At 45.9% G+C, this 52,787-nt stretch carries 76 protein-coding genes and 4 tRNA genes (1 of these 80 running past the window's edge); 8 read left to right on the forward strand and 72 right to left on the reverse strand.

Annotated elements, in window-relative coordinates:
* A partial coding sequence (locus BO225_RS05330; protein ID WP_158023790.1) for an ATP-binding protein occupies positions 1-415 on the forward strand: 415 nt, incomplete at its 5' end.
* A gap of 75 nt (positions 416-490) precedes the next feature.
* Here BO225_RS05330 and BO225_RS05335 read toward each other — a convergent pair.
* From BO225_RS05335 to BO225_RS05550, 44 genes are all read right to left on the reverse strand, one after another.
* Entirely contained in the window at positions 491-670 is a 180-nt protein-coding gene (locus BO225_RS05335) for a hypothetical protein (protein ID WP_076341240.1), read from the reverse strand.
* Positions 667-963: a hypothetical protein gene (locus tag BO225_RS05340; protein ID WP_143356772.1), complete on the reverse strand. Its 297-nt coding sequence runs from the start codon at positions 961-963 to the stop codon at positions 667-669. The genes BO225_RS05335 and BO225_RS05340 overlap by 4 nt, the downstream gene beginning before the upstream one ends.
* Before the next feature lie 62 nt (positions 964-1,025).
* A complete protein-coding gene (locus tag BO225_RS05345; protein WP_076341242.1) occupies positions 1,026-1,439 on the reverse strand; it encodes a tail assembly chaperone in 414 nt (137 codons plus the stop codon).
* 46 nt (positions 1,440-1,485) lie between these two features.
* Positions 1,486-2,067 (reverse strand): phage major tail protein, TP901-1 family, encoded by a 582-nt coding sequence (locus BO225_RS05350; protein ID WP_233120292.1) that lies wholly within the window; start codon positions 2,065-2,067, stop codon positions 1,486-1,488.
* A 1-nt stretch (position 2,068) separates the two neighbouring features.
* Positions 2,069-2,464: a DUF3168 domain-containing protein gene (locus tag BO225_RS05355; RefSeq protein ID WP_076341243.1), complete on the reverse strand. Its 396-nt coding sequence runs from the start codon at positions 2,462-2,464 to the stop codon at positions 2,069-2,071.
* Complete coding sequence (locus BO225_RS05360; RefSeq protein WP_076341244.1) at positions 2,461-2,808, reverse strand: HK97-gp10 family putative phage morphogenesis protein; 348 nt, start codon at positions 2,806-2,808, stop codon at positions 2,461-2,463. Before BO225_RS05360 ends, BO225_RS05355 begins: the two co-directional genes overlap by 4 nt.
* On the reverse strand, positions 2,805-3,110 hold the full coding sequence (locus tag BO225_RS05365; protein ID WP_076341245.1) for a hypothetical protein: 306 nt from the start codon (positions 3,108-3,110) through the stop codon (positions 2,805-2,807). The genes BO225_RS05360 and BO225_RS05365 overlap by 4 nt, the downstream gene beginning before the upstream one ends.
* On the reverse strand, positions 3,107-3,442 hold the full coding sequence (locus BO225_RS05370) for a phage head-tail connector protein (protein ID WP_076341246.1): 336 nt from the start codon (positions 3,440-3,442) through the stop codon (positions 3,107-3,109). Before BO225_RS05370 ends, BO225_RS05365 begins: the two co-directional genes overlap by 4 nt.
* 15 nt (positions 3,443-3,457) lie before the next feature.
* Positions 3,458-4,396: a hypothetical protein gene (locus BO225_RS05375; protein ID WP_198936104.1), complete on the reverse strand. Its 939-nt coding sequence runs from the start codon at positions 4,394-4,396 to the stop codon at positions 3,458-3,460.
* Positions 4,397-4,412: 16 nt separating this feature from the next.
* Entirely contained in the window at positions 4,413-5,003 is a 591-nt protein-coding gene (locus BO225_RS05380) for a capsid assembly scaffolding protein Gp46 family protein (protein WP_076341247.1), read from the reverse strand.
* Between the two features lie 103 nt (positions 5,004-5,106).
* A complete protein-coding gene (locus tag BO225_RS05385) occupies positions 5,107-5,421 on the reverse strand; it encodes a ribosomal-processing cysteine protease Prp (RefSeq protein ID WP_076341248.1) in 315 nt (104 codons plus the stop codon).
* The gene (locus tag BO225_RS05390) at positions 5,418-5,603 is read right to left on the reverse strand and encodes a hypothetical protein (RefSeq protein WP_076341249.1); all 186 of its coding nucleotides are present in this window, start codon (positions 5,601-5,603) and stop codon (positions 5,418-5,420) included. Before BO225_RS05390 ends, BO225_RS05385 begins: the two co-directional genes overlap by 4 nt.
* A 13-nt stretch (positions 5,604-5,616) precedes the next feature.
* Positions 5,617-5,997 (reverse strand): beta-sandwich lipoprotein, encoded by a 381-nt coding sequence (locus tag BO225_RS05395; protein WP_076341335.1) that lies wholly within the window; start codon positions 5,995-5,997, stop codon positions 5,617-5,619.
* 65 nt (positions 5,998-6,062) lie between these two features.
* On the reverse strand, positions 6,063-6,425 hold the full coding sequence (locus BO225_RS05400; protein ID WP_076341250.1) for a YjcQ family protein: 363 nt from the start codon (positions 6,423-6,425) through the stop codon (positions 6,063-6,065).
* A gap of 175 nt (positions 6,426-6,600) precedes the next feature.
* Entirely contained in the window at positions 6,601-9,012 is a 2,412-nt protein-coding gene (locus BO225_RS05405) for a minor capsid protein (protein ID WP_076341251.1), read from the reverse strand.
* A complete protein-coding gene (locus BO225_RS05410; protein WP_076341252.1) occupies positions 8,987-10,393 on the reverse strand; it encodes a phage portal protein in 1,407 nt (468 codons plus the stop codon). Before BO225_RS05410 ends, BO225_RS05405 begins: the two co-directional genes overlap by 26 nt.
* Entirely contained in the window at positions 10,393-11,640 is a 1,248-nt protein-coding gene (locus BO225_RS05415; RefSeq protein WP_076341253.1) for a PBSX family phage terminase large subunit, read from the reverse strand. Before BO225_RS05415 ends, BO225_RS05410 begins: the two co-directional genes overlap by 1 nt.
* Positions 11,630-12,046 (reverse strand): terminase small subunit, encoded by a 417-nt coding sequence (locus BO225_RS05420; protein WP_076341254.1) that lies wholly within the window; start codon positions 12,044-12,046, stop codon positions 11,630-11,632. Before BO225_RS05420 ends, BO225_RS05415 begins: the two co-directional genes overlap by 11 nt.
* A 113-nt stretch (positions 12,047-12,159) precedes the next feature.
* On the reverse strand, positions 12,160-12,495 hold the full coding sequence (locus tag BO225_RS05425; protein WP_016319001.1) for a type II toxin-antitoxin system PemK/MazF family toxin: 336 nt from the start codon (positions 12,493-12,495) through the stop codon (positions 12,160-12,162).
* Between the two features lie 15 nt (positions 12,496-12,510).
* The gene (locus BO225_RS05430) at positions 12,511-12,783 is read right to left on the reverse strand and encodes an AbrB/MazE/SpoVT family DNA-binding domain-containing protein (RefSeq protein ID WP_016319002.1); all 273 of its coding nucleotides are present in this window, start codon (positions 12,781-12,783) and stop codon (positions 12,511-12,513) included.
* 318 nt (positions 12,784-13,101) lie between these two features.
* On the reverse strand, positions 13,102-13,581 hold the full coding sequence (locus tag BO225_RS05435; protein ID WP_158023792.1) for a DUF2335 domain-containing protein: 480 nt from the start codon (positions 13,579-13,581) through the stop codon (positions 13,102-13,104).
* On the reverse strand, positions 13,556-13,765 hold the full coding sequence (locus BO225_RS05440; RefSeq protein WP_016319004.1) for a hypothetical protein: 210 nt from the start codon (positions 13,763-13,765) through the stop codon (positions 13,556-13,558). The genes BO225_RS05435 and BO225_RS05440 overlap by 26 nt, the downstream gene beginning before the upstream one ends.
* Before the next feature lie 72 nt (positions 13,766-13,837).
* Positions 13,838-14,272, reverse strand: a complete 435-nt coding sequence (locus BO225_RS05445) for a hypothetical protein (protein WP_143356773.1) — start codon at positions 14,270-14,272, stop codon at positions 13,838-13,840.
* A gap of 90 nt (positions 14,273-14,362) precedes the next feature.
* Entirely contained in the window at positions 14,363-14,620 is a 258-nt protein-coding gene (locus BO225_RS05450) for a hypothetical protein (protein WP_076341256.1), read from the reverse strand.
* Positions 14,617-15,135, reverse strand: a complete 519-nt coding sequence (locus BO225_RS05455) for a hypothetical protein (RefSeq protein ID WP_016319008.1) — start codon at positions 15,133-15,135, stop codon at positions 14,617-14,619. Before BO225_RS05455 ends, BO225_RS05450 begins: the two co-directional genes overlap by 4 nt.
* A complete protein-coding gene (locus BO225_RS12100; RefSeq protein WP_016319009.1) occupies positions 15,135-15,335 on the reverse strand; it encodes a hypothetical protein in 201 nt (66 codons plus the stop codon). The genes BO225_RS05455 and BO225_RS12100 overlap by 1 nt, the downstream gene beginning before the upstream one ends.
* A gap of 353 nt (positions 15,336-15,688) precedes the next feature.
* The gene (locus BO225_RS05465) at positions 15,689-15,868 is read right to left on the reverse strand and encodes a hypothetical protein (protein ID WP_016319011.1); all 180 of its coding nucleotides are present in this window, start codon (positions 15,866-15,868) and stop codon (positions 15,689-15,691) included.
* Between the two features lie 18 nt (positions 15,869-15,886).
* Entirely contained in the window at positions 15,887-17,245 is a 1,359-nt protein-coding gene (locus BO225_RS05470) for a DEAD/DEAH box helicase (RefSeq protein WP_076341257.1), read from the reverse strand.
* Positions 17,242-17,532, reverse strand: a complete 291-nt coding sequence (locus BO225_RS05475; RefSeq protein ID WP_016319013.1) for a PDDEXK family nuclease — start codon at positions 17,530-17,532, stop codon at positions 17,242-17,244. Before BO225_RS05475 ends, BO225_RS05470 begins: the two co-directional genes overlap by 4 nt.
* Before the next feature lie 322 nt (positions 17,533-17,854).
* Positions 17,855-20,215 (reverse strand): virulence-associated E family protein, encoded by a 2,361-nt coding sequence (locus BO225_RS05480; protein WP_076341258.1) that lies wholly within the window; start codon positions 20,213-20,215, stop codon positions 17,855-17,857.
* A 12-nt stretch (positions 20,216-20,227) separates the two neighbouring features.
* Positions 20,228-22,210: a DNA polymerase gene (locus BO225_RS05485; protein ID WP_233120293.1), complete on the reverse strand. Its 1,983-nt coding sequence runs from the start codon at positions 22,208-22,210 to the stop codon at positions 20,228-20,230.
* A complete protein-coding gene (locus BO225_RS05490) occupies positions 22,173-22,805 on the reverse strand; it encodes an ssDNA-binding protein (RefSeq protein ID WP_016319016.1) in 633 nt (210 codons plus the stop codon). The genes BO225_RS05485 and BO225_RS05490 overlap by 38 nt, the downstream gene beginning before the upstream one ends.
* 2 nt (positions 22,806-22,807) lie before the next feature.
* Positions 22,808-23,929: a DUF2800 domain-containing protein gene (locus BO225_RS05495; protein ID WP_076341260.1), complete on the reverse strand. Its 1,122-nt coding sequence runs from the start codon at positions 23,927-23,929 to the stop codon at positions 22,808-22,810.
* Positions 23,922-24,326, reverse strand: coding sequence for a hypothetical protein (locus BO225_RS05500; RefSeq protein ID WP_076341261.1), 405 nt, complete (start codon positions 24,324-24,326; stop codon positions 23,922-23,924). Before BO225_RS05500 ends, BO225_RS05495 begins: the two co-directional genes overlap by 8 nt.
* Positions 24,327-24,547: 221 nt before the next feature.
* A complete protein-coding gene (locus tag BO225_RS05505; RefSeq protein ID WP_076341262.1) occupies positions 24,548-24,844 on the reverse strand; it encodes a hypothetical protein in 297 nt (98 codons plus the stop codon).
* 126 nt (positions 24,845-24,970) lie between these two features.
* The gene (locus BO225_RS12330; RefSeq protein ID WP_158023793.1) at positions 24,971-25,147 is read right to left on the reverse strand and encodes a hypothetical protein; all 177 of its coding nucleotides are present in this window, start codon (positions 25,145-25,147) and stop codon (positions 24,971-24,973) included.
* Positions 25,148-25,330: 183 nt separating this feature from the next.
* On the reverse strand, positions 25,331-25,513 hold the full coding sequence (locus BO225_RS05510; RefSeq protein ID WP_076341263.1) for a hypothetical protein: 183 nt from the start codon (positions 25,511-25,513) through the stop codon (positions 25,331-25,333).
* Positions 25,514-25,526: 13 nt separating this feature from the next.
* A complete protein-coding gene (locus BO225_RS05515) occupies positions 25,527-25,706 on the reverse strand; it encodes a hypothetical protein (RefSeq protein WP_076341264.1) in 180 nt (59 codons plus the stop codon).
* The gene (locus tag BO225_RS05520) at positions 25,699-26,058 is read right to left on the reverse strand and encodes a hypothetical protein (RefSeq protein WP_076341265.1); all 360 of its coding nucleotides are present in this window, start codon (positions 26,056-26,058) and stop codon (positions 25,699-25,701) included. The genes BO225_RS05515 and BO225_RS05520 overlap by 8 nt, the downstream gene beginning before the upstream one ends.
* Entirely contained in the window at positions 26,042-26,284 is a 243-nt protein-coding gene (locus BO225_RS12335; RefSeq protein WP_076341266.1) for a hypothetical protein, read from the reverse strand. The genes BO225_RS05520 and BO225_RS12335 overlap by 17 nt, the downstream gene beginning before the upstream one ends.
* Positions 26,274-26,561, reverse strand: coding sequence for a hypothetical protein (locus BO225_RS05530; RefSeq protein WP_076341267.1), 288 nt, complete (start codon positions 26,559-26,561; stop codon positions 26,274-26,276). The genes BO225_RS12335 and BO225_RS05530 overlap by 11 nt, the downstream gene beginning before the upstream one ends.
* Positions 26,562-26,584: 23 nt before the next feature.
* Positions 26,585-26,842, reverse strand: a complete 258-nt coding sequence (locus BO225_RS05535) for a hypothetical protein (RefSeq protein ID WP_076341268.1) — start codon at positions 26,840-26,842, stop codon at positions 26,585-26,587.
* A gap of 77 nt (positions 26,843-26,919) precedes the next feature.
* Complete coding sequence (locus BO225_RS12520; RefSeq protein WP_076341270.1) at positions 26,920-27,378, reverse strand: BRO-N domain-containing protein; 459 nt, start codon at positions 27,376-27,378, stop codon at positions 26,920-26,922.
* 11 nt (positions 27,379-27,389) lie between these two features.
* Positions 27,390-27,590 (reverse strand): helix-turn-helix domain-containing protein, encoded by a 201-nt coding sequence (locus BO225_RS05550; protein ID WP_076341271.1) that lies wholly within the window; start codon positions 27,588-27,590, stop codon positions 27,390-27,392.
* 153 nt (positions 27,591-27,743) lie between these two features.
* On the opposite strand from BO225_RS05550, the gene BO225_RS05555 reads away from it, so the two are divergent.
* The 6 genes from BO225_RS05555 (at position 27,744) to BO225_RS05575 (ending at position 32,623) form a co-directional block, all read left to right on the forward strand.
* Entirely contained in the window at positions 27,744-28,469 is a 726-nt protein-coding gene (locus tag BO225_RS05555; protein ID WP_076341272.1) for an XRE family transcriptional regulator, read from the forward strand.
* A gap of 58 nt (positions 28,470-28,527) precedes the next feature.
* Positions 28,528-28,740, forward strand: coding sequence for a hypothetical protein (locus BO225_RS12105; protein ID WP_143356774.1), 213 nt, complete (start codon positions 28,528-28,530; stop codon positions 28,738-28,740).
* A gap of 6 nt (positions 28,741-28,746) precedes the next feature.
* Entirely contained in the window at positions 28,747-30,192 is a 1,446-nt protein-coding gene (locus tag BO225_RS05560) for a ParB N-terminal domain-containing protein (protein WP_076341273.1), read from the forward strand.
* Positions 30,193-30,224: 32 nt separating this feature from the next.
* A complete protein-coding gene (locus BO225_RS05565; RefSeq protein ID WP_076341274.1) occupies positions 30,225-31,094 on the forward strand; it encodes a DNA adenine methylase in 870 nt (289 codons plus the stop codon).
* Between the two features lie 101 nt (positions 31,095-31,195).
* The gene (locus BO225_RS05570) at positions 31,196-31,456 is read left to right on the forward strand and encodes a M78 family metallopeptidase domain-containing protein (RefSeq protein WP_076341275.1); all 261 of its coding nucleotides are present in this window, start codon (positions 31,196-31,198) and stop codon (positions 31,454-31,456) included.
* A 6-nt stretch (positions 31,457-31,462) separates the two neighbouring features.
* A complete protein-coding gene (locus tag BO225_RS05575; protein ID WP_076341276.1) occupies positions 31,463-32,623 on the forward strand; it encodes a site-specific integrase in 1,161 nt (386 codons plus the stop codon).
* 79 nt (positions 32,624-32,702) lie between these two features.
* Here BO225_RS05575 and BO225_RS05580 read toward each other — a convergent pair.
* The 8 genes from BO225_RS05580 to BO225_RS05615 form a co-directional block, all read right to left on the reverse strand.
* A tRNA-Gly gene (locus tag BO225_RS05580) sits at positions 32,703-32,776 on the reverse strand.
* Between the two features lie 4 nt (positions 32,777-32,780).
* A tRNA-Asp gene (locus tag BO225_RS05585) sits at positions 32,781-32,856 on the reverse strand.
* Positions 32,857-32,878: 22 nt separating this feature from the next.
* Positions 32,879-32,954: transfer RNA gene (locus BO225_RS05590), tRNA-Asp, on the reverse strand.
* 21 nt (positions 32,955-32,975) lie between these two features.
* A tRNA-Ser gene (locus BO225_RS05595) sits at positions 32,976-33,066 on the reverse strand.
* Positions 33,067-33,173: 107 nt separating this feature from the next.
* Complete coding sequence (locus tag BO225_RS05600; RefSeq protein ID WP_076341277.1) at positions 33,174-33,542, reverse strand: YbaN family protein; 369 nt, start codon at positions 33,540-33,542, stop codon at positions 33,174-33,176.
* A complete protein-coding gene (locus BO225_RS05605; RefSeq protein WP_076341278.1) occupies positions 33,539-33,871 on the reverse strand; it encodes a nitrous oxide-stimulated promoter family protein in 333 nt (110 codons plus the stop codon). Before BO225_RS05605 ends, BO225_RS05600 begins: the two co-directional genes overlap by 4 nt.
* Positions 33,868-35,505, reverse strand: a complete 1,638-nt coding sequence (locus BO225_RS05610; RefSeq protein WP_076341279.1) for an amino acid ABC transporter ATP-binding/permease protein — start codon at positions 35,503-35,505, stop codon at positions 33,868-33,870. The genes BO225_RS05605 and BO225_RS05610 overlap by 4 nt, the downstream gene beginning before the upstream one ends.
* Positions 35,492-37,219, reverse strand: coding sequence for an ABC transporter ATP-binding protein/permease (locus BO225_RS05615; protein ID WP_076341280.1), 1,728 nt, complete (start codon positions 37,217-37,219; stop codon positions 35,492-35,494). Before BO225_RS05615 ends, BO225_RS05610 begins: the two co-directional genes overlap by 14 nt.
* 142 nt (positions 37,220-37,361) lie before the next feature.
* Here BO225_RS05615 and BO225_RS05620 point away from each other — a divergent pair, with 142 nt between their 5' ends.
* Positions 37,362-38,294: an AEC family transporter gene (locus BO225_RS05620; protein WP_076341281.1), complete on the forward strand. Its 933-nt coding sequence runs from the start codon at positions 37,362-37,364 to the stop codon at positions 38,292-38,294.
* 1 nt (position 38,295) lies between these two features.
* Here the strand turns inward: BO225_RS05620 and BO225_RS12015 are convergent, their stop codons facing one another.
* From BO225_RS12015 to rpsF, 20 genes are all read right to left on the reverse strand, one after another.
* Positions 38,296-38,658, reverse strand: coding sequence for a TVP38/TMEM64 family protein (locus BO225_RS12015; protein ID WP_083632104.1), 363 nt, complete (start codon positions 38,656-38,658; stop codon positions 38,296-38,298).
* 312 nt (positions 38,659-38,970) lie between these two features.
* Complete coding sequence (gene atpC / locus BO225_RS05630; RefSeq protein ID WP_076341282.1) at positions 38,971-39,363, reverse strand: ATP synthase F1 subunit epsilon; 393 nt, start codon at positions 39,361-39,363, stop codon at positions 38,971-38,973.
* Positions 39,360-40,763, reverse strand: a complete 1,404-nt coding sequence (gene atpD / locus BO225_RS05635) for a F0F1 ATP synthase subunit beta (RefSeq protein WP_076341283.1) — start codon at positions 40,761-40,763, stop codon at positions 39,360-39,362. The genes atpC and atpD overlap by 4 nt, the downstream gene beginning before the upstream one ends.
* A gap of 10 nt (positions 40,764-40,773) precedes the next feature.
* Entirely contained in the window at positions 40,774-41,622 is an 849-nt protein-coding gene (gene atpG / locus BO225_RS05640) for an ATP synthase F1 subunit gamma (RefSeq protein WP_076341284.1), read from the reverse strand.
* Entirely contained in the window at positions 41,609-43,144 is a 1,536-nt protein-coding gene (gene atpA / locus BO225_RS05645) for a F0F1 ATP synthase subunit alpha (protein WP_076341285.1), read from the reverse strand. The genes atpG and atpA overlap by 14 nt, the downstream gene beginning before the upstream one ends.
* 8 nt (positions 43,145-43,152) lie before the next feature.
* Positions 43,153-43,686, reverse strand: a complete 534-nt coding sequence (atpH, locus tag BO225_RS05650; RefSeq protein ID WP_076341286.1) for an ATP synthase F1 subunit delta — start codon at positions 43,684-43,686, stop codon at positions 43,153-43,155.
* Positions 43,680-44,195, reverse strand: coding sequence for a F0F1 ATP synthase subunit B (atpF, locus tag BO225_RS05655; protein WP_083632105.1), 516 nt, complete (start codon positions 44,193-44,195; stop codon positions 43,680-43,682). The genes atpH and atpF overlap by 7 nt, the downstream gene beginning before the upstream one ends.
* A gap of 18 nt (positions 44,196-44,213) precedes the next feature.
* The gene (atpE, locus tag BO225_RS05660; protein WP_076341287.1) at positions 44,214-44,459 is read right to left on the reverse strand and encodes an ATP synthase F0 subunit C; all 246 of its coding nucleotides are present in this window, start codon (positions 44,457-44,459) and stop codon (positions 44,214-44,216) included.
* Positions 44,460-44,489: 30 nt separating this feature from the next.
* The gene (atpB, locus tag BO225_RS05665) at positions 44,490-45,197 is read right to left on the reverse strand and encodes a F0F1 ATP synthase subunit A (RefSeq protein ID WP_076341288.1); all 708 of its coding nucleotides are present in this window, start codon (positions 45,195-45,197) and stop codon (positions 44,490-44,492) included.
* The gene (locus tag BO225_RS05670; RefSeq protein ID WP_076341289.1) at positions 45,181-45,558 is read right to left on the reverse strand and encodes an ATP synthase subunit I; all 378 of its coding nucleotides are present in this window, start codon (positions 45,556-45,558) and stop codon (positions 45,181-45,183) included. The genes atpB and BO225_RS05670 overlap by 17 nt, the downstream gene beginning before the upstream one ends.
* Positions 45,545-45,730 carry an AtpZ/AtpI family protein gene (locus BO225_RS05675; protein ID WP_076341290.1) on the reverse strand — a complete coding sequence of 62 codons (186 nt, stop codon included), beginning with the start codon at positions 45,728-45,730 and terminating at the stop codon, positions 45,545-45,547. Before BO225_RS05675 ends, BO225_RS05670 begins: the two co-directional genes overlap by 14 nt.
* Positions 45,730-46,350: a uracil phosphoribosyltransferase gene (gene upp, locus BO225_RS05680; RefSeq protein ID WP_076341291.1), complete on the reverse strand. Its 621-nt coding sequence runs from the start codon at positions 46,348-46,350 to the stop codon at positions 45,730-45,732. Before upp ends, BO225_RS05675 begins: the two co-directional genes overlap by 1 nt.
* Positions 46,351-46,417: 67 nt before the next feature.
* Positions 46,418-47,167 carry an MBL fold metallo-hydrolase gene (locus tag BO225_RS05685; RefSeq protein WP_076341292.1) on the reverse strand — a complete coding sequence of 250 codons (750 nt, stop codon included), beginning with the start codon at positions 47,165-47,167 and terminating at the stop codon, positions 46,418-46,420.
* Positions 47,157-48,509 carry a replicative DNA helicase gene (gene dnaB, locus BO225_RS05690; protein WP_076341293.1) on the reverse strand — a complete coding sequence of 451 codons (1,353 nt, stop codon included), beginning with the start codon at positions 48,507-48,509 and terminating at the stop codon, positions 47,157-47,159. The genes BO225_RS05685 and dnaB overlap by 11 nt, the downstream gene beginning before the upstream one ends.
* 3 nt (positions 48,510-48,512) lie before the next feature.
* Positions 48,513-48,962, reverse strand: coding sequence for a 50S ribosomal protein L9 (gene rplI / locus BO225_RS05695; protein ID WP_076341294.1), 450 nt, complete (start codon positions 48,960-48,962; stop codon positions 48,513-48,515).
* Entirely contained in the window at positions 48,934-50,910 is a 1,977-nt protein-coding gene (locus BO225_RS05700) for a GGDEF domain-containing protein (protein WP_076341295.1), read from the reverse strand. Before BO225_RS05700 ends, rplI begins: the two co-directional genes overlap by 29 nt.
* Positions 50,907-51,746 (reverse strand): hypothetical protein, encoded by an 840-nt coding sequence (locus BO225_RS05705; RefSeq protein WP_143356775.1) that lies wholly within the window; start codon positions 51,744-51,746, stop codon positions 50,907-50,909. Before BO225_RS05705 ends, BO225_RS05700 begins: the two co-directional genes overlap by 4 nt.
* A gap of 101 nt (positions 51,747-51,847) precedes the next feature.
* Positions 51,848-52,078 carry a 30S ribosomal protein S18 gene (gene rpsR / locus BO225_RS05710; RefSeq protein WP_076341297.1) on the reverse strand — a complete coding sequence of 77 codons (231 nt, stop codon included), beginning with the start codon at positions 52,076-52,078 and terminating at the stop codon, positions 51,848-51,850.
* 12 nt (positions 52,079-52,090) lie between these two features.
* A complete protein-coding gene (gene ssb / locus BO225_RS05715; protein WP_076341298.1) occupies positions 52,091-52,594 on the reverse strand; it encodes a single-stranded DNA-binding protein in 504 nt (167 codons plus the stop codon).
* Positions 52,595-52,609: 15 nt separating this feature from the next.
* Positions 52,610-52,787, reverse strand: the 3' portion of a protein-coding gene (rpsF, locus tag BO225_RS05720; protein WP_076341299.1) for a 30S ribosomal protein S6. 116 nt of this gene lie beyond the right edge of the window; the window shows 178 of its 294 coding nt (coding positions 117-294); the start codon falls outside the window, past its right edge — the gene reads right to left on this strand; it ends in the stop codon at positions 52,610-52,612.

A 52,787-nucleotide genomic window follows, 5' to 3' on the forward strand; every position in this document is an offset into this window, starting at 1 on the left:
TGGCCGTGAGCCTGGGAATCGGAGCCGGAAGAAGAGGAACAGCACCTACTTCATCAAATGCCACGACCTCATCCAGCAGCTGAGAAAAGCCAACGAAGAAAATCGGCTGGAAAACCGTTTGAAGAATTACAGCCGGTACAAGCTGCTGATTATCGACGAAATCGGGTATCTGCCGATCACAAAAGAAGAGTCGAAACTGTTCTTTCAGCTGATCGACAAACGATACGAACAGAAAAGCACGATACTGACAACCAATATCGGCTTTGGCGAATGGGACGAGATATTTCAGGACCCCGTTATGGCCAATGCGATCCTGGACAGGATCCTGCATCATGCGCATGTCGTGTCCATTACCGGAAAGTCTTACCGTATGAAAGACCATATCAAGAAGAAGCCGCACACCGAACAGGAATAAAGCAATTGGTCAAAATCGAAAGAAGGATCGAAAAGATCCTTCAGTATCTTTCAAACAAAATTGAGCATTTTTATCTCATCGAATTTGTACATTTTTAACTTGACATCTACACTGCGCCTTGATCATGATGTCGCCGATTTTCTTTACCGTTGTGTTCAACTCCGATAATACGGTCTCGATCCTTGATAACGCCCTGGTCATCCCTTCGTCGCGTGCACTAAGGATCGCCTCGATCTTATGTTGTGTTGAACTCATGACCCATCGCCTCCTTTGTTCTTTTGAGCCAGAAACCTTTTATAAGCCTCCAACTGTGGTGACATTTCCTTTTTCTTCGTTTGCTTCTTTTTCAAGCGGTCCAACGCGCGCTCATAGTCATACAGTTTCGTGAATTTCGCGTAGATCAGGCGCCCTTTTTTATCCCGTAAGGAAGCCTTGTTGCTCGCGTAAGCCAGCTCGTGGATCCGATAATCGAGATCGACGTTTTTCAATGCCTGAGCTTCACACAAGAGGCGATATTCATGCATATCCAGGTCGAGAGCTTGCTTCATTGTGTTGTAACCGAAAAAGCGAAAACAGTTGGCTGCCACCTCGTCGATCAGCTCTTGGGTGCTTATGCTTTCAGCTCGCCCTGTTTCAGCTTGTCCATTTCCTCTTTCACGGCCGCGCCCATCGGATCGGCCATTTTCTTCAATGCCTTCCTGCAGACATTCGCTTTGTACAAAAAACTGATCACCTCGTCGCTAAAGATATCCAAGTCTTCGCAAGATTCGAGATAGCCTTCAATGTCCTTTTTCGTCGGCCTTTCCTTGGCCTCGTGATTGCATAAGCTGTAAACGATATCGCGCAGCGCGCAAATATCACCAACCTCCTGCCATTGGATTACAGCCTGTGCCAGTCCTGTTCCAGCCCCGATCGTCGGGTTGTCCTTCTTGGAAGTTTCGCCAAGCATCTCTCTGTCGATTTCTGCTAAAAACCCAAATGTAGCCCGCAATTGGTGCACTTTATCTTTGATCGTGATTTCCATATTTTTTCTCCTTTTTAAAAATAAAAAGGAGTCGTTTAAAGACTCCTTATGAATTGCTCTCGGCAGCGGTTTGAACTACTGTGTCTTTAAATACGTACTGAGCCGCTTCCAGCTGTTCCTGTGTCAAGGTCGCGTAGCCATCTTTAGGCTCGCCAAAAACACCGACCGTTAAAGAATACTCAGTAAAATCCTCCGCATTTGCGGTCAGTTCAAACTCCGTAATATAGCCGTTATAGTAGCAGGATTCGTATTTCCCTGCATTCTCTCCCGTACCTTCGATCGCTGTATTAATTTCCCAGACCTCAACGACCTTATCTTTCAATAAAGCCGCTTTTACCTTTTTAACGTTCTCGTCGCCTTTAGCGAAAAGAGCGTTCAGTGTGATCTCAATCTCTGCTCCTCCTGGAACACGAACTGATCCAGACTTTGTTACAACATTGTCCGCGTCCTTGGAAATGCTGGTCGATCCTTCCGTCTGAAATGCCAGAATCATCGCCGCTTCTTTTGTCAAATCTTCCAGGACACGAACTAAATACATAATTTTCGATCCCTGCACCGGTTCGGCCGCAAAGATCTGCAAGTCAAAATTCTGAATATTGACCTTGTTGAAATCAATTTTTGTTTTCATCTTATTTCCTCCAATATTTGTACTCACAATTCACCAGCCCATGCATCAGTGGCTCCGATGTCGTATCATCTGGCAAAATGTCTTCGTCTCCTCCAGACATGCACCAGCCGTAAGAGGGCGAGGCGTCGATCGATTGTGCGATACGGCGAATTCCAAAAAGCAAGGAGGAAAAATCGCCCCTCGCTCGAATGTTGTTCGTCCACGCGTGAATTGTAATATTTACCCGGCCGAAAAAGCCGCCTTTCACCTGATAAGAGGCAGAATCCTGCGTATTGCCAATGTAGATGAAAGGGTACGGCGTGTCCTCGGGAGGCAAATCTCCATCGTATACCCGATCTGGGAACGCTTTTTCAAGTGCCACACGAAACTGGCTGAATAACTCTTGTTGTGGACTCATAGATCACTGATCGCCGCCTTTTTCAAGTCGATAATGAAGCGGTCTTTCTGGGCGTTGAACGCCGGTTCCATATATGGCTGCGCCTTCATAAATCGAGTGCCCAGCTCGACATATTCGGAATAGTGCGGTGTGGCAAAAACGACCCCCGTCTTTCCGCCATCTCGCATTTCAAGGCCAATGTTCCGCTTCAATGTTCCGGTATCGACTGGGCAAAGATCTTGTGCGCGCCCTTGCATTTCCGAAGTGTTTTGAGCCACAGCTCGTGTGATCTTTGCTGGATCCGCCGCCTTGATCAGTTTCCGCTGCATCTCGTTCAGCCCACTAATATCGCATATAAGCCTCATTCCTGTACCTCCGTAAGCACGAACGTCTGCTTATGGCGCAGATTGCGTGCCCTTTCCACTTTGTAAAGTTTTTCGCCGATCCGGATCCGATCGAACGCCCGATCGTAATGATTTTGGATGTGGGCAGTTACGCTACCATCCTCAATTCGGCCGTAGATCAGACGCATCATGTCAACGCCCGTATCAAAGACGCTGGCCATCCGTCGCGTTTCAGAGATCGTTTGCGGTCCGTAGTTGCCTGTTGCGGCGTCATACGCGCCGTGTTCGATTTTCTGAAAGAAGATCGGGGTGTCGTATCTCATAGGAACCGCACCCGCCCTTTCTTCTGGTCGTGTTGTTTGGACCTCCATGCCTGCATATCATCTTCGAATGGCGCGAAGTCATCATCGGTAAACGTCATACTTTCGCCTTCGATCGAATGGCTTGCCACGCCTTCCGATCCGATCCGGTTGAACCGTTTGATCGCGACTTCGACCAGGATGTAGGACAGCTCCTCTGGCATCGTCTGAACGCCCAGGAGCACGAGGAGGCGCGCCTGCGCGAGATTCAGGACCGCTTTGAGTTGGTCATCGTTCGCTTCATCGCGCTGATCGAGCATCAATTTGATCGTCTGCAACGTTTCCACGTCTCTCACCTACGTTTCTCGCTGCTACTTCGAGGACGGCGTGGCAGTCGTAGTCAATTTGACTTTAGCGACAGCCTTCTTGTTAACTTCCGGAATATACTCGCCAGACTTACCATGTCCTTGAAGCGCAACGCCATCAAAATCCTGCGCTTCGATCGTACGAGTCGTGTTGATACCGGTAAATGCCTTAGCAATGCCTTCGATGTAAGCGTAGACAACTTCGTTCTCCCCAAAATAGTCTTCTGCAACTTCCGTGATGACAAAGCCTTTGAATTTGCGTGCTTCATTGTCATCGATATTCACTGTGGATCCTTTGCTCGTTGTTGTCAGCCCGCTGTCTACGATCGCGTTATATACATCTGGTGTTACTTTAGCGATTCTCTTACCTTTGGCTTTGACGTTCGTGAAGTATTTGGACAACTCACTGAACAATGCGGCGACCGTATCTTTCGTGATGCTGCTCACTTCGATCGTTTTCGAAGCGCTCTTCGAAATGAATGCTGCATGCTTACCGTTTAGTTCCTCAGTCACAGCCTGTGCCTGCAGATCGAGGCGATCGGCGATAGCTTGTTCAAAATCGGCATTGACCGTAGACCGGTCTACACCTTCGTGGAAAGCCCACTCTGCTGTATACGGAACATCGGTATCTTTATAGATGACTTCCGTGCGGTTTCCAAAACGAGATGTGCTTTCAGTGCCGGTACCAAACGCGACATTTTCGCCTTTGTTGTAAGTCCCGATCGTGACCGGGATATCCGACGTCTTGACACTGAATGCCGTCGCGGAATCCCGAACGCCATCCACCACATCGATCTTCCCTCCAACGAAAAAGTCATTGAATTGGGCTTGTACACCGAATACGGCTAACATGAGTTCTTTAAACTCCTTGCTGAACACCCGGATGTTCGAATTTTGCGGTTCATCCGCAAACATCTGAAGATTGATCTTTTTCATTCGCTTCATACTTTTTACCTCTTTTCTATCGTTTATACTTATTCAGTTTTGCTTCGAAAGGGCTTGGCTTTTCATGGTCGGTCCGGTATATTTTCGGAGTTCGTCCCAGTGCCCTTTCAGCTTCGACTGCTTTACGATCTGCCTTGATGACCGACACGAGCTTCTCGATCCGCACGTTCGTATCTTCGGCAGTTTCTCCGACTACGAAGTCCAGGATATCCTGGGTAGCCGTGATCTTGTGATTCTCTTGAAGAATCGTGGCAGCGCTCTTGGAAAGTTCAGTACGTTGGGCTTGCTTTTCCAGCTGCGCGATCTGGTTTTTCAAGTTCTCGTTTTCCGTCTGGATCTTTTCCTGTTCATACGCCTTTTTTTGTTCTTCGTTCATCTTTGCAAGCTTTTGCGCTTCTGTCCGAGCTTCCTCGATCTTTTTTTGGTTCTCTTTTTCAGCCCGTTTCAAACGCTCCTTCACGATCCGGTCCAGTTCTGCCTGGGTGAACGTCTTCTCCCTTTTTTCCTCTTCCGGTGCGTTTTCTTTAGCGTCCGGAGCGGTTTGCTCCTGTGGAGCATCTGTCTCGTCCGCAAAAAGCTGCAAGTTGAATGGTTTCACAATAAACATTTTTCTTACCTCCCATAGTTTTACGTCACAATGTTTGACTTCCGTACCTTTTAACGTCTTGAACGTTTGGACATATAAAAAGGACAACGAATTCCGCTGCCCTCTATCCCTTTTTCATGTATGCGCATTTAACATGATCAGGGTACGCGCTGGCGATACTCATGCAGCCGAGCCGAAAACTTTCGACCAGCAGGATCGCATCATCCTCCGCGTGATTGCCATAAATTTGATGCCAGCCCTCCGTCTGATCATGGTAGATACAGGCACCCGTCAACTCTTCGATCGACTGGATCAGATTTTCAAATAGCGCTGAGATTGCGCTGCACACGATGTCTTTTCCAGGTTCTGCGTATTGAGCATGCCCCGTGATCGTGATCACGAACTCTTTTCTTCGCCGCTCTACTTTGATGTCGATCATAGCTTGTTCTCCTCGAACAGCTCTAGCAGTGCCTTCTGGAATGCTAATGAAAATACGATAACAAAAGGCAGATACAGCGGCGAGAATACGATCCACCAGGATAGATCGAAGCCGAAGAAGGTTTTCAAAGCGAACATCCCAATAAACAGGATCGTAAAAAGCCTTGGTAGATATCTTGTCATTCGTGATCTCCTCCTAATCGTCATGTGTTACTTTGACACCCCATTCTGGCAAAAAGTTTAATTCATAATGGTATGGATCCGAGTTGGCGCCTGAAATGTCTTCCATCACATAGATTGTTTCGTCAGACACATGGATAAAGTGTCGTTTATACACCCCTTTCGCCACCTCGCAAGTGACTTCGAGCTCTCCGCGCTCTGATGTATCCAACGCGAATGTGCCTTCCATTTCAAAAACGACAGTATCGGTCCTGTTGTTGATCACGGTCAAGCGTCGTTGAATATTGAAGTTGTCGGCTTCATCAGACAAATTATGTCGGACTTTATCGACCTCTGTACATCCAGCTATTCCGGCCATAAGAAAAGCCGTCATAAGGACGGCTGTAATAGATTTCATGATTGTTTCCATTGAATTTCCTTTCTGACAAAATAAAAACCGTGCACATTACACGGCTAAAGAAATTAAATTTTTGCGGTAAGCCCAGCGATAACGCCTTCTAAAACAACAAAGAATGATTGGCCGAGAAAATCCTTGGCTTTCGTCATCCCCTGATTTTCTTCCAAGTACTCCACGCCTTTTAACGTGATATGGATTCCATTATCAACCCAACCCGATCCGTTTTTCGTCCGGTATGCCATCAACCCTTCGATGAATCCGGAGCGGATCAGCTCTGAAATGATAACCTTCCAATATGCTTCCGGAATCTCGATTAATTTCGAATTGTATTGCAAATCCGACCATTGCGGAGTCTTCCCGGCTTTCAGACATTCGTATAGGTACATCAAAATCTTGCAGATGACGACCTGCATATCGTTGTGTGCCATGGTTACCTCCTTTTTACAGAATAAAAAACCGTGTCGATTGATACACGGCTTCTTAAATTAAGAAACTTTCGCCGGGCCCCGCCTTCCCCCGGTTCGCTTTTGACCACTTCGGTGCTGATGTTTGCAGGATCGTTTCACATCCTCGAAAGCCTCTTTGTATTTATATTTTAGCACTTTATTTCTTTGAGTAAAGTATTTCGGCTTTCTTGATAATTTTAGATGTTTTTCTTTCCGACATCATCCAACATGTGATTATTGAGCTAAGAAAATCTGGGTGATCCTCATCATTATTTAACCTTAACACAGCAAGGATATATTTACCTTCTGATTCAAAACGCTTTAATATCTTTCCTGTATTTTCTTTTTTATCTGCAAGAATATAATCTGGATCTTTTAAAGCCGTACATAGCTCACCCATAACCAACTTGTAAGCTTCAGGGTGCCTTTCAAGAATATGCCTTTTTTGTTCTCCGGTTATGATTATTTTATCTTCTCTAATTTCTCCCTTGATATTCAATAGAGCTTGCTTATTAAATTCAATAAAATAACTGGGCAATCTAACCTCTTTTATCCATTGAAGAAGGGTTAATTGATGTAGATCAACCTCTTTTTTCCACTTCTCCCTTTCACTATTCCAATCCCTCCAACTCAGCCCGTGCTTGTCATATGTCTCGGTCCACTCGTCGAATAGTTTGACCTCTTCGTCGCTCACACCGAAATCCGTGCGCTCGATATAAGCAGAAGTAGAACATCTGCAATTACTAGTTACAAAACCGTTAGCAATGTATAATGTAGATAAACAGGAGGCATCATATACATGACCAGAAAAAGGCACAACATTGATGAAATCAACGTTATCGAACTTTACAAAAGTGGGAAAACAGTCAACGAAATTTCTAATATTTACGGCGTTCATAGATACACGATCGAAAGGATTATGAAAGCCAATGGAGTCAAATTGCCTGGAGTCCGTATCGATCTCGACAGTACTAAGATCGCCGACCTTTATGTTTCCGGAATGAGCGAAAAAGCCATTTCCGAGCAATTCGGAGTAAGTCGCCCCACGATTCGTAGACGACTCCTTGATTCTGGTGTCATAATCAGAACTCAAACGCAGGCTAACCAACTCATGATGAGTAAGAGAACCCGAGAAGAGAATATCCGCAACTCTGAGGCCGCCCATAATGCCATCAGAGGTTATACCTATTCCAGTGAGGAACTTTGACAACGAGCTTTCAAAAGGCAAAAATCTTTCGTTCAATTTGATAGTGCCTACGAGGCTTCTATCGCTGATGAACTTAGAAAAAGAGGAATTAAGTTTATCCCTCAATTCGCCATTGATAAATACAATGTCGATTTCGCTATCGGGGATTACATCGCCCTTGAGGTCTACGGAGGTCACTGGCATTCGAAAGGTCGTCATGCTATTCGATTTAACGATCGAAGCAAAAAGATTTTCGATAGTGGTAGAGCTATCGTGATTTGCTGGTTCACCAATAACATCACTACCGACATTACCGCAATAACGGACTACCTTATCTCCCTTGATAAGGTTCTTCGCTTTGACCCAGCCTCTCGCTGTAAGCATTATGTGATTAGGTGTGACGGTAAGTCGAGCTCCATCGGCCGTTCTAATCTCGACTACATCTCCTGAATATTCGCTTTTCATAATCGCCTCTGCATCAGGGGCGATTATTTGCGTGTCAGGCAAAACACAATTCGGATGCATAGGCGGAGCGTTCACGCCTGGCTGCATATCCTTCATGTCAAAATGTTTCCCGTTGATCGCTAAACAATGCGGGCAAGCCGTCCCTAGGGAATGGAACGTATATTGATCGAATCCGTTTTCTTCAAACGATCGGCGCTGCGCTTCCGTTTGAACCCGTGCCATTTCTGTGATCATCAAACGGTTCGCGTCGTATACGCTCGATTTTATCTTTTTTCGAAGCGTCCGCGCCAATTCTTTTGGATTGCGTCCCTGAATGAGTCCGGTCGATAAAAGGTTCCCCAGCTCGTTTCTTAATATATCCTGGTGCTTCCAGATCCGGTCGCTCCAAGTCGCGTTGTGAAAGCTGGCGTTCACGATCGAATGTGCGTAGCGGGCATTGTCATGGACCGTACGACCTAATATACCGGCTTGCCGTTTGAACGTCTCGATCGTGCGCTTGGTCAGCTTCTCTTCAAAGAAACGCTGCAGTTCGTCGAAGCCGCCGACCAGATGCATTCCGATGTTGGCTTTCAACAGCTCCAGCCGGTTCACCTTCATCGTGAGATTGTAAAGTCTCATCTCTTCATTGGCCTGATCGGAGAAATTTTTCTCGGCCACATACTTTTTAGCGAGCTCGGCATACGTTTTTATATCCAGTTTAGAGACTCTTTTTTTCGCTTCTGCATAGGTGATTCCCTCTTTTGTGGCGTATCGAGTGTAGAAATTGTTGATCTGGATCTCGATTTCATTCATCATCTGTCGGTAGATGCGTTCGATCTCTTGGCTGTATGTCTTCTCTTCTTGGATATTGTGTTTCCGCTGCTCTTCTTCCCGCTCGCGCCAATAGTCGGCGCTACTTTTCGATTCCGGCTTCGCCATCGTCTACTTCCTCATGATCGTGTTCCGCAAAAAGTCCCTGGATGAGCTCGCTGTCCTTCGTCTCTTCTTCCTGGATCCGTTCCAATTCGGCGTCCGGATCGTCGACATAGGATAGCAGCGAAAGCTGGGTCCGTTTGGATACAAGGCCTTCGGCATCCTTTGCGATCGAAGTCTCTTCTGCCCGGTTGTTCGGGATATTTCTAGATGTCGTGATCACGATTTCTTTCCAAGCATCCGGATCGGGCACGTTTGTAGCCAGCGAACAGAAGATCTTGTACCGCTTTTTCAGCGATTTTTCAATTTTTCGATCAAATCCAAGCGCCAGATTGCTCATGGCCTGCAGCTTGTAGGCCAGTGAAACTCCGCTGGTCGCGTTGCCGTAAGCTTCATCGCTGATGTTTGCGACCATCGAGATCTGATAGATCTGCTTCTCCAGCCGATCGAGGAGGTTTTCTTGTGTTCCGTCTGCCGTGGGTTTGGTCAAAAACTGGACCACGACGTCCGAGGCGTTGTCTGTACCGTAAAAATTAATGACTCTCTCGTCCCGGATGCGTTTTACGTTATCCTCGTCGACTTCGGCTCCCAGGATCGCTAGATAAGCCTCTGCGAATGCCTCTACATCGTTTGCTTTTTCAGAGATCACGCGGTTATACTCTTCGATCAGTCCGCCCACTGTTTCGAACAATCCGATCCGCTCGTCATTGAGACGGTATTCAACCACAGGAATGTATCCGTAGGGATTTTCTTGCGTATCTTCTTTCTTTTCGCCATCGAACGCGATGATCGAGTCTCTCGTAAGGATCTCGCCATACATATCGCCAAGATTTTGATCGTTGCTGGTTTGGCTGTTGTTTTCGTGATAGCCGTAGCGCACCGCGAACAAGGCGCGCTGCTTCAACGTATCGTCATAGACCACAAACAACTCGTCTGGTTTGACGGCCGTCATTTTTGTTTGACTCTTCTCGTCCTGGTAGAGATATTCGAAAGCATGACCAAAAATACAAACATATTTCAAGAGCTCGAACTCATGATCCGAGATCTCATTGGCATCTTCGAATGCAGTGATCGTGTCCAAAACGGTCTGATCGGGATGTGTCTTCTTGATCCGGTTGCCATAAGCATAGCCCATGAAGGTGTCGGTAATGTAACGGGGGAAATTGGCCACAAGCCGGTTGTCCGGTTTCCAATTCGGCTTGTTTGGAGAAAAAAAGATATCGTGAAACCCTTTGTACATCATCTCCAGGTACCGATATCTTTGTTTTCGTTTGTTATGCAGTTTGATATATTCTTCGACCAGCTCCATCGATATGCCGTTTTGGATACGGCTTGGATCGCATACAAGCGGATCCGGAAGCTGATAGGGGTTTTTTGATCGTGTCATCATATTCCTCCTTTGAACGTTTTCAATTTTGGGCTTCCTTTCGAGAAGCGCTCGACGCTGTATCGCATCGCGTCCATCAAATGGTTAAAATCATCGATCGGACGGTTGATCGTTTTGCCAAACCGGTCCTTATCCCACGTATAGTTGGAAATTTCCGTAATGAAATGGACGCAGCGCGGATGGACAAGGATCTCATAGTCCTGGATGAACTGGATCCCGTGATTGATGGAGTCGGGTCCTTTGACCGAAGCTGCCACACGGAGGCCGTACCCTCTCAGCTCATCGATCGATTTGGGTTCGGCGCTGTCCGCCACGATCTTCTTCTTGGCGTAGCCTGACTTCGTCACTTCTTCATAGATCTTTCGGTTGGTCAGTCCTTTTTTGTATACTTCATCCCAAACGAAGATCTTCTTTCTCTTCTGATCGATAAATCCGATAAAGAGGGCTGCCGGATCGTTCGAGTATCCAAAGTCCAGCCCATTGATCGATTCGCACTGCTGAACGTCATCGAGCGTGAACTCGGCCTCCTGCCAGTTCTCGAATACCAGCCCTTCCACGATCCCCCAATGACCAAGACCGGCTACCTGATAGCGTCTTGGATTATTTTTCTTCATATCCTCGAACAGCTTCAGATCGGCTTCGTCGAGCCATTCGTTGCATTGATAGTTGGTCGTGATCGCCAGCACATTTGGATCCGGTGTATCGAAGAAACGCTTCTTGATCCAATGGTGTTCGTTCCACGGATTCAGAGTCAAGGTCCATTGTTTCCAAAGGCCTTTTGGAAGCTCTCCTCGGATCGACTCGTCAAGCATGTTGAAATCGTCCTCGCTCATGAGCTCATATGCTTCTTCGATCCATCCCCAGCAGAGAACGCCTACCGATACAGTGATCGATGTGACTTTAAGCGGATCATCCAGGCCCCGGAACAAGATCTTCTGCCCCGTCGGCTTGTAAGTGGCTTCGAGAGGGGAAAGTTTGAAATCCCAAAGGTGCGCCACATGCAGCCGTTCGCACGCCCACTGCAGATCGGTGAAGCAGCTGTCTTTGAGTGTCCGATACGTCTTCCGGACCACCAGCAGGTTGGATCCTGGATATTTCATTAAGTTGTAAATAAACCATAGAGCCGTAGTCTTGGATTTTTTGGACGCGCGGGATCCTTTTACTACCCGGTATCTGCCACGAAAGTCCCAAAACTGTTTGTATCCTCTGCCGACCAGATTTGGAAGATATACGGTCCTAGTCTTCAAGGTCGGACTCTCCTGTAAAGACAGGAACCTCGATCGAGAGGTTTACGTTCTTTTCAAAAGCTCCATACGATCTAGCCAGCAGCTCCGCCGCTTTGTTCCGCTCCTTCGTGTTCGATCGAAGAAGTTCGATATCTCCGTTCATCGTAAGAACTTCATCTTTCTGCTCTCCGCGCATTACAGCCGTCAAGTATTCCATGACTTCCTGGATATCGGCAGTATTCTCGTCGTGGATCTCCTGCATCCGCTGTTCTTTATAGGCTTTGACGTCCGGTTTGGAAAGAAGCCGGTTCCCTGCCGAGCGGGCGACCGAATCGCTTCGAACAGTCTTGTAGACTTTTTTATAGGCTCTGGTCACATTCATGCATTTCAGATACTCATCAACGAACAGCTTTTGTTTGTCAGTCATGGAACCCCCTCCTTTCCTTTCATAGTCCGCATCCAAAAGAAAAGCGCCCAAGTTGGACGCTATCTAAACTTTATAATGATTTTGTTTGCATTTCTAAGCTATCTGATTTACTATCAAATCAGAAAAAGTTGAATAATATTTTTTACGCTCTCGAGGATGTTTGGTGGACACTCCTCTATTTTTTTTGCGTTTCTGGCATCCAAGTCCATTGCCCGGACGTGTTCGCAAAAAATTTTCCCTTTCACATCCTTTGTTCCTTCTAGAGCAATGTGCAAAGGGAAATCTTTGTTGTTTGTAGAAATAGGACAAACCAAGTACATCCCTGTTTTTTGGTGGTATGTGTCATTTGACACAATTACTCCGGGGCGATGCCCTCGTTGTTCGTGCCCTTTAGTTGGACTAAATTCTAAAAATATAATATCTCCTTCCGTAAAATTCGTTTTATTCATAAATCTCCTTTCTCTTTATATGGATTCTTTTCCTTCATAATCCATACCTTCCCAAGCCTCCATCTCATCTCCGAATAGTTCTTGATAAGATGGGCCTGAATAACTAGCAAACAAATCTTTTAAAGTTTTGATCTTTTTTGGTTTAGCAGGTGTTAATACGATTTTATCGCCCTCCACCTCTAACAGCAGTTCATCGCCGATATCAATCGACAGTAAATTCAATATAGCTTGTGGCAACCTAACGCCTCTACCGTTGCCCCATTTTGCTACGGTAAGTCCTTTCGTCATTTATAAATCCTCCTTCAAAATTTATACCTTGTATAGACATTGTATCATTTTCTTGTGTTTATACAAAGTAAAAACAATCTTTTTTATGTTTTTGTTAACGTCATCTATGTTTCATGTAAATGAAAAAGCCGAAAATCAACAGACTCCCGACTTGATCACGCATCGACACGCATCGACACGCATGTTCACGCATCGAATAGCACTTGGCTTTTCCGGTGCTCTTTTTACATTTCTTGATGATACTATTATAGCACCTTGACACGGTTCACTAGTGTACTCTTTCAGAAAAAAAATAACCGGAAGTCGATCGACTCCCGGTTACTTATCTCCATCCTTATCGGATCCTTGGTATCTCCCGCTAATAAAAATAAATACCAGCGTCGCCGCCGCGCCGACAAGAGTTGTAAAGCCTTCAAGAGCGCGCCCCTGCGATAAGAGGAACATCCCCCCGCCCAGCACAATCAGTGCTATTATAAAGCCCATAAACTGACCACGTTTCTTCGTTTTCGCATCTTCTCGAAGCATATACGTAGCGTTTACCAATCTTGCTTCCTGCTCTTTTTCCGCCATAGCAATTATCCGATCCGCTGCATCGGGGTGGGCCTCATTGTACTTGATCAGTTCAGAAGCCGGAGGAAGAGGGCCTTCATATATTTGACTGCTCTCCTCATAGCGTTCTATAACTAAGTTTCGTTGTCGAGGTGAAAGCTTATCAATCTCGGCTTCAACCTGCTGAATCTCACTATCCTGCTCAGTCGGCGTAAGCGGTTCATTATCCGTTTTTGTATTGTCTTTCATAATCATTCATCGCCCATTTCAAGGACTTCCCTACATTCTCCCAATCTTTCTGGATCTGTTTGGCGTCCTGCCTTCTTCCAGCTACATTCGGCAATTTTAAAGGCTGCGGCCAAATGACCATAAAAGAAGCCAAACCTGAAATAAACGCTTTCTTTAACTCTCTTTTAAAAGTATTCTGTTTCATAATTTAACCTCCTTGTACACATAGTATATCCATTTTGCTTGCAATTTTGCAACTATAACAGCCAAGCTTGGTTTACAATACCTTTTCAATCACCACGTTGATGTGCTTATACATTCCCCGCTTTGAATAGCCGTGATCGCCAGCCACATCTTCTGCCGATCGGCAAGAGTGATACAGATCCTGCAGCAGCCTCTGGTCCTCCACGCTCAGTTTCTTGACGACATCCGCCTGCTGCAGCGACAGCGTCAGCGCATCGATCTGCACCTCCTTTTCGGTCTTCTTCTCGATCAGATCCAATAAGCGACCGTTCGAGTGGCTCGGGGACGTCGTGGTCGGCATGGGAAGCGGGCTCTTAGCCTGCTCCTCGGTCAGTTCGATCCCGGAATGAGTCAGCCCCATCATTTCCTCTTCTATCACCTCGATCTCCAAAGTCAGTCGGTCAATACATTTCTGGTACTCATACTTGTGACGATATGAATCAATCACCAGCTTCGTTAGTCCTGTCATAATCCTCATCTCCCTTTCGTGCCACAATGCGCATTGACATGATTCCCATTCCGATATAGATACCAAAGGCGAATCCAAAAAGAAACTTGATCATGCTTCCGACTCCTGCATAGCGTCCTTGATCAGCAGCAGCGCATGCTTGATTGTCCGGTCCCGATGGACTCCGCTCCATAGTCCGGATGTGATCCCTACCGCCAAAGTGTTTGGAGAAGCTGGCCAAATATGGGCAAATTGTCTGCCATTACGCATGATATCGATAGCAAGACCCACACGTCTTATCTCATAACCTTCGGCTGTAAAGATCCCTCTAGCCTTCTCGATCAAATCGAGTTTTCCTGCTCCGATCATTGGTCTTTCCCCCAAACGCAACCGTGCTTGATCTTCTCAAACAAGGCGATTTCAGCAAGGCCGATGACCACATCGCGCGCATGGCTCTCCCCCTGTTTTCCAATCTCAGCCAATGAATAAAACGCATCCGCTACCTCTTCAAATGTTGGCAGCGCATTTTGTTTTTCTAAACATGCACTTATTGTTGGCACTTCTTCTGTTGTACTTATCTTTAATTTTTCCATAATCTTCTTCTCTCTTTCTTTCGCCTGCTGTTCCGCTTTTTCCTTGATCCTGGCGCTCTGCAGCTTTTCAAAATTCTTGGTGACCTGCTCTTTAGCCTGTTTCAGTGTGTAAAGGATTTGCTCCTCGGAACAATATGTCGTATCGCCTATTCCATCGATCTGCACTTTGATAGGGTGGCTACCGGTCTCCGCAATAGACCTGATCGTTGCGGCCTGAACCACAAAATAATCACCGCTGATCGAACCCGTAATATAAACACTGTCCCCGACGCGTTTCTTTCTTCTGCCCATCAGAGGTCTCCACCGATCAGATCTTCCAAAGCTTTACATGCCTCTTTGTATGCGGTTTTCAATCTTTTCGTGTACTTCTTGTACTGATCTTCAGGTGCTCTTTCGTTGTTTAAGACACCGATAACTCTATCTGCGGTTATGTACAGAGATTTAAGCCTCTGCGAGGCGATAAGCTTAGTTTCATTTTTTGTAAGTTTCATTTTTTCGTCCTGCTTTCTAATTAAGTTGTTATAATTCGTCCATAGGAGGTCCGATATGAACGAAGACTTTTCAAACGTAAATCTGTTTTTGTCCGAAAAATTCAAGCTCTTTCTTATGCGATTCCGAAAAGGAGTCGATGGAAGTTTCTTGGGACGTTCACTGGTTTCTCTGCTAGGCTTGAGATTTATCACGGCAAGCTATCCTTTCTGCGATACTCTTAAAACCGAAGGCGATAATCCCAAGGCTCTGTACACCCTAACAACTCGTTATTGGCGGTACTGCGTATGGAAAAGAAACCGTCTCTTTGACAAAATCCTAACTTCCATCATTATTCCAATTTTCGTTTCTGTAGCTACAACGCTATTGCTGCTAAAACTGCAAGAACTAATAGAACTATTAAGGCAGCAATGATGATCTTCAGCAGCTCGAACCTCCCGTCAATGTATTCAAAGAAGTCCATCTCTTCTTCAGAGACCCCATAGGTTTTCATGAACGCTTCCCTGCGTTCTTTTTCTTGTTCTAGTTCTGTCATATATCTTCTATGCCTCTTTCATCTTCTTAACGCGTCCAGAAGAGTGCGCTGAGTGACCTCTTTCGACTGGAGGGCTCTCAGCATGTCTTCATCGATCGTGCCCTTTGCCAGGATGTGATAGATCACGACAGGATCCTGCTGTCCCTGACGATAGATCCTGGCGTTGGCTTGTTGGTACAGCTCAAGGTTCCAGTTTGGCAAGCTGTACCACACACCAATGTGGCCACCTTTTTGAAGGTTCAGTCCATGCCCGGCACTGGCAGGATGGACCAGCAGCATGTCGATCTTGCCGACATTCCAGTCTTCGATGTCCTGGTGCGTGTCCAAGGCGCGCACGCTGTACTGCTTTTCGAAATGGTTTCGGATCCGATCGGCTTCGTGCTTGAAATAGTAGAAGACCATGACTGGCTGGCCATTGGCGGAAGTCATCAAGTCTTCCAGCTCCAGGAGCTTCATATCATGCAGCGTGTGGACATCTTTGTGATCGGATGTATAGATCTGTCCGGAAGCAAATTCCGAAAGAAACAAGGTCAGGACGCCAGCATTGGCGGCCATGATCGCGTCGTCCATCTGTCCTTGACACACTTCCAGGATCTTCTCTCGTTTAAACGTTTTGTACTTCTGCAAAGCCACTCCAAGATCGATCAAACGGTCGATATAGGTGACGGGAGGAAGATCGGCACATTCCGACTGCTTGATACTCATGCAGATGTCGCCGACCGTGTCATAAATCTGCTCCTGCGCTCCGTCTTTCACGCCCCAGTCGTATACGACATGGCCATTCATCCGGGCCGGATACAAATATCGGGCCTGAAAGATTCGCTGTGTTTTTCCCAGGCGTTCCCCCTGATCCATCAAATAGATCTGCGCCCAAAGATCAGGGATGCCTTTCGGGGCAGGAGTTCCGGTCAGCCCAATGAATCGCTTCGTCGCTGGCATCACACGGCGCAGGGCCTTGAAGCGCTTGGCTTTTGGACTTTTGAAAGTCGACAGCTCATCGATCACGACCAGCTCGAACGGCCATCGCTGATCAAGGTGATCGATCAGATCGGCGACATTGTCCTTGCTCACCAGATAGATGTCTTTTCCGGAAGGAATCGCCGCCTTGCCTTTGGCCATCGGCGCTGTGATCAAAGCCCAGGTCAGGAACCGGGTATGGTCCCACTTTTGGATCTCGTCCGGCCACGTCGATTCAACGACGCGTTTCGGACCGATGATCAGGACCTTTTGGACATCGAACATCAGAAGCTCCGAGATCACGGACAAAGTCGACACCGTCTTGCCGGCGCCCATCGGCAGGAACAGGCCACACGTGGGCCGATCCAATGCCCACGCGATCGCCTTCGCCTGGTACGAATGCGGGCGGAATACGGTCATACTTCCCTCCGGAACCTCAGCGCGCACATCATTCTGTCAACCATCTCTTTGTTCCAGATCACGAAGACCGGAACGTTTTGATGCTGAAGCTGCTGGATCTGATATTTCTGCACTTTCGATAAGCGGCCAGAGTCGCGTTTCAATTCAACGAAAAACTGGATCCCGTACAAAGTGCACCACCGGTCCGGAACGCCCTGCATTCCTGGTGATGTGAATTTCCAGCACAGACCTCCCTTCGCTTCGATTCTTTCCTTCAAATACTTCTCAACATCTCTTTCGTACTCCACTTTTCTCCTCCTATCTATGCGTACGGCAACAAATGTAAACAAAGTCACCCCTGTTTCTAAACTTTAAAAAAGTGTACTTTATAGGATTTATAGAATTTCTATACCCCCTTTATTTCTATAATTCCTATATACCTACTTTTATTACTTTACTGATTAAAGTTTGTTTACTTTGTTTACAAAATCACCATTTCCGCTTTAGCTATCGTGTTTTTCCTGTAAACAAAGTTTTTAAGTTTGTTTACGTCCGTTTACGTTTTTAGAAGTTTGTTTACGCCCCGCTTACTTTATTTTTTTGCTCTAGCGTAAACAAACTTTTTAGCTGCTATCGCTTCCTAAAGCCTCTTTGGGCCCCATATCCTCCTGAAAACCTTATTGCGCCACTCGTCCTTTCCCACCCGCACTTCTCTATGATCATCTTGATCTCTCGCTGTTCAGAGTTCGGGAAATTGGCCTTTGAACCATTGAGAAGTTCGCACCATACTTCCAGGGCGCATACCTTCGTTCTCTCTTCTGTTCCTTCGTTGTCGGGGTTGGCCAGCCACTCCGATCTTTCATAGGCGTCCTTCTTGTCCCAGTCCTTAGGGAGCTTGCGCTCCAGGAAGTTTCTGATCAGTTCTTCGCGACTGGAATGGAACCGGAACTCTTCCTGCTTGTCGAGTGCCATGGCTTCCAGTTCTGGTTTCAGAAAAAGCTCTTCCCCTTCTTTGTAGCGGACGTAGGCTTCGGCAAAGATCTCGTCGCGTTCCTTTGGCAGCTCCTTGAAAAGGTCTTTCTTTACCGGATGCTGTCGCACGAGAAGCGGCCAGTATCGGCGGTTGCCTGCGTAGTCCCGCAGGAACTCCACATCGTTGGTCGTACCGAAAAAAACGCACTGGCGTGGGTTGTTGGACACCCGTCTTCCGTAGGCCTTGCGGTACTTGTCATGGGTCTTGGTCAGAAACTGGCGCTGTCCTTCGATGTCGGTACGCCTTGTGAACGTCAGTTCGGCCAGCTCGATGATCCAGGATCCGTCCAGGGCTTCATAGGCTTCCTTGCCTTTGATGTCGCTGATCGTGTCGTTGAACCACTTGCCGCCCAGTGTCGCGAACGTCCAGCTCTTTCCTGTGCCCTGCTGAGGCCCGACAAGCACCAGGGTATAGTCCATCTTGCACCCAGGCTCCATGACCCGCTTTACGCAGGCTGTGATGGCTTTGCGCGTAACAGCTCTCGTATACTCGGTATCCTCTACACCGTGATAGTCGATAAACAGCGTGTCTAGTCGCGGAGTTCCGTCCCATTCTGGCAAGCCATTCAGATAGTCCCGGACCGGATGGAACTCGTTGCGCTGGTGTACGACGCGCAGGCCGTCCTCGATCGCGCTCTTGCCTTTGAGCTGGTACTTCTTTTCGAGATAATAGCGCAGCTGGGCGTCGTCGCTGTCCGACCATCCGGGCTTGGTGCTGTCATATCTCCACCATGGCAGATCGCCGGACTTGACCGGATAACCGTTGAACAGGTCATCCCCTCCGATCCCTTTCAGTGCCTCATCGTTGGTCAGGATCAGCACCGCGTTGTCGATCGTCGTCTTGATGTTGCCGCGCTTGTCGGTCTCCAGCTGGGTCAGCCAGTTCGTTCCCGTCCCTTCCAGATCCTTGAAATCCTCCTCTGCGCTGCTGTACCGTTCTTTCATCAATGTTGCTTTGCAGTCCGGATCTTCTTCGCAGAAGTCGAGCATACGCGTCCAGGAAGGTCGCTTGATGGTCGGTGTGCCTGGCGTGATGTCTTCGTCCAGATCACGGAACAAATGGATCCTGACCAGGTCGAACGCGTTGCATAACTGTGTGCTCGTGGGATCTGTGGCGTGGTTCGAATAGGCGAACTTATCGTCATAGATTACAAGACCCTTTTCGGTGGAGCCCTGAATGTACGTATAGCGGTCCTCGCTGTCTGTAGCCTCATAGACGTCGGGCAGAAACTTGGCGATGGCCTCCTGGATCGAGTATGTACGGCAGAAGGCGCCGACGAAGCCTGTCTTTGCCAGCGGATCCTCCTGCTTGTCGACGGCCCGCTTATGGAGCTCCTGCTGTCTTGATGAGCGCGGCCAGCTCGTAATGTCTTTCCAGTCGATGTATTCGTCAAGCAGCAAGTCCGGATCCAGTTCCTTCCCTTCCTGCTCGTAGAACTCATATACGCCATCTTTTGGTGTGGATGGCCAGAACATCAGTCTCGCCGCCTGATAGGTCGTGTCGTCGAAGTAGTCGATCCCGAGCATCGAAGCGACCATGCGAGCCAAAGGCTCGTACTCGTCCGGATTGATCTCTCTGGATAGTGGGACGATCAGCCGATATTTCGGCTTTTCGGGAACGTGTTTGTGCGTTGAGTACATAGCCAGGCAATTGCCCGGAAAGACGTGCTGCATTGCCTCCCAAAACCCGACCGGCGCGAAGTCGATATCGAGCGTGATCAGCGATCGTTTGATGATGGACAGGCTGTTGCGGTGGCCGTCCTTGAGATACCCGCCGACAAAGCCTCCCACATCTTTAATGGCCCCCTGTTCCTTCTTCGACATCCTTCGATATTCCTGGACTGTCTCTTTTGTATGGTAAGCCGGCCGGATCCGATCGAGCAGCTCATCCCAAGTGACGGACTCGTTGCGGTAAGGATTCTGCCAGCGGTTCTTGCATGTAGCGATTCGAAATTGCATCGCGTTCACCTCTTAATCTTTCTTGTAGTAGTCGGATACAAAGCCGTCGGCCGTCAGGATCAGTCCTGGCGCCCAGTCGATCGGTTCGGCCATTAGATCCTCCAGAATCTGTAAAGACTCTTCAGCCCGATCGGCCGGCACTTCGCAGATGATCTCGTCATGAACATGAGCGATGATCCGGAAATCGGTTCTTTTAGTCACCCGTTCGAGTGCTACGGCCAGACAGTCCCGCGCGATGGCCTGAACGATATTCTCCGTCAGCTTCCCGCCAAAGGTATCGACGCGCGACATCTTCGTTCCTGTGTGTTTCGCGTACGAGATTTTGTCGTCCTTGAGCGTCGGCATCCAGTAGGCCATGCACCGCCCAGAAGGCAACTGGATGAATACATAACCTGGCCGACGAATGAACCGGATGCCGTGGCGGAGATTTACAGCCTCCCCATTGAGGCATCGCTTGAAGCCCGATTCGATTGAACGCCATAACTTGCATATGTGAGGCGAAGCCCCTCGCCACTTCCTTACGATTTCTTTCATCTCTGTCTCATTAAGCCCCATCTTGTCGGCGCCAAACGCGATCAGCGCGCCAATACCACCCTGATAGCCCAAAGCCAATTCTGCCACCTTGCCCTGTTTGCGCAGATGGCTGTTGACTCCATGCTTCTCGACTGGTACGCCGAACATCTGGCTGGCTGAAGCACAATAGATATCTTTCCCGTCGGCAAAGGCTTTCATGCGCCACCCTTCATCAGCCAGCCAGGCAATCACTCTTGCTTCGATGGCACTATAGTCAGCCACGATCAATTTGTGGCCTTCTTCTGGCACGATCACGGTCCGAATGAGAGTCTTGGCTGCTTCGGTGATCGATCCGTACAATAGTGTCAGCATGTCGAAGTCGTTGTTGAGCACACATTGACGCGCCGGATCGAAGTCGTAGAACGCCAATTTAGAGGGCATATTTTGAAATTGGACCAAACGTCCGGCCCATCGTCCGGTACGGCCGCCAAAGAAGCGGAAGCATCCGCGCACACGGCCGTCATCGGAAACGCATTTAGTCATCGCGATATATTTTTTGATCGAGCTCGATCCGGACTCTAAGCGAAGCTCCAGAACTCTTCTAACATCCTCCGGGAGCTCGCCTTTGAGCAGTTCCTTGATCGTCGGCTTGTTGAGCGACTCGATCTGCATCCCAGTCTCCTGATAGATCCACTCCTTGAGCTGGATGATCGAGTTCAGGTTGATACCGCCCGTGATCTTCTCGCATTCTTCTTTCATCTCTTTGACCATGAGCGGGTATTTTTCTGTCAAGTTCTTGATCATCGTCATCTCGAGACGTACTCCAGTATCATTGATTCGCTGATCAATGCAGTAGCGCATCCACTCCTCTTCCGGCATCGGGTATCGCCGCAGCTTGTTGTAGATCTCTTGTTCGACCTCGACGTCGCGTTTGTTGTAGAAGACGAAGCGCCCCCACTTTTCGGGATCGTCTTCGGGCATGTTCCGTGTCCGTCCTCCATTGGCTTTTGTCGGCTTGCACGGCTTGGAGAAGTAGTTGATCAGAAGAGTTCCGGCGCTGTCTTTGGCCAACTCGCACCCGATCGCTTCGGCACAATGTTTCAGAGATGCAGGCAAGCCCAGCTCGCACGCGTGGATCATCGTGCAGTACCAGGCTTTCGGATCAAGGTAATTATGGTTTTTTCCATCGCCAAACGCGTGCGACAGACAGATCCTTTCGAAGCTGGCATTGTGCGCCACCTTCATTACTTCGGGGTCCAGGATGTCCCGTAGCACCTTCGCCGGCATGGTCTTCCGGGTCGGCATCTCGATGACCTGGACCGGATCGTCGTTATAAGCAAAAGCGAGGAGCAGGATCTGAAATCCGGCATCCTCGCAGTAGTTGTATACAGATGATTTGCCGAGGTCGATCGGCGAGTACGTTTCGAGGTCGATGTGCAGCACCCTAGGCGAACGGGTCTTCATCGTTGTCGCCGCTGCCAAAAGCCGATGCCGAAGCCATGTCTGCGAAATCCGACTCTGCCGATGCGGATCCGGTACCCAGCGGTTCGCCATCCGACATCTTGCACACGTTGTTCAACCCTTTCGAGATACCCATACCACCCTGCGGGTGATTATACGGATACATGGACAGCGTGACCTGGCAATAGTCGCCGCCCTGAATGTCTTCTTCGCCAAGATGGACGAGTGCCCCGTCCTGGACGGCTACGACGCCCGGCTTGTTCTTGCGCTTCAGGTTCATCAGGTAACAGCCTTTCACGTCTTCCGCATCCAGCGAGTCAGGACGCAGATCGGAATCGCAGTCGATCAGGATACCCTTGTTGCCGCCGTCCGGACGGATGAGTGGCGTCTTCCCCTTAGACTGGAACTTTGCCCCGTGTTTCTTCACGCCGGCTTCGAAAGCCGCCTTGTAGGCCGCGTTGATCGCGTTCAATGTCTTCTTGTCTTCCTTGTCGATCAGGATGGCCACGCTGTACGATGGCTCCGAGTCCTGATTTTCCGATGCGTATGGTGCGAATAAGTGCGGCCATACGATCCGCACGGTTCCAGTTCTTACATCTTCTGGTCTTTTTGCCATGATTATTCTCCTCCTTTGATCATGTCGCTAAAATCTTCGACCGCATCCGAATAGACGGGCCTTTTATCTGTGATTGGAACAAGCACAGGCTTGCCGCGCGGTTTATCGATATAAACCTCCGCCAATTCTGCGAAACGCTTTTTTCCGCACATCTTTTCAAGGCCGCCAATGCCAAGCAGCTCTTTCGGCTTATAGAGCTTGTTTTCTTCGTATCCTTCAGCAAGCAGCTTCTGGACGAGACTTTCTTTATCGCTGATCGTACGTCGGCTCGTCCCTTCGACAACTTTCCAGCCTTCGAATTCTGCTCCTTCCAAAGCTTGTCTTAAAGCTTCGTCCTGAAGTTCTTTGGCCCACGCCTGGATCGGATCGAGCTCATTAAGAAGCAGAGAGATCTCTTTTTGAGAAAGAAGATGTCGTCTTCGATAGGCTGCGATCTCTTCCATCTGCGCGGCTCTTGCTTTGCATGTCGATCGCGCCTTGCAGAATCGGCAGTGAGCGCCGGCGCATGCTTCTCCTTCGCCGGTCATTGCTTTTTGAGCGGCTGGAACAACGATCGTTTCAAGCCAGTCAAGAATGGCTGTTTTGGTCGTCTCCCACGACGCTACGTTTTGGATCCTAGGCTGGAAGATGTGCAGTGTCACTCGTTCGAAGTCATAGAAGCTTCCGAGCAGATCGATCGCGCCGGCCGCATAAAGCATCAGCTGAGAGTTTTCTTCCGGATCGACCGGGACGCCTTTGCCATACTTAAAGTCGATCACATCAAGTCCGGCGTCAGACACGATCAAGGCGTCGCCTGTTCCAAAACCAGACGGAACCCAGCGCGAATAGTCGAGACGCTCTTCGATCAGCAGTTCCGGATTGTTGTGGCTGTTATAGATGCTGACCACATAGTCTTTGTAGTCGGTCGTGGCCTCATCCATCTCCTTGTCGGAGCACTCGATCTTCTTGCGCCCCTTCGACTTCCACTTCTTCAGCTTCTCTTCACAGATCGAGTGGGCAAGCGTGCCTTCCTGCGTGTAAATGGTGTCGGTATTCGGGAACGTCGATTCGAGCTTGGCTGAAACTGGACAGTTCAGCCATTTGCTCGATGACGATGCCGATAAGAACGCGTGTTGGCTAGGCATGATCAATCAGCTCCATCAGCTCGCCGTACTTCGCAGGGTCGAGTGTCGTTAGATTCTTGGCGCCAAGCTGACTCAGCAAAGCCTTGAATCTAGGCCCATCCAGTTTTGACATCGCGGCCGCTCGAACTTCTTCGAGTGTGTAGGCTTTCTCTTCAGTTGGCTTTGGTTCAGTTTTGGTTTGAGTGTTGGTTTTGGTCACTTCTGGTCGCTTGATCGCCTGCTTGGTTGCGTGCTCGTCTTCGAACGGTCTGTCCAGATCGTCTTTGGTCAGTTTCTGTTTTTCTAAGGTGAATCCCATCTGATCGGGTTCGATCGTGGCCGATGGGTTGGCTAGGAAGCCCATCAGCTGGGCTTCGATTTCGGCGTAGCTGTCGCCTGTGATTTCTACTCTTATCATTCTTTCCTCCTATATATGTTTTTGTTGCGTTGAAAGTTGCTTACCCTCTGCTATAAGGCTTCTTCTCTTCCACGGCTCGTCTCGACCGCAGATCAGGTCGCGATGACGTTTCTCGCGTGCTTCTTCTTGTTGTTTAACGTAATGCAAATAGCTAGCGCATTCGCCGTGGCATGTCGGCGTCCGTTTCGGGCACCGATAACATGGCGCTGTTGCGCCGGGTTTCACGGCTTGTCCTTTTCTGCTTTTTCTAAAGGCCCTTTATTGATTGCGGCACATTTTGTCCGCAAAACGGTCATGGCAAAACGAGCGTCTGTAAGTGCTGATTCCCACGATGTCAAATGATCTTCCATATCATCCAAAAGGAACTCAAAGTTGATGATGCTCATCGGGTCATCCACATGGATCCGACGAGATTCTTTGGTTAAAAGGTCTACGCCTTTTTTCGCCTTTTTTGTGATCTCCTGGCCGAAAAGGATGTTCTTTTCGAGCTTCTGGAGATTCGATTTGATTAAGTGCATTTATGTCTCCTTGTTAAGTTCCGACCCCCTCAAAGAGCTGCCAAGCAAAAGAAAGGAAAAGCGCTTGTTTGAATTGTGTATAGTATCTTGACAGCTCCGTGACGGAGCCGGAATCTATCTTGTTTTTTATTTGTTGTTGATCAGTTCTTTAAGGCATCTCGCCGCCTCCGAGGCGGCATTCACGAGCTGATCGCGCTCGCTTTTGTAAAGCACATCTGTCTCTTCCAAGCACTGCACGATCGACACGCTCTCCAGGAGCTCGCCGATGCACCGATGCGCCCATGTTTCAGTTCTTGTGTCCATTTGGTTCCCTTTCTGTGATGCTCCGGTCCCCTCAAGAGCCTGCCGAGATTTGAAGCTTAAAGCGTTGATTTATAAGGAGATTTACTATGGTCTTTTCACGACAGACTCGTGACGGGACCGGAGTTTGTGTTATAATTCAGTGTGTATATTTTTTCTTGGAGGGCTTTCGCGAGTCCTCCTTTTTTAGCTGTTTACGGTCGCATTTTGCTGTCTGCTAGACGGATCATGGACTCTTCCAGATACTTTCCGAAGTTCCCTTTTCTTTTTCCAGGCTTCGAATTCAGCCTGTACAGTTGGATCAGCGTAGAACTCTGTAAGCTTCTCTTTTGTGATCCCGCGCGCTAGACCTTCTATAATTTTTTCCATTTTGTTCTTCCTTTCAATGTGGCGTCTCAAGCATGAAAGTCAGCAGGATCAGAGCTGCGCCGATCACGCTGGTGATGATTTGGATCTTTCGATGTTCTTTTAGAGCTTCGGTTTGGAGCTCGATCATCGCTTTTTCCTCAAGATGCTTTTGGATGTTCTTGTTGACCCTGGCCATGAACTTGTAGTCAGTCATGAGGTTTTCCTCTTTGGAGAACTTGCTGATAAGCAGCGTCTCCAATTTTTTCAAAGACTGAGTCGATCAGCGACAGCGCTACCCGATATGCTCTTTCTGCCCCCAAGGCATTCCAATATTCTTCCGACTCGTCTTCCTCTTCGTCTTGCGCATCTAAAACTACAGATAAACGAGCATTCAACTTATCACCAATTCGAGTCAATTCCGCTAATAGATCGACTCCAAAAGCAGGATCTGCAAGTTCCATATCTCTAAGAGCATGTTCAAAGCCGGCAAAATAAGATTCATTGATAGATCCATCTGCCAAAGACCGTGCAGCCATCTGATGTAGCCGTTCAATTTGATTTTTCATACGCTTTTCTCCTTTTCCATTCTTCTTTGTAGCAATCCTCACATACCGCATAGCCGAAGCCTGCAAAGTTGTGAATTTCCAGCGAAGTAAAAGTGTCTCGATACCGAACTGGCTTTCCACAGGCTGCACATACTATCGGAGCATTAAGATTTGCGATTGTCACGCTTCCGAGTGGCAACTCATAGGGATCGTACTCGCGGGATTCATAATTCCATTTACCTACCATTTTGCTTTTCCCTTCTTGCTCGATTTGCTGCCGTTACTCTCCTGATTTCTTGTATTTCGCATTGTTTACAAACTGCAAACGGCTCATGATCAACATCGAAAATTTCTCTTGAACTCACGGCTCTTCCGTACTTTATTTCTTTTCCGCACGAAGCACATTTGATCAAAGTGCGATTTAAAGGGCTGTGATACGGTTCCATTAAGGCGCTTCCTTCTGGAACTTCGTATGGTTCGTGCTTCTCGGTGAGCGGGTTCCATTTAACGTTTTTTTCTTTCATTTCCTTTCTCCTATCTATTCCTCTTAAATGCCGTTTAGTTCGGCATAATCCTTCCGGATCTTTGTTTCGCTTGTATTAAGCTTCTTGATCAGTCTAGAAACATGGACACCGCCTTCAAGGGCCTTTTTCCCTTCCTTGGCTACTTCTTCATTGATTTCGTTCATGATCTTTTTTGCGCTTCTATAGCCGCACGGCCAGAATTGTTGGATATCCTGGTTATTGCACCAGCCTTTGACCAGAAGCTCATAGCGTGCTTTTGCGAGTTCTTTGACATCGGCCATTTTTCTCATCTCCTTTTTAATACTCATTGATAGATACGATCGGCATGCTCAGCACTCCGATCATCTCCAAAAACCTTTTAGTAACCCTTCTGCCTCGAGACCATTGCCGTCCCGAGATGTACTGTTTCAAATAAAAGCCGCCTTTGAGATGCGACACCTCCCAAACCTTGTGGGAGTTGTATGGATCTTGATATCTGATTCTTCTCATTTTGTTCTCTCCTTTTTTGATTTCTTTCCTCTCTATTCCAGCGTTTGAAGCGTTTGGCTTCCTCAAGTTTTGAACCAAATATCAAGCTGTATAAGCCTGACTCCGAAATCGCAATCGCTTTTGTGGGGCTACCGTTTTGGGCGGTTAGATTATTTAAATACACTGGTTGTTTATCTTCCGGATCTACATGTTGTCTGATAGCTTTATCCAAATTTGAATATCCTAAAATTCCAGCAACATCTTTTCCAACAAAATATGGTTCATCATTGATGATGGTTGTGCGAACTTGTCCGAATTCGTCGTTTTTAAAAATTTGCAGTTCGTTCATAAGTCTCCTTTCTAATCCACCCTGATTACGAAATCATCAGGTTTCTTGTTTAATGCGCTGCAAATGGCTAAGAACTCGTTTACGTCGCATTTTCTTTTTCCTGACAAGATTTTCGAAAGTTTTTCTTCCGAAATCCCTGCTCTTTTTGCAACGTATTTTTGCTTGATTCCGTTATCATCCAAATATTTCTTCAATTTATCTTTATCGAACATATATGCCTCCTTTCTGTGTTGAGTTTCTTAACACGCCATTACTATAACGTGTATTTTCTTAACAGTCAAGAAAGAAATGTTAAGAAATTCAACATTTTTCTTGTTATAGGGTATCTTTCGGGATAAAATACAAGCAAGAAAGGAGAGCTAAAGATGAACAAATACTTAATTGAGCGCATTAAAGAAGCCCGAAAAGATTGCGGAATGAGTCAAAAAGAAGTTGCTGACATCCTTGGAATTAATCGTTCTACGATAGCAAGTTATGAAACCGGAAATTCAGAACCTGATATAGATACGTATATCAAACTTTGTAAAATCTATAACGCCAACTATGTTGATATCCTTAACAAAGCCTATGAATTACAGGAGATTGCCCAATTTACCCCAACTATCGAAGAAGAATACATTATCGAAAAGATTCGCGATTTAAACGAAGAAGACAAAGTAATGATAGTTTCTTTAATTGAGCGTTTGACTACTAAATCCTCTTTAAAAGTCGAAGACGTGCCGATTCGCTATGTAACGCTGCCTGCTTACGGATATGCCCCGTCGGCTGGTACCGGAAACTATATGCCTGATGACATTCCGGCAAGCACGATCCAGGTTCCGGAGTCTCCATCGGCCGAAAAAGCTGATTTCGTTGTTAGGGTCAGTGGCCATTCGATGGAACCGAAATTCATGGATGGTGATCTCGTCTTGGTTAAAAAAACTGAAGTGCTTGATCCTGGCAAGATCGGTATATTTTCTGTGAATGGCGAAGCGCTGATCAAAGAGTACTTTCCTGATCGGCTGCATTCGCTCAATGCAAGATACAAAGACATCGACCTTAATGACGGCGATACAGTGCGCTGCCTAGGCGAAGTAATCGGGAAATTATAAAAGAAAAGAGGAAAATGAGCCCCTGTCTGGAATAAAAAATATCTTCCCTGTTCCACAAATGCATAAAGTACCCTTAGTCGGAACGATCTCGTGTGGTGAGCCGATCTACATGGACGAGGAGCGCGGCGATTCGGAACTGCTCAATAAGTATTTGGAACTGATTCAAGATGAACAAGTCGGTGTCCTATTTGATAAGGTCGGGAAGCTGACTCCCAAACAACTCAAGGCTGTGTTGACTGTGATTGATGCGATTGATAAGGAAGAAGATTAAATAATTATGAAAAATAACGTCGAAAGAAGAGAAATCAGTTTAAGTTCGCTGGTTATATTTGCAGAAAACCCGAGACACGAACCTGCGGAAAATGAAGAAAAGGCTATGGAACTCTTATGGATAATAGTTGGAAGTCAAAAAATGGTAAATCTAGCTAAAGATATTGCTGAAAATGGATTAAATCCCAACGAACTGCCTATTCTAGTTCCTCTCGCCAGCAAAAAAGGAAAATTCGAAGTTTATGACGGGAATAGAAGGTTGACAGCATTAAGAATACTGAGTGATCCTGACAAATACGACTTTATCTCCACAAGCCAGAAAAGCAAGCTCAAGAGCATCGCGCAAACAAACTTGAGTCGGATCCCGAAAAAAGTCTTTGCTTGCATTACCAGTCAAGAGCACGCTCTGTCTCTTATAAAAAAGACCCATACTGGTGTGGATAGTGGTCGAGGCCGTACGCCCTGGGGTGCAGAAGAAATTCGAAGGTTTGAATTAAAATATGGCACCAGGAAAGATACAACCGATTATATTCTTGAAAAAGCGAACGAATACTTTGAAATCGATAATCTAACCAAACGACTTAGTATCACCTCGATTCGAAGAATCTTTTTTGCATCGGTCAAAAATGCTTTAGGATTCGACGAAAAGAATCCTGCATCTTTCACAAAAGATAGGATTTGTCTCGCGATAAAACTCATAGAAAAAGCAGCAGAGGAGGACAATAGCGGAAATAAAGTATCGAGATGGCATGCAGCGGATGCTGAGAAAATGTTAATGCCTATTATAAAAGAAGAAATAATAAGCCGCCCGCTCTCTCCTATACCTGAGCCGATCGCGCAAAATTCTGGTAAAACATCTACAAATAATGCCACAAAAGGCAATAAAGACAAAAGCGATAAAAAAGAAGGCAATTCGAACAAGTCGAAAGAAGATAAACCAGAACCTCCCAAAGTTCCTTACTTTATGGAAGGCTTGGATTTAAGCGGCTTATCTAAAAACGAACAAGGGAATCACGGGATTATTTCAATTGGAAATGAATTATTGAAGATCTCTAAAAACAAAGCAGTCGATAATTATCCATTGGCATCAGCAATGCTTTTGAGATCGCTTGTCGAAGCGGTATTGATCCGTCACCTAAAAACAAAAACCGACGAAGAAGGAAAACCTCATTGGAGTCATCTAGCTAATGAGACGAATGGCTATCCATCTTTATCTAAAATCATCAAATACTATGGTAAGTGTCATCAAGGCCTCTTAGATCACACTCACAAAAGAACATTTGATCAATGCTTAGGAGATCAAAGCAAGGTAATCGAACCAATTAATTTATTGATCCACCACCCTGAAAAATTCCGTGAGCCCGAATATAAAATTAAAGATTGGCCAAAACTTGGTCTACTTGATTTGTTAAACTACCTGATTAAAGAAATTTCTGGCCAAAATGCTATTTAGCGTTTATCCTTATCACGAGGAGGGTGAAAAAAATGAATAATTCACCACTAAGATATCCTGGAGGAAAACATAAGCTGTTCCGTTTTGTCCAGCAGCTCATCAAAGAAAACGGCTGCATAACATATATTGAACCTTTTTGTGGGGGTGCTGCAATAGCTTTAGAACTATTGAGAACCAACACTGTACAAAAAATCATAATGAACGATTTGGACCGCGGCATCTATCTAATGTGGAAAATGATTCTGGAAAGACCTGAAGAATTAATTGAAAAAATGGACAAAACAGAAATCACGTATGCAGAGTGGGAACACCAGAAATGTGTTCGAGCTAATTTGGAAGAGCATTCCGATCTTGATATAGCGTTCTCTACCCTTTTCCTTAATAGGACTAATCGCTCAGGAATCATCGATAAAGCAGGCCCTATTGGGGGTAAAAAACAGGATGGGGCTTATAAGATCGGCTGTCGATTCAATAAGGAAAAACTGGCCAAAAAAATCCGTTTAATCCATTCAATGAGGAATAGTATTAGTTTGTATAATTTGGATGCCCGTGATTTCTTAGAAAAAGTCGTTGCTAAAGAAAAAAACGCATTTACGTTTTTCGATCCACCCTATTTCCATAAAGGGCAGGAACTCTATTCAGATTTTTTAGGGTCTGAAGACCACCAGCAGCTTGCCACGCTCATAGTTGATCATCTTAGGCATGAAAAATGGATTGTTACATATGATAATGTCCAGGAGATCAAGGATTACTATTCACCAGTCAATGGGTTCGAGTACAGCCTTCAATATACGCTGCAAGAGAAGAGAAAAGCCACAGAATTGATATTTTTTTCGCCTGATGTAAGAATTCCTAAGTTGTCAAAATATATACATTTCATAGGTAAAACTCCCTTTCGATAGTACCAATAGTTTATTGGATATAGGGAAACAGGAAGGTTAATAATATTTCAGACACCGATATTGTCATAATTGGCTTTATTATCAAAAAAGGATGTGATGGAATGACATATGAGGATTTTTTAAGATTTAATCAAATTAGTGTTGTTTTTGAACCGCTTCCTTATTCGATCAAGGGCTTCTGCAGGAAGAAGGGCGAATGGATCGTGATCGTACTGAATGCCCGCTGCGATCTGGCTGAACAGAGGCGTGCGCTTGATCATGAGCTTGCCCATGCGCTGAATGGTCATTTGGATATGTACGACTATGAAGAATGCGAGAGTGCTGTTGCTTTTCAGAGCGGACAACGGAAAAAGAAAGGATGAACAAGGATGCCTGTCTATAAAGATGAAAAACGGGGGACTTGGTATGTCGATATCCATTATACCGATCAAAACGGAAAAAGCCGACATATAACGCGTAGAGGGTTCAAAAGAAAAGGAGATGCCAAAGCGGCTGAAGAGGATATTTTGAGAAATCTGGCGGATAATCTTCCCTCTTCAATGACTCTCGATGAACTGGTTGATCAGTTCAACAAAAACTATGCGATCGAAGGAATAAAAGAGTCGACAATGATCAGTAATTATTCGGTCTATAAGCAGCATATTCATAAGCAGCTCGGTTCCACAAAGGTCAAGAGCATCAAAGCTAAAACTGTAATGGACTGGATGAGCGATCTAATCGCCAAGGAAAAACCGGACGGAAAAAAATATTCAGAAAATACAATCAATAATACGAAAATGACTTTATCGACGTACCTGAGCTATGCCGTCAAATTGGAGATCTTAGAATCCAACCCATGCCACAAGGTTAAAAAGTACAAAGATCAAAGCCATATGAGCCCAAAAACGGATGCGGAAATCAATTTTTGGTCTCAGACAGAGTTCAATAAATTCTATGATGCGATAGACGATACGTTTTGGAAAACTGTCTTTTCCTTTCTTTGGGAAACAGGAGTTAGAAGAGGAGAGCTCATCAGCCTTCAATGGCAGGATATAGAGTTTGAAAAAAGAACTATTATGATCAGGTCTACAGCTACGAATAAGACTTCCAAAAAGGGGATCATAAGAACATCTCCAAAAACGAAACGATCGAACCGAAGAATAGATATGACTTCCTCTCTCGAAGCCGCTCTTTTGGATAGGTTCCGGAATGAACAAACAAAAGATGGCTTCTGCTCAAACTGGTATGTTTTTGGAGACTTTAGGGCGCTGTCTCCGACCACATTAAAAAGGAAACATGATCAATACACAGAAGCAGCAAACGTTAAACATATAACCTTGCACGGATTTCGACATAGCCATGCAAGCATTATGATCATGAACGGCATGCCAGATCAGCTGGTCGCCGATCGACTAGGACACTCTGTAGAGACTCTGCATAAAGTTTATACCCATATCTATGAAGAACAAAGAGTGTCGTTTAAGGAAGCGCTGAATAAAATTTATAATATAAATTCCTCACAGCTTCCTCACGACTGCTTTTTGGGCTAAAATCAGCAATAACAATTCACCCGATTTTCCTTTATATAAAGCAAAAAACCGCATTTCTGCGGTTTTTAACTCAACTAGATGGAGCAGATGACGGGAATTGAACCCGCGTATCAGCCTTGGCAAGGCTGTGTTCTACCATTGAACTACATCTGCATGATGGCGGTCCAGATGGGACTCGAACCCACGATCTCCTCCGTGACAGGGAGGCATGTTAACCACTACACCACTGGACCAATATTAGATTGAAAATAATGATGGCGGTCCAGATGGGACTCGAACCCACGATCTCCTCCGTGACAGGGAGGCATGTTAACCACTACACCACTGGACCAATATAATCTTATAATAAAGATGGCGGAGATGGAGAGATTTGAACTCTCGCGCCAGTTTCCCGACCTATACCCTTAGCAGGGGCACCTCTTCAGCCACTTGAGTACATCTCCAAGAATTGTTTCGGTCGGCGCTACTCATCAGCGCTCACTTATATTAACATAGACAAAAACTAGATGCAATAGAAAAAATAAAAAAAAGCGATTTTTTTCGCTTTTTTTTACTCCGATTCCAAAGTCTTGATTCCATATTTAAAATAGAGAACGTGTCCGATCCAAACGCACACTAAGATCGCTTGACCAATCGGCACGTTTCCCATCATGATAAACCCTAAAGCCATTGTCATCGTGATGATCGCCATGACACGGATCTTCCCCTTGCGATGCATGCCCCGCTCTTTGACCCAGCTTTCTAAATTGTCTTTGTATAGATTTGTAGAAAGGAACCAATCATTCAAACGTTTCGAACTTCTTGCGAAACCAAAAGCCGCTAACAACAAAAACGGAAAAGCAGGAAGTAAAGGCAAGAGTGCGCCTAGAACACCTAGACCTAGACCAATAAATCCAATCAATAAATACGCTATTTTCATACATTTCCCCTTTTTTTAACTTTCTTCTTTTTCCAATTTTCTTTCATCGAGATATAGCCATGCTTGAAAACAAGCAAAGGATGACGAAATATCAAGCGCGGTCCCGAATAACGCATCACTTTCCGGATCTCTTCCCGCATCTCTTTTTGATAACAATGAACTTGGCAAGCCGAACAAAACGTTTTTTGCTCCATAAACGGGCAAACGAGGATCCTCTTTTTCGCATATTCGATCAAACGCTCAGGATCGCCTTCATGACTACGATAATAGAGTTCGATCATTTCGCTAACGAGCCGGATCTCGTGCTCTCTTTTATCTTCGATCTTCATGCTTTCCCCATCTCTAAGCGTAAATCGCAGTTTTGAAGCGTCGATTCTCGATGCGAAACTAAAATGATCGTTTTCCCATGTTTCGAATCATCGATCGACTTCAAGATGATCGCCTCATTCAAACTATCCAGATTGCTTGTCGGCTCATCCAAAAATAAGACTTTCGCCCCACTCAAAAAAGCGCGCGCCAAACCAATTCTTTGCTTCTCTCCTCCCGAAAGCGAACTTCCAAGTTCTTGAACCAAAGTTGAATATCCTTGCGGCAAAGAAAGAATGAAGTCATGAATATTCGCTTTCCGACACGCCTCCTCGATTTCTTCTAGAGACGCCCCTTCCTTTACGAAAGAAATATTCTTCTCGATCGTATCGTGAAATAGATGCGTCTCTTGACTCACGCAGCTTTGATGATCTCGAAGCGCGCTCGTCTGGATTGTTTGGATCTTCTTTCCATCCACTAAGATCTTTCCTCGCTCCACATCCCAAAAACGCATGAGCAGCTTCAACAACGTTGACTTTCCGCAACCACTTGCTCCCCGGATCCCCAATACCTTGCCTTGTGGGATCTTGAGAGAAAAATCCTGCAGAACAAGATCTTCACCATATCCAAAATCGACACCATCGACCTCAAGACGATCGAAACTCGGCTTTGTTCCCGTTTTGACTTCTTCGACGACCGCTTCCTCTTCAAGCAAATCCAGCAAACGATTTCCCGCCCCTAAAGTCGGTGCGAGTCCTGTTCCTAGATTCGAAAGCGCGATCACAGGACCAAAAGAAGAAATCTGTAAAAGCGGAGAAATCAGCAGCGCCTCATAAGAAATAAAACCATTTTGATACAACCAATACGACCACAAAAACATCAGCACCGAAAAGAAGAGGATCAGCGCATTGCTCATCGACAGACCAAGCCCCATCTGCTGTTTGATCTTCTTTTCTTCTTTGGCATGCCCTCTCGTCTTATCGATCAAGCCTTCTTTATACACGTCGGCCGATCCAAATTGAAGCAGATCCTGGATCCCTCGAACGCCCTCAAGCATCCTCGCGTTGATCATAGCGCTCTTCTCACGATAAGAACGACCAGCGCTCATCGTGGATTTCGATAAAAAATAAGGCAAAAGCCCGCCAATCGTTCCATACGCGATCAAGGCAAGAAGCGCTAAAGAAAAATGCAGCGACCCTTGCCATAAAACACAAATCAAAGAAACAAGAAACGCGATACAGACTGGCGAGATCGTATGGGCATAGAACACTTCGAGAAGTTCCACATCGCTCGTGATCAAAGAGATCAAGTTTCCTTTTTCCTTCGTCTCCAATTTAGCAGGCGCTAACGCGCGAAGCTTTCGAAAGATTACATCTCGAATATGCGCTAAAAGCTTAAAAGCAATATAATGATTGCTTGCTTGTTCCGCATAGCGGAGCACTCCTCGCATAAAGGCGCAAAACACCATTGTCCATAGGATCGGTTGCCACGACTCATTGGCCAAGATCTTCAAGATCCCATATCCTCCAAGAATCGGAATCAAGATCGCAGCCATAAATCCAGCCACACCCATCAAGATCGCCATGATCACGATCCACTTCATATCGCCGACAAAACCAATCAAAGAAGATAAGATCTGAAAATTACTTCGCTTCATCTTGCGTTCCTCCATTGTACCGTTCCAAATTTTGCTGGGCGTTCCATAAACGAGCATATTCCCCTTTGTTTTTTAGGAGCGTTTCATGATCACCAACTTCTTGGATCGCTCCTTCTTTTAGAACATAGATCCGATCCGCATCCATGCTGTTTTTCAAACGATGCGAGATCATGATGATCGTCTTGTCGTCTAGATCTTTGACCGTTTGAATGATTTGATCTTCGCTTTCTACATCGACATTGCTTGTCGACTCATCCAAGATCATGACTCCACTATTTTTCAATAGCAATCTTGCCAGAGCCAAACGCTGTCTTTGACCGCCCGAAAAATTCGAACCACCTTCTTTGACAGGCGTCTGCAAACCTTCTTTTTCTTGAAATAGATCCGCGATCCCTGCTTGCTTGAGCGCGATCCACATTTCTTGCTCGGAAGCATCGGCTTTTCCCATTTTCAAGTTGATTCCTACCGTCCCCAAAAATAGTGAGGATGTATGTCCTAAATACGAAATATGCGGAGAATAGATGCTTGGCTCAATTTCACAGATCTCACTTTCATTCCAGCAAATCGAGCCCGTATTCGGCTGCAGGATCCCCATCATCAAATGAGCAATCGTGCTTTTTCCCGATCCCGATTCGCCTACGAACGCGATCTTTTCCCCTTTCTTGATCGAAAGCGAAAGATTTTTTAAAATCGGCTTCTCTTCATACGCAAAGGAAAGGTTCTCTATCTTTAAAGAGGAAAAAGGCGCAAGTTCTTGGATCGGATGTTCTTTTTCTTCAAGATCGAGAAGCTGGAACATCGTATCGCTGGCCGCCATTCCATTCATTGCGATGTGGAAATACGAACCAAGGGTCCGCATCGGAATAAAGAATTCAGCCGACATCAGAACGATGAACAACGCTCCAAATAAAGTGATGGTTCCATTTTGAAAAGAAGTGAGCATGCTGATGATACCTGCCGCTGCACCACCGTATGCGACAAGATCCATGATTGAAATCGAATTGAGCTGCATGATCAATACCCGCATCGTGATCTTGCGGAATTGTTCGGCTTCTTCCTTCATTTCTTCTTGTTTTCTTTCGTCCGCTTGATAGATCTTCAACGTGCTCAAACCTTGTAGGTTTTCTAAGAACCGATCGCCTAATTGAGTATATTGGCCCCAATATTTGCTCAAGAGCTTCTTGGCGATCTTTTGCACAAACACGATCGATACGGGAATGAGCGGCACGCACATGAATAAGATCAAAGCCGCTTTCCAATCAAACCATAGCGTGATCAAAAATAATGTCAGCGGCGCGAGCAACGCAAAGAAAAATTGCGGAATATAATTGCCAAAATACGTTTCGAGTTGATCGACACCCTCGCTGCTGAGCTGAACGATTTGCGCTGTCGAGAATGTTTTTAAATACGAAGGTCCGATCTTTGAAAGTTTTGAAAACAATCTCTCTCGCATCTGCTCTTTCACTAGCGAAGAAGAGGCGAAACTCATCTGAACCGCGCGATCATTGCAGATCATACGAACGCACAAAGAAAGGATCATGATTACGAATACGATCCAAGAAATAGGTCGTTGTTCAATGGCTGAAGCGATCAAGTACGCGATCGACGCACTCAAGATCACATTCATTAATAAACCAAGCCACTGAAACAAAACATTCAGTCGAATATACTGAGCGCTTTTTGGAAAAGCTTTCAATAAACGGATATTGATCATAACGATAGTTAGTCTCCTTTAACATTAGTTAGTTAAAGAAACTTTAGGAATCTTGCAAGCTTGTTCTTCGCTCTCCCACGATTTCACAAAAAACTCAATCACTAGATTTGTGGTTTTTTCTTAACAGCGAAATAATAGCGATATGAATGCACTTAACACACTCCTTCCCGTTTTCTTCATGATGGGACTAGGATTGATTTCCAATCAAAAACAATGGATCACTTCACAAGCGAAAGACGCGATCAAAGGCATGGTCTTTCATTTGCTGTTTCCGATCTTGATCTTCAACATTTTGTTTACGACTTCGCTTCCTTCCGGATCCATTTGGATCGTCCTTTATATGCTGCTTGCTTTCTTGATCTGTTTTGGGATCGGAAAGCTCGTCACACCATGGATCTCACAAAGTTATGCGCGCGTGATCCCTTTTTTATTGACTACTTGCGAAGGTGGCAATCTCGCATTGCCTTTATTCATGACGATCGCCGCTCCTCAATTTCAAACGTATCCTGTCTTGTTCGATATGGCTGGGACCGTCGTTGTCTTTATGGTCATTCCTGTTCTTGTCGAAAAAGTGAAACATGGACAAGTAAGCTGGAAAGAAACACTGTGCAAGATCTTGAAGAATCCTTTTATTCTAGCGGTTATTTTTGGATTGCTCATGAACGTGTGCGGACTCCATCTCGTTTTGGAAAAATCGTCTTGGCTTTCCCTTTACAATAATTTGATCGATATGGCGACCAAACCCATCGTCTCGATCATCTTGTTTACGATCGGCTATGAAATGAACATCACGAAAGAAACCCTTGTTCCGATTCTCAAGCTGTTTTCGATCCGAATCATTTTATATCTTTTGATCATCGCTGGTTTTTTTCTACTATTCCCGTACCGGATGGAGGAAAAGGCGTTTTGTATGGCGGTCCTGCTGTATTTTATGTGTCCAACGAGCTTCGCCCTCCCGATGCAGCTTGGCCCGATCTGCACAAAAAAAGAACAAGAATTCATGTCCACGTTCATCTCGATTTTTATGTTCATCACGATGATCGTTTATACGTGTCTTGTCCTGTTTCTTGTCTAAATCAACCCCATGATCTTGACGATAAAATAGCTATAAAAAAAGAAGAAATTGGTTTGCCGATCACGATGATCCAAAAAAACTTCCAAAAAGAAATCGAAGAAAGTCCTGCGATCATGCAAAGAAGGTCGTCGGGCGCGATCGGAAGAAAGATCCCGATCGCGAACAGTTTGGCAAAGTTTTTCGAATCTTGCAGCTTTTGATCGTATTTATCAAATGTCTTCTGATCGACGAAATGTCTTAGAAGTCGTTTCCCATACTTTCGGACAAGCAAAAAGGCGATGCTTGAACCAATCAAAACTCCAATATAGGAATAGAAAAAACCTTTCCACGTTCCGAAACAAAGCATCGCTAAAGAGCCTGACACCCCGCCTGGAAGAATAGGGAAAAAGAACTTGTAACGCTTGAAACACGATAAACACAAGGGGACCGTAGACACCCGCTTTGGCAATGACGCGCTGAAGCGCTTTGGGATCTCGAAAATAATTGTGCCTGAAGAAATAATACACAATAAAAAACAAGAGGATCGTTCCAAAAATCAGAAGGATCGTCTTCCATTTTGGATTCGAAGATTTAACGGATCTAGATTTCATAGGTATATCATAGAAAAGAACCCCTAAAAATCATAGGCTCGTGCTTTCTCATAAAAAAAATGTCAGCTTTCACTGACATTTTTTGTTTATCCATGAACATGGATTCGATTGATCGCCCTTTGGAGGGACAATTCTGCCCGCTTCATATTGGTATGCGTATCTTTTTTATCGATCCGAGCTCTCGCTCTTTCATAAGCTTTCTTTGCTCGTTCAAGATCGATCTCGTTTCTTCCTTCGATCGCGTCCGTCAACAACAATGCTTTATTTTGGGAAAAATGGAGGAATCCACCTGAAATCGAATAATCGTCGACCACATCGTTTTCCTTTGTGATCGAAAGCCGACAAGGAACGAGAGAAGCCACGATCGGCATATGATTGGATAAGATCGTCATTTCACCTTCTACGGTTTTTAAATGGATGCTTTTGACAGCCTGATCCATATATTCACCCATCGGTGTCACAACTCTAAGATCGATCATGCCGCACCTTCAAGTTCTTTCGCCTTCTTGATCGCGTCTTCCAAAGTGCCGACCATCAAGAACGCTTGTTCTGGCAAATCGTCATAATCGCCATTCAAGATCTTTTCGAAATCGCTAACTGTCTGCTCAACAGGAACGTATTGCCCCGGAATTCCGGAGAACACTTCCGCGACATTGAATGGTTGAGAAAGAAAGTTCCGGACACGACGCGCCCGATTGACGATCTTCTTGTCTTCTTCCGATAATTCATCCATACCTAAGATCGCGATGATATCTTGCAGCTCTTTATAACGCTGTAAAATGCTTTGGACATCCCGCGCCACTTTGTAATGACGCTCTCCAACAACGAGAGGATCGAGCATACGGCTGCTTGAATCCAAAGGATCCACGGCTGGATAGATTCCTAAAGCCGCAATATCACGCGATAATACCGTTTTCGCATCCAGATGCGTAAATGTTGTCGCTGGGGCCGGGTCAGTCAAATCATCCGCTGGCACATAGACCGCTTGGATACTCGTGATCGAACCATCTTTTGTGGACGTGATCCGCTCTTGAAGCTGTCCCATTTCTGTTGCTAGCGTTGGCTGGTAGCCTACCGCTGAAGGAACACGGCCAAGAAGAGCCGATACTTCCGAACCCGCCTGGGTGAAACGGAAAATGTTGTCGATAAAGAGCAATACATCTTGATGTTCCACATCCCGGAAATACTCCGCCATCGTCAATCCTGTCAAACCTACACGCATTCTCGCCCCTGGCGATTCGTTCATCTGACCATAAACGAGGACTGTTTTGTCTAAGACACCCGAGTCCTTCATTTCCCAATACATGTCGTTTCCTTCACGCGTTCTTTCACCAACACCTACAACGACCGATTTACCACCATGTTCTTTTGCGATATTGTGGATCAGCTCTTGGATCAAGACCGTTTTTCCTACGCCGGCGCCCCCAAACAAACCGATCTTACCACCCTTTGCGTAAGGGCAAAGCAAATCGATGACTTTGATTCCTGTCTCTAGGATCGCGCTTGTTGTCGCCTGTTCATCAAAGGCTGGCGCTTTGCGATGGATCGGCAGCTGGCTTTCCGCATGGACATCGCCTAACCCATCGATCGGTTGCCCTAGTACGTTGAACATTCTGCCAAGGATCCCATCCCCTACTGGAGCTTGAATCGGCTTCCCTGTATCGATCGCCTTCATGCCGCGCACAAGACCGTCCGTGCTTCCCATCGCGATGCATCGAACAAGATCGGCGCCGATTCCTTGCGCGACTTCCGCGACAAGTTCTTCGCCATCTTTCTTTTCTATTTTGATTGCCGTCAGCAAGTCAGGCAAATGCCCTTCATCGAATTTGACGTCGATAACAGGCCCAATGACTTGCGCGACCTTTCCTATATTTTCCATCCATTACCTCCTAGTCTTTCAACGCGTTTGCGCCGCCCACGATTTCGGTGATCTCTTGGGTGATCGCGCCTTGACGGATCCGGTTGTACGCGAGCTCGAGCTGTTCTTGCAGCTCTGTAGCGTTGTCTGTCGCCGACTCCATCGCCATGCGTCGAGAGGCTTGCTCACTTGTTTTTGATTCTAAATACAGTGAGTACAATAAAGATTTACATGCCAAAGGAATGATCTGCGAAAGCATCGCTTCTTTTCCTGGCTCGAAAATCGTATCTTGTCCAATCGTTTGTTCCTGCTTTTCACCTTTTGAAACGGGCAGGATCGTCTCCAGCGTCGGAACGAAGGTGAGCGTATTCTTATAATGCGTATAGAGCACTTGGATCTTGGAGATCTTCTTTTCTTCGAAAAGATCAAGCGCCACTTGCATCTCGTTGGCCAGCTCCATATAGGCTGTATCCTCGTTGAGATCGACGATCGAAGCGAATAAAGAAATGCCTTTCGCTTTGGCCCATTGGATCCCGCGTGATCCGATCATGACAAGATCATCCTCTTTGTTTAGATCTTGCAGGACGGTGCGATAAATATTGGCATTGTATCCGCCACACAGCCCCATATCGGATGTGATCACGAACACGAAAGCTGGTTTTCCTTCATTTTCCTTTAAGAAGGGATTGTTTTTTCCTGCCGATTCGATCACAAGATCGAGAAGTTCATGGAGCCCTTTGGCGTATTCAACGTTTCGCTCCATCGCTTCTCTTTGTTTCGTAAGCTTGCTGCTGGCAACGAGCTGCATCGCTTTCGTGATCTTTTTAGTAGAATCGACCGAGGAGATCCGCGATTGGATTTCCTGTCTACTTTGTGCCATCGCTCATTCCTTCGCTTAGTTCGAATTCCTTGGAATAGGCATCTAAAGCTGTCTTGATCTGCGAGATCAGATCGTCGGACAACGCTTTGTCTTTATTGATCTGATCGATGATATACGGATATTCGCGCTCGATATATTGCAGCATACCATGCTCATAGACTAAGACCTTATCCACTGGCACATTTTTTAAATAATTGTATTTTGCCGAAAACAAAGAAAGAACTTCTTTAGCGACCGGCATTGGATCATATTGTTTCTGAATCAGAAGCTGTGTCAAACGCTCTCCATGATTCAATATATCTGTCGTCGCGCTATCTAGATCCGATCCAAATTTCGCGAAGCTTTCCATTTCATGGAATTGAGCGAGCTCAAGCTTCAAAGAGCCCGATACTTGTTTCATCGCTTTGATTTGGGCGGCCGAGCCGACACGCGATACCGAAAGACCTGAGTCTACCGCAGGACGGATGCCCGCGTTGAACATATCGGTCTTCAAGAAGATCTGTCCATCCGTGATCGAAATGACATTCGTTGGGATATAGGCTGAAATATCGCCCGCTTGCGTTTCAATGATCGGAAGAGCCGTCAAAGAGCCGCTGCCGTAGTTTTCATTCAATCGAGCCGCGCGCTCGAGAAGTCTTGAATGCAGATAGAAGACATCGCCTGGATACGCTTCACGTCCTGGTGGTCTTCTCAACAGCAAGGACATTGTACGATAAGCGACCGCGTGCTTGCTTAGATCATCATAGACGATCAGCACATCTTTTCCTTGCTCCATCCATTCTTCTCCAATGGCGCAGCCCGCATAAGGCGCGATATATTGAAGAGGAGCTGGTTCCGATGCGGTCGCCACGACAATTGTCGTATACTTCATCGCATCGTGTTGTTTGAGCTTTTCTACGATCTGCGCGACCGTACTTGCCTTTTGACCGATCGCGACATAAATACATAAGACCCCGCTATCCTTTTGATTGATGATCGTATCGATCGCGATCGCTGTTTTTCCCGTTTGTCTATCTCCAATGATCAGCTCACGCTGCCCTCTTCCGATCGGGATCATCGAGTCGATGATCTTCAATCCTGTTTGAAGAGGAACGCTCACTCCTTTACGAGTCATAACGCCAGGCGCTACCCGCTCGACTGGACGCATTCGGTCTGTGTGGATCGGACCGGCTCCATCGATTGCTTGTCCTAAAGCGTTGACGACACGGCCGACCATCGCATCTCCAACAGGAACTTCTACGATATGTCCTGTTCTTTTTACGAGATCGCCTTCCTTGATATCGGTGTTGTCGCCCATCAATACAGCGCCCACCGAATCTTCTTCCAGGTTCATGACCATTCCATAGACATCATGCGGAAACAACAAAAGTTCGGACATCATCGCGTCCTTTAGACCATAGACGGTCGCGATCCCATCACCGACGGAAAGGACGGTACCTGTTTCGCTCATTTCGATGTCTTGGTCTACATTTTTAATCTGGGCTTTGATCAGTTTGCTGATTTCTACCGGATTCAAACTCATTGTTTCACCTACTTTTCGTTTATTCTTTCTTTCAAGCTCGAAAGGCGCGTATCGATCGTATTATCGATGACACGATCTTTCGCCTTGATGCGTATACCTGCGATCAATGATGGATCGACAGTGATATTCAGTTCAATTTTTTTCTTCAGTTTCTTCTCTAACAACTGCATTAGAGATTCTATTTGCGAATCGCTGAGCGGCTGCGCGCTCTCTACCGAAACTTCTTCTATACCTTGATCTTTGCGATATAGCGAAAGATAGTCTCGATAAACATCGTCAAGACGATATCCTAGAGAGTGATCGACAAGCACTTTCAGAAAATTCAAAACGGTCGGATCGCTTTCCTTTTTAAAAATGGCTTCGATCCATTGGCGCTTCGTGTTCCGGTCGATCTTTGGATGGGCTAGAGCACTGACGAAATCTGGATTCTCATCCCAGACCATCTTCAATTCTTTCAGATCTTCTAAATACGCCTTTTCTTTTCCGTCTTCTTTCGCAATATCAAACAATGCGGAAGCATAAGGCTGCATGGAATTTACCATTCAGAACGCTCCGCTTGTTTTAAGAAATCCTCTACGTACGCCTGCTGCACGGTTTCATCGACCTCTTTATGAACGAGGTTTCTAGCCACTTCGATCGCCACGTCGCTGATCGCGTTTTTCATATCTGCTTCCGCTTTGCGTTTTTCGCGGTCGATCTCTTCTTTAGCTGCATCCTTCAAACGATCCGCTTGCGTGGACGCTTGCGCGAGTATTTCTGCTTTTTCTTGGTTTGCTTGTTCTTTCGCCGACTCGATCAGAGCGTGGGCTTCTTGTCCTGCATGCTTCATCTTCTCGTCATATTGCGCTTTGATCTGAGAAGCTTCTTCCTTGAGCGTGATGGACGCGTCGATATTCTCCTGGATGAGATCTTGTCTCTTTTTCACAAAAGCGACCAGTTTGTTCCAGAAAAAATGCTTCGCGAACAAAACAATCAGAAGGGTCGAGATACAAACGAGAACGACGTCGGTGAACGAAATTCGTAAATAGTTGTCAATATTAAAATCGATCATCGCCGATCACCCTATATTCTAACCTTTAACAAAGATCAGAAGGATGGCGATAACTAATGAGTAGATACCTGTCGTCTCGGCTAAAGCGATACCCAATACCATGATCGATTGGATCTTTCCGCTCGCTTCTGGATTGCGTCCAACACTTTCGGCACCTTTACCTGCCGCGAAACCTTGTCCGATCCCTTGACCTAGACCTGCAACCATCGCAATACCTGCGCCTAATAGTGCCATACCTTGCACGAAAAACTGATTAAATTCCATTGTATTTCCTCCTAATAATTTTTAAATGGATCATTCGGCTTCTTTACTCACTTGCTGTCCTAAGAAGAAGGAGCCAAGCGTAAAGAAGATATACGTTTGAATCACGCCAGAGAACACATCAAAATACATATGAATGAATGGGGTCAGCGTCAAGCCAAGATATCCCCATGGAGCAATGTTTTTGATGAGCGTATAGATCATGAGCGTGATGATACTGCCCGCTAGAATATTACCAAACAAACGCATCGTCAATGAAATGGGTGGAGCGAGCTCTCCAATAATATTCAACGGCGTCAAAAGCCACATTGGTTCTGTCAATTCTTTGAGACGAGCGACAAAACCGCCTTTCTTGATCGCTTGATATTGCCACATGAGCCACATCGTTACCGCAAGCGTTGCGTTGAAGCTTACATTCGATGTCGGGTTCTGCAGACCGATCAATCCGGTCAAGTTCGATACGAGCATCAGCAAGATCAAAGTACCAAACATCGGTACATAATGAAGAGTCGTCTCTTTTAGATTTCCTTGGACGACGTATAAGATCAAGTTATAGATCTCTTCACATACATATACAAGTCCTTTTGGCGCTTTCGATGGATCTGCTTTTTCGATCTTTTTTCCTGCAAAATAGAAAAAGAACATCGAAAAGAAGCAAATGCATAGCCAAACAAAAATCGACTGCTGGATCTCGAGTTTGAAATCACCAATCCGAATGATGATCTCACTCACTTGGGACATTGTCTGCCTCCTTTCCTAATTTCATGGATACAAGAAGGATCGCGAGCTTATTGCATAAGATCCCGACAAGCATCGCTAGAACGGGAACATGCCAATACGCGAAAAACGCCATCACGCATCCATATAAACAAAAACGTAATACATAGTTCAAGCTTCCTTGTCTCTTGGCGTTGGGCTTTGACTCGATCGTTTTGCAAAAGCGCACGATCGCCAAAAAACCTACGATTCCTAAGATCGTGCCGATCAAAACGCCAAATAGCGCCGGCCAAGAAAAAACGAGAAACGCGATCATCATACAAGGAAGCGCGAGGATGAGCGTGGAAATAAGGATCCTCTCGCTCAGCTTCTTAAGATCGTCCATTCTTTTTTTTATCCTTCAAGATCAGCATCAAGAAGCTGCCGATCAAAGCATACAAGACAAGAACGACGATAAAGATCGGTTTGGTATGAAACCACGTATCGAGCCAATACCCGATCAATAGGCAGACAAGCAAATTGACGAGCAAAAACCCAGAAAACTGTGTTGGCTTCATTACTTCGTACCAAAGATCCGATCGCCTGCATCCCCTAGTCCTGGAACGATGTATCCTTTTTCATTGAGATGATCGTCCAAAGCCGCTAAATAAATATCGACATCAGGATGCAGCTCTTCGATCAATTTCACACCCTCTGGAGCTCCGACCAAGCAGACGAGCTTGATATTTGTCGCTCCTTGTTTTTTGACCATATCGATCGCTGCGGCACTCGAGCCACCTGTGGCTAGCATCGGATCGACGATGATCACAGTCGACTCTTCCATATGGTGCGGGTATTTTTCAAAATAAGGATGAGGTTCTAGCGTCTCCTCGTCTCGATACATTCCAATATGCGCGACTTTCGCGGTCGGAACGATCGAAAGGATGCCGCTGACCATGCCAAGTCCTGCGCGCAGGATCGGCGCAACAACAATAGGTGCAGCCAATGTATCGGCTTTTGTCTTGCAGATCGGTGTTTCGATCTCGATCTCTTTGGTCGGAAGATCGCGGGTGATCTCATACACCATCAAGCCGCCGATTTCATCTAGATTTTCACGAAAATCTTTTGTACCTGTATTTTTATCTCTCATCACGGTCAACTTGTGTCGAATCAGCGGATGATCAATAACATTCAACATTTTTTTCTTCACCACCTTTGTTCATTTCCCATTATAACAAACCGCCTCTCCAAAAAAAACCATCGGACTACTTAGAATTCGTACCGATGGTCAAAATCTTAAATTGCTCAGCAGCTCGCACTTCGATTCCTTCTAAAGACTGCTTTTTTCTTGAAAATGTGGAATACAGAGTTTGAAGAGCGAGCTCATGCGTATTGGCTTCTTGGGAAAGATGGGCTAAGACGATCTCCTTTGTATTCGCATCGACAAGATCTGCGAGATTGCTCGCGCTCTCTTCATTATTCAAATGTCCCAAAGGAGAAAGGATGCGCTGCTTCAAATAGGGTGGCCTTGAAGTTGACATAAGCATTTCGACATCATGATTGCTTTCGAAGATATAATAGGTCGCCCCTTTTAAATAAGGTTTGTTTGAATTGGCGATATAGCCAGTATCGGTCACATAGACAAGTTTTTCTGTCGCGCTTTCGATCACGAAGCCGATCGTATTTCCGGCATCATGAGAAAGAGGAATGATCAAGATCGAAAGATCTTTGATCTGCAATCGATCAAAAGGCTGCAGGTCTTCTTTGGCGCAACCGCTTAGATCACAATACGAATAGATTGGCACCGAAGAACAGAACTTGAGTCCTTTGATATGGTCTGAATGCGAATGACTGACCAAGAGAGCATCCGTATCCTCGAGTCGAGCTCCTACTTGCTCTAAAGAAGAAAGCAAATACTTTTTGGTACATCCGCAATCGATCAAGATCTGGGCCGATTGGCTCCGCACTAAACAGCAATTTCCTTTGGAACCGCTGCACAATAAATCAATTCGCATATACATCATCCTCCCGACTTTGCTCCCAAGCGGAAAACTTGGAAATCGACTTTTTAAAGACGAGCTTGATATCTCCTAATCCGCCATTACGATGCTTGGCGAGCGTCAGGTCGACAAGCTCGGTGTCACTTTGTTCTTCTTCGTCTTTTTCATAGTACTTTTCTCGGTACAAAAACATGACGATGTCCGCGTCTTGCTCGATCGATCCTGATTCACGCAAGTCAGCAAGCTGTGGACGATGATCCGTTCTTTTTTCGACTTCACGAGAAAGCTGCGACAAGGCGATCACTGGACAATCCAGCTCTTTAGCCAAGATCTTTAAGTTTCGCGAAATATCCGAGACCTCTTGTTGTCTTGAATCGGCTCTCGTTCCGGTGATCAGCTGCAAATAGTCGATCACCACAAGCGAAAGCGCTCCATATTCACTTTTGAGCTTGCGGCATTTCGAGAAGATCTGCGAGACTTTGATGCTCGAGGTGTCGTCGATAAAGATCTTTCTTTCTCCTAAACGGGAGCTTCCTTCATTCAGCTTGTTCCAGTCTTGCGCATTTAGGCTGCCATTTCGAAGCTTGTTGCTTTCGACATTGCTTTCGGCGGATAATAAACGCTTCATCAAAGAGTCGGTCGGCATTTCCAGGGAGAAGATCGCCACCGCTTCTTCTTTATTGTGCTTTGCGACTTCCGAAGCGAAATTCAAGGCGAGAGCGGATTTTCCCATGGCCGGACGCGCCGCTAAAATGATCAAGTCGCCCCGCTGAAACCCATTCGTGTAGCGGTCAAGATCTGAATAGCCGGTCTTGATGCCGGTGATCCCTTCCATATTTTTGAGGCGGTTGAGCTCTTCCATAACGCGATCGATGATCTCGGCCGAGCTTTCGAATTCAGCGCCTCTTCGATGACGGGTCACATCCATGATGCTTCTTTCCGCATCGTCAAGCAGCGTGTCGATATCTTCGCTTGAATCGTACGTGTTTTCGGCGATCGTATCGGCGGCTAAGATCAGCTGTCGCATTTGGGCTTTGTTTTTGATCGATTCGATATAAGAATTCGTATTCACTGGCGAGATCGCACTATCCATCAGTTGAATGATATAGTCGCTCCCGCCTGCTTGTTCGAGTTCGTTTTTATCTTGTAATCGAGCGATCACGTTGTTCAGATCGATCGGTTTGCCTGTTCCTTGCAGCTCCTGTATGACCGCATAGATCTTTTGATGGATCGGCAAATAGAATTCTTCATAATCGAGTCCTTGGTCCATACACGACTGCATGATGGAAGGATACACCATTAATGAGCCAAGCAAAGATTGTTCCAGGTTTTGAGAATTTGGCAGTTCTCTTGCCATGGCTTACTCCTTTTCGCTCACATGCACTTTGATTTCGCCAATCACTTTGTTTTTGTAGAGATCGACTTTGACGATCGTTGTTCCAAGAGAATTGATATCCACATCTTTATGGATCTTCTTTTTATCGATTTCGATGCCTTTTTGAGCCAACGCGTTCACGATCTGCTTGTTGGAGATCGAACCAAACACATTGCCGTTCTTTCCTGCCTTTAGCTTGAATTCTAGCACGAGATCCTTCAGTCGTTCTTGGATTTCTTTAGCTTCTTGTTCTTTATTCGCCTCATCTTGCGCTTTGAGAGCTAGCTGTTCGTCGAGTTTATGTTTCGAGCCTTTGGTATAGGCGATCGCCATTCCGTTTTTGATCAAATAGTTATAGCCATATCCATCGCTGACTTCTTTGATCTCATCTTTTTTACCGACTTTTTTAACGTCTTTCAACAATATTACTTTCATGTTTCTTCAGATCCTCCTTGATTTTATCCAACAGCTCTTCTTTGAGCTTTTCTACCGTAGTGTCTTTTCTTTCCAGGGCGGCTGCGGCGAAATGACCGCCACCATTCATTTTTTCCATGATCTTTTGTACATTGAATGTTCCATCGCTTCGGGCGCTGATCGCCACGCTGTGGTTTTTTGTATTCGCGATCGTAAATGATGCGGTGCATCCTTTGATCTTGAGCAAGCTGTCTGAAACTTGGGCCATCATCGTTCGATCCAGCTCTTTGTCGTCGATCGCCGCGATCATAAAGTGACCAAAGTAAGGCTCGCCTCGCGCCACCAGTTCTGTTTTCAAGCGGAAATTGCTAAAATCTTCGCAGAGCGCTTTTTCTGCCAGATTGGCGTTGGCGCCCCATCGTCTTAGAACGGCCGCTGTATCGAATGTGCGGGCGGATGTATGCATCTTAAATCGGTTCGTGTCGATGATCAATCCTAAATATAATATGGTCGCTTCGGCTTCGAAGACAGGTATATGATTCGGGAGCGAGTCGATCATTTCTACGATCAGCTCGCACGTCGAAGAAGCTTGCGATTCTACATAGGTGATCAAAGGATGGATCACAAAATGTTCGTTGCGTCGATGATGGTCGATCACGATTACTTTTTCGAATTGATCGACCAGCTCGCGGGCGCTTGAAATATTTGGCATTCCATGATCGACCATGATCAATAGATCTTTTTTCGAATCGATCATATCGGTCGCTTTGTTGGCTGTGATAAACGTATAGCGATCATGAATAGCCTGCTTATAGAAATCCATTGTCTCTTGGAGCTGCTGATCGCGTGGAACATTCTGCAAGATGATAAAGGCTTGTTTTTTTAGCGCCTTAGCCCAATTGGACATCGCTAGAGCGGCGCCCATACAATCGAAGTCTGTATTGACATGGCCTGCGATAAAAACTCTGTCGCACTCTTTCATCGCTTCTTGGATCGATTGAGCCATGATGCGGACCCTTACTTTAGAGCGTTGCGAACTCGTTTCGGAATTTCCGCCAATATAGTGAACTTTGTGTCCGGCTTGCTGGAGGGCGGCCTGGTCCCCGCCTCTACTTTGCGCAAGCTCCATCAATTCATTGAGCATCGAGTCGAGATACTCGTAATCATTGGTTCCATACGCCATCGCGATGCTGAGCGTGATCGATACATCGATCTTATTGGCTTCATCTTTGATGATCTGTAAAATATTGAAGTTTTCTTGCCGGATCGTCTCCAAAATATCGCGGTTCAAGAGCACAAAAATACGATCCGAACGAATACGGCGAATAAGGAGATGGTGCTCTTTTGCCCAAGAGATCAGCGGGGTGCGCAAATGTGTGTTGATCTTCGAGACGATCTCTTCGTTTTCATACGACTGGTATTCAAGGTAGTTGTCTAGCTGCATGAGGCCGACGACAACTTGGTTTTCCCATTGTTCTTTGCGAAGCCCATACAATTCGGTGATATCGTGAACATATAAAACTTGGGCTTCTTCTTTTTTTAAGATCTCATAGACATGTCCTTGATCGAAGCCGATGACTGAATCGATATCTTCATCAAAGATGTCGCGGATATTTTCAATCCAGCTGGTCACTTTTTTATTGACGAGCGAGATGTCGCGTTGGGCGAAGAAATCGCTTGTCCAAGTCGCGACAAATTCATCGTTGTAGGTAATGATCCCGACTTCGCCGATTTTAAGAGCGTCTTTGGCGTCTTTTCCTAAAATGCGGGAGATATCGAATTCCGTTTTCACTCCTCGTACTTTGATCGCATGCCAAAAGCTGATAAAGATCGCGATAAACAATAGAGCGATTAAAATGAGCAAGATCGACGAGATCCACTGTTTTTGTAGGACCTGAAAAATAAAGAGGCAGATGACCAGTACGGAGAGCCCGATCATCATATTGCGCCATTTTGTAAAATACTTCATATACCGTTTTCCTTTTTAGAGCGCCGATGTCGAAGCGAAAGCAGACAATCGAGTTCCCCCAGCCCGATGCTGATCAAGCAAAGAGGCGGAATAAAGCCTAGCAAGATCGCAAAAAATGTCCACTGTCTTTTTCGATGGGCGATGCAATAGTGGATCATATAGACGACGCCGTAATAATCAAGCGCCATGAGATCCAAAGCGAATGCGATCAAGATCAAGTCATTCGCCCTTTCTGAACATTCTATCACACTTTGAGAGGCAAGAAATACTACCAAAAGAATGATTGATCCAACTCCTAGCCACAATGGAGGCTTGATCTGCCATACTTTTTTCATCGGTACTGTTTCGATCTTCATCCGAATATAGATCATCATCGCTAAAAGATGGATGCAGATCGTCTGCAGCAAGGAAAGCAAGACGACCGTAAGCGTCAAGAAGACGAATAGATCGAGGAATGGAAAGATTTCGTGAAATAGCTTGAAATCTTCCATGTAATCGAGCGCGAATATTTTGGCATACAGAAAGAAAATGAGCCAATAACTCAAGAATGACAGGATAAATACGCCGCCTAGCTTGAAGGCGCTCGTTTTTCTTTTCCATGTGCAGATTCCATAAAACAAGCCGATCAAGATCGATGTCCAGCTGTAGAACCATGTCGTAAAACCGCCAAACAATAGGGTTTCAAGGATCATGCCGATCGCGCAGATGATCGAAGGATAGATCGGTTGTGTGCTTGCATAGATCAGGATCGGAAAGCAGAACGCCCAGGAAAAAGTTGTTTCGATAAATAAGCCGAATTGTTCATTCAGAAACAATAAAAGTGCATAGATAGCCATGACCATTGCACCTCTTGTTAATTGTTTTGTGTTCATAGGTGTTATTATAAGCGAAAAAAAGACACAAAAAAAGGCTCCAAGAGCCTTTTGTGACTTTATCCTTAGTCGACTACGTAAGGAAGAAGCGCCATCTGACGAGCGCGTTTGATCGCTGTCGACAACATTCTTTGGTATTTTGCGCGCGTTCCTGTTACACGTCTTGGAATGATCTTTCCGTTGGCGTTGATGAAACGTTTGAGCAATTCTACATCTTTATAGTCGATTTCTTTGATTTTATTTTTTGTGAAATAGCAGACTTTTTTACGGCCCATGCGTTGTTTTTTAAATGCCATCTTTAATCCTTTCTAGAATGGTAAATCATCGCTGGCGATATCCAGCGTATCGTTTTCATCGAAAGTTGAACTAAATCCTTGATCGAGCGGCGCCGAATAAGAATTTGAATTGTTCGAATAGGATGGCTGATTGTTGTTGTACGAACCAGCGTATGGCTGTTGATAATTGTTGTTGCCATACGATGATTGCGACTGCGCGTTTTTTGGTTCCAAGAACTGTACCGAATCCGTCACGACTTCTGTGACATACACTCTTTGCCCTTGCTGGTTCTCATAATTACGTGTCTGGATCCTACCTTCCACGCCGATCAAAGAGCCTTTATGCAAATATTGAGCCATCAATTCGGCTGTTTTGTTCCACGCGACACAATTGATGAAATCCGCATCTGGTTGTCCAGGTTGCGCACTTCTTCGATTGACCGCGATCGTATAGGAAACAACGCTCGTTCCGCTTTGCGTCCTGCGCAACTCCGGATCCTTTGTCAACCGTCCTACCAATACTACTCGATTGATCATATTTTTTTCCTCTAATTACTTTTCGCTTTCCGTTTTCACGACCATGATACGAATGACCGAGTTGTTGATTCGGCAAAGACGTTGGAATTCTTCGATTCCTTCGTTGTTCGCTGTCAAGTTCACAACGATATAGTGTCCTTTTTTCATGTGGTCGATCTCATAGGCGAAATCACGAACTCCCCAGTCGTCGATC

This window comes from Dubosiella newyorkensis, from assembly GCF_001945605.1.
Lineage (GTDB): Bacteria > Bacillota_I > Bacilli_A > Erysipelotrichales > Erysipelotrichaceae > Dubosiella > Dubosiella newyorkensis.

Excerpts from the sequence above, each read along its gene's own strand:
- BO225_RS05335 (WP_076341240.1), bottom strand. The coding sequence starts at position 670 with ATGAGTTCAACACAACATAAGATCGAGGCGATCCTTAGTGCACGCGAC.
- BO225_RS05340 (WP_143356772.1), bottom strand. The coding sequence starts at position 963 with ATGAAGCAAGCTCTCGACCTGGATATGCATGAATATCGCCTCTTGTGT.
- BO225_RS05345 (WP_076341242.1), bottom strand. The coding sequence starts at position 1,439 with ATGGAAATCACGATCAAAGATAAAGTGCACCAATTGCGGGCTACATTT.
- BO225_RS05350 (WP_233120292.1), bottom strand. The coding sequence starts at position 2,067 with ATGAAAACAAAAATTGATTTCAACAAGGTCAATATTCAGAATTTTGAC.
- BO225_RS05355 (WP_076341243.1), bottom strand. The coding sequence starts at position 2,464 with ATGAGTCCACAACAAGAGTTATTCAGCCAGTTTCGTGTGGCACTTGAA.
- BO225_RS05360 (WP_076341244.1), bottom strand. The coding sequence starts at position 2,808 with ATGAGGCTTATATGCGATATTAGTGGGCTGAACGAGATGCAGCGGAAA.
- BO225_RS05365 (WP_076341245.1), bottom strand. The coding sequence starts at position 3,110 with ATGAGATACGACACCCCGATCTTCTTTCAGAAAATCGAACACGGCGCG.
- BO225_RS05375 (WP_198936104.1), bottom strand. The coding sequence starts at position 4,396 with ATGAAGCGAATGAAAAAGATCAATCTTCAGATGTTTGCGGATGAACCG.
- BO225_RS05380 (WP_076341247.1), bottom strand. The coding sequence starts at position 5,003 with ATGTTTATTGTGAAACCATTCAACTTGCAGCTTTTTGCGGACGAGACA.
- BO225_RS05385 (WP_076341248.1), bottom strand. The coding sequence starts at position 5,421 with ATGATCGACATCAAAGTAGAGCGGCGAAGAAAAGAGTTCGTGATCACG.
- BO225_RS05390 (WP_076341249.1), bottom strand. The coding sequence starts at position 5,603 with ATGACAAGATATCTACCAAGGCTTTTTACGATCCTGTTTATTGGGATG.
- BO225_RS05395 (WP_076341335.1), bottom strand. The coding sequence starts at position 5,997 with ATGAAATCTATTACAGCCGTCCTTATGACGGCTTTTCTTATGGCCGGA.
- BO225_RS05400 (WP_076341250.1), bottom strand. The coding sequence starts at position 6,425 with ATGGCACACAACGATATGCAGGTCGTCATCTGCAAGATTTTGATGTAC.
- BO225_RS05405 (WP_076341251.1), bottom strand. The coding sequence starts at position 9,012 with ATGGCGAAGCCGGAATCGAAAAGTAGCGCCGACTATTGGCGCGAGCGG.
- BO225_RS05410 (WP_076341252.1), bottom strand. The coding sequence starts at position 10,393 with ATGACACGATCAAAAAACCCCTATCAGCTTCCGGATCCGCTTGTATGC.
- BO225_RS05420 (WP_076341254.1), bottom strand. The coding sequence starts at position 12,046 with ATGACTGACAAACAAAAGCTGTTCGTTGATGAGTATCTGAAATGCATG.
- BO225_RS05425 (WP_016319001.1), bottom strand. The coding sequence starts at position 12,495 with ATGAATAAAACGAATTTTACGGAAGGAGATATTATATTTTTAGAATTT.
- BO225_RS05430 (WP_016319002.1), bottom strand. The coding sequence starts at position 12,783 with ATGACGAAAGGACTTACCGTAGCAAAATGGGGCAACGGTAGAGGCGTT.
- BO225_RS05435 (WP_158023792.1), bottom strand. The coding sequence starts at position 13,581 with ATGAAAGACAATACAAAAACGGATAATGAACCGCTTACGCCGACTGAG.
- BO225_RS05440 (WP_016319004.1), bottom strand. The coding sequence starts at position 13,765 with ATGAAACAGAATACTTTTAAAAGAGAGTTAAAGAAAGCGTTTATTTCA.
- BO225_RS05445 (WP_143356773.1), bottom strand. The coding sequence starts at position 14,272 with ATGACAGGACTAACGAAGCTGGTGATTGATTCATATCGTCACAAGTAT.
- BO225_RS05450 (WP_076341256.1), bottom strand. The coding sequence starts at position 14,620 with ATGATCGGAGCAGGAAAACTCGATTTGATCGAGAAGGCTAGAGGGATC.
- BO225_RS05455 (WP_016319008.1), bottom strand. The coding sequence starts at position 15,135 with ATGGGCAGAAGAAAGAAACGCGTCGGGGACAGTGTTTATATTACGGGT.
- BO225_RS12100 (WP_016319009.1), bottom strand. The coding sequence starts at position 15,335 with ATGAAACTTACAAAAAATGAAACTAAGCTTATCGCCTCGCAGAGGCTT.
- BO225_RS05465 (WP_016319011.1), bottom strand. The coding sequence starts at position 15,868 with ATGACAGAACTAGAACAAGAAAAAGAACGCAGGGAAGCGTTCATGAAA.
- BO225_RS05470 (WP_076341257.1), bottom strand. The coding sequence starts at position 17,245 with ATGACCGTATTCCGCCCGCATTCGTACCAGGCGAAGGCGATCGCGTGG.
- BO225_RS05480 (WP_076341258.1), bottom strand. The coding sequence starts at position 20,215 with ATGCAATTTCGAATCGCTACATGCAAGAACCGCTGGCAGAATCCTTAC.
- BO225_RS05490 (WP_016319016.1), bottom strand. The coding sequence starts at position 22,805 with ATGGCAAAAAGACCAGAAGATGTAAGAACTGGAACCGTGCGGATCGTA.
- BO225_RS05495 (WP_076341260.1), bottom strand. The coding sequence starts at position 23,929 with ATGCCTAGCCAACACGCGTTCTTATCGGCATCGTCATCGAGCAAATGG.
- BO225_RS05500 (WP_076341261.1), bottom strand. The coding sequence starts at position 24,326 with ATGATAAGAGTAGAAATCACAGGCGACAGCTACGCCGAAATCGAAGCC.
- BO225_RS05505 (WP_076341262.1), bottom strand. The coding sequence starts at position 24,844 with ATGCACTTAATCAAATCGAATCTCCAGAAGCTCGAAAAGAACATCCTT.
- BO225_RS12330 (WP_158023793.1), bottom strand. The coding sequence starts at position 25,147 with ATGGACACAAGAACTGAAACATGGGCGCATCGGTGCATCGGCGAGCTC.
- BO225_RS05510 (WP_076341263.1), bottom strand. The coding sequence starts at position 25,513 with ATGGAAAAAATTATAGAAGGTCTAGCGCGCGGGATCACAAAAGAGAAG.
- BO225_RS05515 (WP_076341264.1), bottom strand. The coding sequence starts at position 25,706 with ATGACTGACTACAAGTTCATGGCCAGGGTCAACAAGAACATCCAAAAG.
- BO225_RS05520 (WP_076341265.1), bottom strand. The coding sequence starts at position 26,058 with ATGAAAAATCAAATTGAACGGCTACATCAGATGGCTGCACGGTCTTTG.
- BO225_RS12335 (WP_076341266.1), bottom strand. The coding sequence starts at position 26,284 with ATGGTAGGTAAATGGAATTATGAATCCCGCGAGTACGATCCCTATGAG.
- BO225_RS05530 (WP_076341267.1), bottom strand. The coding sequence starts at position 26,561 with ATGAAAGAAAAAAACGTTAAATGGAACCCGCTCACCGAGAAGCACGAA.
- BO225_RS05535 (WP_076341268.1), bottom strand. The coding sequence starts at position 26,842 with ATGGCCGATGTCAAAGAACTCGCAAAAGCACGCTATGAGCTTCTGGTC.
- BO225_RS12520 (WP_076341270.1), bottom strand. The coding sequence starts at position 27,378 with ATGAACGAACTGCAAATTTTTAAAAACGACGAATTCGGACAAGTTCGC.
- BO225_RS05550 (WP_076341271.1), bottom strand. The coding sequence starts at position 27,590 with ATGTTCGATAAAGATAAATTGAAGAAATATTTGGATGATAACGGAATC.
- BO225_RS05555 (WP_076341272.1), top strand. The coding sequence starts at position 27,744 with ATGAACAAATACTTAATTGAGCGCATTAAAGAAGCCCGAAAAGATTGC.
- BO225_RS12105 (WP_143356774.1), top strand. The coding sequence starts at position 28,528 with ATGCATAAAGTACCCTTAGTCGGAACGATCTCGTGTGGTGAGCCGATC.
- BO225_RS05560 (WP_076341273.1), top strand. The coding sequence starts at position 28,747 with ATGAAAAATAACGTCGAAAGAAGAGAAATCAGTTTAAGTTCGCTGGTT.
- BO225_RS05565 (WP_076341274.1), top strand. The coding sequence starts at position 30,225 with ATGAATAATTCACCACTAAGATATCCTGGAGGAAAACATAAGCTGTTC.
- BO225_RS05570 (WP_076341275.1), top strand. The coding sequence starts at position 31,196 with ATGACATATGAGGATTTTTTAAGATTTAATCAAATTAGTGTTGTTTTT.
- BO225_RS05575 (WP_076341276.1), top strand. The coding sequence starts at position 31,463 with ATGCCTGTCTATAAAGATGAAAAACGGGGGACTTGGTATGTCGATATC.
- BO225_RS05600 (WP_076341277.1), bottom strand. The coding sequence starts at position 33,542 with ATGAAAATAGCGTATTTATTGATTGGATTTATTGGTCTAGGTCTAGGT.
- BO225_RS05605 (WP_076341278.1), bottom strand. The coding sequence starts at position 33,871 with ATGAAGATCGAAGATAAAAGAGAGCACGAGATCCGGCTCGTTAGCGAA.
- BO225_RS05610 (WP_076341279.1), bottom strand. The coding sequence starts at position 35,505 with ATGAAGCGAAGTAATTTTCAGATCTTATCTTCTTTGATTGGTTTTGTC.
- BO225_RS05615 (WP_076341280.1), bottom strand. The coding sequence starts at position 37,219 with ATGATCAATATCCGTTTATTGAAAGCTTTTCCAAAAAGCGCTCAGTAT.
- BO225_RS05620 (WP_076341281.1), top strand. The coding sequence starts at position 37,362 with ATGAATGCACTTAACACACTCCTTCCCGTTTTCTTCATGATGGGACTA.
- atpC (WP_076341282.1), bottom strand. The coding sequence starts at position 39,363 with ATGATCGATCTTAGAGTTGTGACACCGATGGGTGAATATATGGATCAG.
- atpD (WP_076341283.1), bottom strand. The coding sequence starts at position 40,763 with ATGGAAAATATAGGAAAGGTCGCGCAAGTCATTGGGCCTGTTATCGAC.
- atpG (WP_076341284.1), bottom strand. The coding sequence starts at position 41,622 with ATGGCACAAAGTAGACAGGAAATCCAATCGCGGATCTCCTCGGTCGAT.
- atpA (WP_076341285.1), bottom strand. The coding sequence starts at position 43,144 with ATGAGTTTGAATCCGGTAGAAATCAGCAAACTGATCAAAGCCCAGATT.
- atpH (WP_076341286.1), bottom strand. The coding sequence starts at position 43,686 with ATGGTAAATTCCATGCAGCCTTATGCTTCCGCATTGTTTGATATTGCG.
- atpF (WP_083632105.1), bottom strand. The coding sequence starts at position 44,195 with ATGATCGATTTTAATATTGACAACTATTTACGAATTTCGTTCACCGAC.
- atpE (WP_076341287.1), bottom strand. The coding sequence starts at position 44,459 with ATGGAATTTAATCAGTTTTTCGTGCAAGGTATGGCACTATTAGGCGCA.
- atpB (WP_076341288.1), bottom strand. The coding sequence starts at position 45,197 with ATGTCCCAAGTGAGTGAGATCATCATTCGGATTGGTGATTTCAAACTC.
- BO225_RS05670 (WP_076341289.1), bottom strand. The coding sequence starts at position 45,558 with ATGGACGATCTTAAGAAGCTGAGCGAGAGGATCCTTATTTCCACGCTC.
- BO225_RS05675 (WP_076341290.1), bottom strand. The coding sequence starts at position 45,730 with ATGAAGCCAACACAGTTTTCTGGGTTTTTGCTCGTCAATTTGCTTGTC.
- upp (WP_076341291.1), bottom strand. The coding sequence starts at position 46,350 with ATGTTGAATGTTATTGATCATCCGCTGATTCGACACAAGTTGACCGTG.
- BO225_RS05685 (WP_076341292.1), bottom strand. The coding sequence starts at position 47,167 with ATGCGAATTGATTTATTGTGCAGCGGTTCCAAAGGAAATTGCTGTTTA.
- dnaB (WP_076341293.1), bottom strand. The coding sequence starts at position 48,509 with ATGGCAAGAGAACTGCCAAATTCTCAAAACCTGGAACAATCTTTGCTT.
- rplI (WP_076341294.1), bottom strand. The coding sequence starts at position 48,962 with ATGAAAGTAATATTGTTGAAAGACGTTAAAAAAGTCGGTAAAAAAGAT.
- BO225_RS05700 (WP_076341295.1), bottom strand. The coding sequence starts at position 50,910 with ATGAAGTATTTTACAAAATGGCGCAATATGATGATCGGGCTCTCCGTA.
- BO225_RS05705 (WP_143356775.1), bottom strand. The coding sequence starts at position 51,746 with ATGGCTATCTATGCACTTTTATTGTTTCTGAATGAACAATTCGGCTTA.
- rpsR (WP_076341297.1), bottom strand. The coding sequence starts at position 52,078 with ATGGCATTTAAAAAACAACGCATGGGCCGTAAAAAAGTCTGCTATTTC.
- ssb (WP_076341298.1), bottom strand. The coding sequence starts at position 52,594 with ATGATCAATCGAGTAGTATTGGTAGGACGGTTGACAAAGGATCCGGAG.